General features: G+C 73.3%; 34 protein-coding genes and 2 pseudogenes. 14 read left to right on the top strand and 22 right to left on the bottom strand.

Annotation, left to right across the window (positions count from 1 at the left end):
* A pseudogene (locus ABTY04_RS07840) lies at positions 1-381 on the bottom strand (hypothetical protein); the annotation flags it as partial.
* 162 nt (positions 382-543) lie between these two features.
* Positions 544-1,923: an NsdA family TPR-like regulatory protein gene (locus ABTY04_RS07835; protein WP_352212453.1), complete on the bottom strand. Its 1,380-nt coding sequence runs from the start codon at positions 1,921-1,923 to the stop codon at positions 544-546.
* 220 nt (positions 1,924-2,143) lie between these two features.
* On the opposite strand from ABTY04_RS07835, the gene ABTY04_RS07830 reads away from it, so the two are divergent.
* From ABTY04_RS07830 to ABTY04_RS07820, 3 genes are all read left to right on the top strand, one after another.
* Positions 2,144-2,824 carry a bifunctional DNA primase/polymerase gene (locus ABTY04_RS07830; protein WP_352212636.1) on the top strand — a complete coding sequence of 227 codons (681 nt, stop codon included), beginning with the start codon at positions 2,144-2,146 and terminating at the stop codon, positions 2,822-2,824.
* A 148-nt stretch (positions 2,825-2,972) separates the two neighbouring features.
* Positions 2,973-3,815, top strand: coding sequence for an ABC transporter ATP-binding protein (locus ABTY04_RS07825; RefSeq protein ID WP_352212452.1), 843 nt, complete (start codon positions 2,973-2,975; stop codon positions 3,813-3,815).
* Positions 3,812-5,470 (top strand): transporter, encoded by a 1,659-nt coding sequence (locus ABTY04_RS07820; RefSeq protein ID WP_352212451.1) that lies wholly within the window; start codon positions 3,812-3,814, stop codon positions 5,468-5,470. Before ABTY04_RS07825 ends, ABTY04_RS07820 begins: the two co-directional genes overlap by 4 nt.
* Positions 5,471-5,568: 98 nt before the next feature.
* Here ABTY04_RS07820 and ABTY04_RS07815 read toward each other — a convergent pair whose 3' ends face one another.
* Together ABTY04_RS07815 and ABTY04_RS07810 are read right to left on the bottom strand one after the other, a co-directional pair.
* A complete protein-coding gene (locus ABTY04_RS07815) occupies positions 5,569-6,438 on the bottom strand; it encodes an alpha/beta fold hydrolase (RefSeq protein WP_352212450.1) in 870 nt (289 codons plus the stop codon).
* A 282-nt stretch (positions 6,439-6,720) separates the two neighbouring features.
* Positions 6,721-7,413, bottom strand: coding sequence for an iron-dependent transcriptional repressor DtxR (locus ABTY04_RS07810; RefSeq protein WP_352212449.1), 693 nt, complete (start codon positions 7,411-7,413; stop codon positions 6,721-6,723).
* Positions 7,414-7,645: 232 nt separating this feature from the next.
* Between ABTY04_RS07810 and ABTY04_RS07805 the strand changes: the two genes are divergently transcribed.
* On the top strand, positions 7,646-8,401 hold the full coding sequence (locus ABTY04_RS07805; RefSeq protein ID WP_352212448.1) for an SIS domain-containing protein: 756 nt from the start codon (positions 7,646-7,648) through the stop codon (positions 8,399-8,401).
* Between the two features lie 8 nt (positions 8,402-8,409).
* Here ABTY04_RS07805 and ABTY04_RS07800 read toward each other — a convergent pair whose 3' ends face one another.
* The gene (locus ABTY04_RS07800) at positions 8,410-9,744 is read right to left on the bottom strand and encodes a PAS domain-containing protein (RefSeq protein ID WP_352212447.1); all 1,335 of its coding nucleotides are present in this window, start codon (positions 9,742-9,744) and stop codon (positions 8,410-8,412) included.
* 357 nt (positions 9,745-10,101) lie between these two features.
* On the bottom strand, positions 10,102-10,764 hold the full coding sequence (pdxH, locus tag ABTY04_RS07795; RefSeq protein WP_352212446.1) for a pyridoxamine 5'-phosphate oxidase: 663 nt from the start codon (positions 10,762-10,764) through the stop codon (positions 10,102-10,104).
* A 200-nt stretch (positions 10,765-10,964) separates the two neighbouring features.
* Here pdxH and ABTY04_RS07790 point away from each other — a divergent pair, with 200 nt between their 5' ends.
* Positions 10,965-12,071 (top strand): citrate synthase 2, encoded by a 1,107-nt coding sequence (locus ABTY04_RS07790; protein WP_352212445.1) that lies wholly within the window; start codon positions 10,965-10,967, stop codon positions 12,069-12,071.
* A gap of 70 nt (positions 12,072-12,141) precedes the next feature.
* Here ABTY04_RS07790 and ABTY04_RS07785 read toward each other — a convergent pair whose 3' ends face one another.
* From ABTY04_RS07785 to ABTY04_RS07755, 7 genes are all read right to left on the bottom strand, one after another.
* Entirely contained in the window at positions 12,142-12,768 is a 627-nt protein-coding gene (locus ABTY04_RS07785; RefSeq protein ID WP_352212444.1) for a TetR/AcrR family transcriptional regulator, read from the bottom strand.
* A complete protein-coding gene (locus ABTY04_RS07780) occupies positions 12,756-13,493 on the bottom strand; it encodes an enoyl-CoA hydratase family protein (RefSeq protein WP_352212443.1) in 738 nt (245 codons plus the stop codon). The genes ABTY04_RS07785 and ABTY04_RS07780 overlap by 13 nt, the downstream gene beginning before the upstream one ends.
* A 372-nt stretch (positions 13,494-13,865) precedes the next feature.
* Complete coding sequence (locus ABTY04_RS07775; RefSeq protein ID WP_352212442.1) at positions 13,866-15,026, bottom strand: acyl-CoA dehydrogenase family protein; 1,161 nt, start codon at positions 15,024-15,026, stop codon at positions 13,866-13,868.
* Positions 15,023-17,011, bottom strand: a complete 1,989-nt coding sequence (locus ABTY04_RS07770) for an ATP-binding protein (RefSeq protein WP_352212441.1) — start codon at positions 17,009-17,011, stop codon at positions 15,023-15,025. The genes ABTY04_RS07775 and ABTY04_RS07770 overlap by 4 nt, the downstream gene beginning before the upstream one ends.
* An 8-nt stretch (positions 17,012-17,019) precedes the next feature.
* The gene (locus tag ABTY04_RS07765; RefSeq protein WP_352212440.1) at positions 17,020-18,618 is read right to left on the bottom strand and encodes an acyl-CoA carboxylase subunit beta; all 1,599 of its coding nucleotides are present in this window, start codon (positions 18,616-18,618) and stop codon (positions 17,020-17,022) included.
* Entirely contained in the window at positions 18,615-20,351 is a 1,737-nt protein-coding gene (locus tag ABTY04_RS07760) for an acyclic terpene utilization AtuA family protein (RefSeq protein WP_352212439.1), read from the bottom strand. The genes ABTY04_RS07765 and ABTY04_RS07760 overlap by 4 nt, the downstream gene beginning before the upstream one ends.
* Positions 20,348-21,148, bottom strand: coding sequence for a TIGR03084 family metal-binding protein (locus ABTY04_RS07755; RefSeq protein ID WP_352212438.1), 801 nt, complete (start codon positions 21,146-21,148; stop codon positions 20,348-20,350). Before ABTY04_RS07755 ends, ABTY04_RS07760 begins: the two co-directional genes overlap by 4 nt.
* Before the next feature lie 340 nt (positions 21,149-21,488).
* Here ABTY04_RS07755 and ABTY04_RS07750 point away from each other — a divergent pair, with 340 nt between their 5' ends.
* Together ABTY04_RS07750 and ABTY04_RS07745 are read left to right on the top strand one after the other, a co-directional pair.
* Positions 21,489-23,102, top strand: coding sequence for an alpha/beta fold hydrolase (locus tag ABTY04_RS07750; protein WP_352212437.1), 1,614 nt, complete (start codon positions 21,489-21,491; stop codon positions 23,100-23,102).
* 360 nt (positions 23,103-23,462) lie between these two features.
* Positions 23,463-24,440, top strand: a complete 978-nt coding sequence (locus ABTY04_RS07745) for a helix-turn-helix transcriptional regulator (RefSeq protein ID WP_352212436.1) — start codon at positions 23,463-23,465, stop codon at positions 24,438-24,440.
* 62 nt (positions 24,441-24,502) lie between these two features.
* Here ABTY04_RS07745 and ABTY04_RS07740 read toward each other — a convergent pair whose 3' ends face one another.
* Both ABTY04_RS07740 and ABTY04_RS07735 read right to left on the bottom strand, forming a co-directional pair.
* Positions 24,503-25,468, bottom strand: a complete 966-nt coding sequence (locus tag ABTY04_RS07740) for an EamA family transporter (protein WP_352212435.1) — start codon at positions 25,466-25,468, stop codon at positions 24,503-24,505.
* Between the two features lie 47 nt (positions 25,469-25,515).
* Positions 25,516-28,230: an FAD-binding and (Fe-S)-binding domain-containing protein gene (locus ABTY04_RS07735; protein WP_502996575.1), complete on the bottom strand. Its 2,715-nt coding sequence runs from the start codon at positions 28,228-28,230 to the stop codon at positions 25,516-25,518.
* An 84-nt stretch (positions 28,231-28,314) separates the two neighbouring features.
* Between ABTY04_RS07735 and serC the strand changes: the two genes are divergently transcribed.
* Positions 28,315-29,433 (top strand): phosphoserine transaminase, encoded by a 1,119-nt coding sequence (gene serC, locus ABTY04_RS07730; RefSeq protein ID WP_352212434.1) that lies wholly within the window; start codon positions 28,315-28,317, stop codon positions 29,431-29,433.
* Between the two features lie 205 nt (positions 29,434-29,638).
* On the top strand, positions 29,639-32,773 hold the full coding sequence (locus ABTY04_RS07725; protein ID WP_352212433.1) for a sacsin N-terminal ATP-binding-like domain-containing protein: 3,135 nt from the start codon (positions 29,639-29,641) through the stop codon (positions 32,771-32,773).
* Positions 32,774-32,908: 135 nt separating this feature from the next.
* On the opposite strand, the gene ABTY04_RS07720 is transcribed toward ABTY04_RS07725, so the two are convergent.
* Together ABTY04_RS07720 and ABTY04_RS07715 are read right to left on the bottom strand one after the other, a co-directional pair.
* Positions 32,909-35,368 carry an HAD-IC family P-type ATPase gene (locus tag ABTY04_RS07720; RefSeq protein ID WP_352212432.1) on the bottom strand — a complete coding sequence of 820 codons (2,460 nt, stop codon included), beginning with the start codon at positions 35,366-35,368 and terminating at the stop codon, positions 32,909-32,911.
* A gap of 173 nt (positions 35,369-35,541) precedes the next feature.
* Entirely contained in the window at positions 35,542-35,829 is a 288-nt protein-coding gene (locus ABTY04_RS07715; protein ID WP_352212431.1) for a DUF2530 domain-containing protein, read from the bottom strand.
* 139 nt (positions 35,830-35,968) lie between these two features.
* On the opposite strand from ABTY04_RS07715, the gene ABTY04_RS07710 reads away from it, so the two are divergent.
* Positions 35,969-37,423, top strand: a complete 1,455-nt coding sequence (locus tag ABTY04_RS07710) for an NCS2 family permease (RefSeq protein WP_352212430.1) — start codon at positions 35,969-35,971, stop codon at positions 37,421-37,423.
* Here the strand turns inward: ABTY04_RS07710 and ABTY04_RS07705 are convergent.
* Positions 37,416-37,598: a ribbon-helix-helix protein, CopG family gene (locus ABTY04_RS07705; protein ID WP_352212429.1), complete on the bottom strand. Its 183-nt coding sequence runs from the start codon at positions 37,596-37,598 to the stop codon at positions 37,416-37,418. The two genes, ABTY04_RS07710 and ABTY04_RS07705, sit on opposite strands and share 8 nt — an antisense overlap.
* 117 nt (positions 37,599-37,715) lie before the next feature.
* Between ABTY04_RS07705 and ABTY04_RS07700 the strand changes: the two genes are divergently transcribed.
* Complete coding sequence (locus tag ABTY04_RS07700) at positions 37,716-38,153, top strand: MarR family winged helix-turn-helix transcriptional regulator (protein WP_352212428.1); 438 nt, start codon at positions 37,716-37,718, stop codon at positions 38,151-38,153.
* 26 nt (positions 38,154-38,179) lie between these two features.
* Positions 38,180-39,532: an MFS transporter gene (locus tag ABTY04_RS07695; RefSeq protein WP_352212427.1), complete on the top strand. Its 1,353-nt coding sequence runs from the start codon at positions 38,180-38,182 to the stop codon at positions 39,530-39,532.
* A 99-nt stretch (positions 39,533-39,631) separates the two neighbouring features.
* Here the strand turns inward: ABTY04_RS07695 and ABTY04_RS07690 are convergent, their stop codons facing one another.
* Positions 39,632-40,687, bottom strand: a complete 1,056-nt coding sequence (locus ABTY04_RS07690; RefSeq protein ID WP_352212426.1) for a PQQ-dependent sugar dehydrogenase family protein — start codon at positions 40,685-40,687, stop codon at positions 39,632-39,634.
* A gap of 76 nt (positions 40,688-40,763) precedes the next feature.
* On the opposite strand from ABTY04_RS07690, the gene ABTY04_RS07685 reads away from it, so the two are divergent.
* Together ABTY04_RS07685 and ABTY04_RS41100 are read left to right on the top strand one after the other, a co-directional pair.
* Positions 40,764-41,447 carry a GDSL-type esterase/lipase family protein gene (locus ABTY04_RS07685; protein ID WP_352212425.1) on the top strand — a complete coding sequence of 228 codons (684 nt, stop codon included), beginning with the start codon at positions 40,764-40,766 and terminating at the stop codon, positions 41,445-41,447.
* 107 nt (positions 41,448-41,554) lie between these two features.
* Positions 41,555-41,740 (top strand): hypothetical protein, encoded by a 186-nt coding sequence (locus tag ABTY04_RS41100; RefSeq protein WP_502996574.1) that lies wholly within the window; start codon positions 41,555-41,557, stop codon positions 41,738-41,740.
* Between the two features lie 51 nt (positions 41,741-41,791).
* Here ABTY04_RS41100 and ABTY04_RS07675 read toward each other — a convergent pair whose 3' ends face one another.
* The 3 genes and pseudogenes from ABTY04_RS07675 to ABTY04_RS07665 all read right to left on the bottom strand — a co-directional run.
* Positions 41,792-42,778, bottom strand: a complete 987-nt coding sequence (locus tag ABTY04_RS07675) for an aldo/keto reductase (RefSeq protein WP_352212424.1) — start codon at positions 42,776-42,778, stop codon at positions 41,792-41,794.
* A gap of 298 nt (positions 42,779-43,076) precedes the next feature.
* On the bottom strand, positions 43,077-43,631 hold the full coding sequence (thpR, locus tag ABTY04_RS07670; RefSeq protein WP_352212423.1) for an RNA 2',3'-cyclic phosphodiesterase: 555 nt from the start codon (positions 43,629-43,631) through the stop codon (positions 43,077-43,079).
* A pseudogene (locus tag ABTY04_RS07665) lies at positions 43,628-43,916 on the bottom strand (IS200/IS605 family accessory protein TnpB-related protein); the annotation flags it as partial. The pseudogene ABTY04_RS07665 and the gene thpR, both read right to left, overlap by 4 nt.

Below are 43,916 nucleotides of genomic sequence, written 5' to 3'. Positions count from 1 at the left end.
ATGCGCGGGCGCGGCCGGCACGGGCCCCGCCGGCACCGGCGCGATGTACTGCGTCGCCGCCTCGTGATGCGCGGGCGCGGCCGGCACGGGCGGGGCGTACTGCGTCGCCGCCTCCCCCTGCGCGGGCGCGGCCGGCGCCGGCGGAATGTACTGGGTGGCGGCCTCGGGCAGCGGCGGATACCCGTACCCGTGCGGCGCACCCGGCCCCTCGTAGCCCGGTCCCACGACGTGACCGGGCGCCGGATGCCCCGGCACCTGCGGGTACCCGTACCCGGGCGGCGCGGGCTGCCCCGGGGGCTGCGGGTACGCCGGGTCGGGACCCCACGGCGCACCGGCCTGTGGGGCCGCCTGCTGGCCGCTCCCCTGTCCGCTCTCCGTCACCGGGACTCCTTCGCCGACTACTCCGAAATTACGGAACCGTCGGCTCACGCTACCCGGTCGCCCCCTTTCCCCGTCAGGCCCACCCGCCCCGCCGCCCCGGCCGCCGACCGGGCGGCGGCCGGGAGTCGGCTGGGCGTCGGCTGGGCGTCGGCTGGGCGCCTGCTAGGCGACCACCTCCAGTCTGGCGGTGAATTCGCGGGCCGCGGGCTCGTCGCGGTACGGGGCGAGGCGGGTCCGGAAGTCGTCCAGGTACTCCGCGCCACGGTTCGAGCGGAGCCCCGCCAGCAGCTCCGCCGCCTTCGCGGCCGTCTGGCACGCCTGCTCCACCTCCCGCTGCTGCACGTGGGCCGCCGCCAGCAGCAGCAGCCCGATCGCCCGGCGCCTCGCCTTGCCCGCCGGGAGGCCCCGCAGCGCCTCCTCCGCCTGCCTGGCCGCCGCATCCGCCTGGCCCAGGTCCCGGTGGCAGTGCGCCAGCTCGTCCGCGAGGTACGCCTCGTCGAAGTGCCGGATCCACACCGGATCGTCGCCCGACTCCGGCTCCGCCCGCTCCAGCGCGGTCACCGCCCGCGAGGACAGCACCGCCGTCGCCCGGGTGTCTCCCAGCAGGGCGTGCCCGCGCGCCTCGGCCGCGTAGAACATCGCCTCCACCCTCGGGGTGACCTGCCCGCGGGTCCCCTCCTGCGCGGCCCGCGCGAGCTGCGCGATCTCCCGCGGATTGCCGAGTTCCGCCGCGAGGTGGCTCATCGACGCCGCGAGCACGTAGCCCCCGTACGCCCGGTCGCCCGCCGCCTGCGCCAGCCGGAGCGCCTGGATGTAGTAGCGCTGTGCCAATCCCGGCTGCCCGGTGTCCACCGCCATGTAGCCGGCGAGCTCCGTCAGCCGGGCCACCGCCGCGAACAGCGCGCGCCCCACCGGCTCCCGGTACGAACCGCCGATCAGTCCGGACACCACGGAGTTGAGGTAGTGCACGACGACGGGCCGGACGTGCCCGCTGCCGAAGCGGTGGTCGAGGTCCTTGAGGGCCTCGGTGGTCGCCCGGACGGCCTCCACGTCCGGCATCCCGACGCGAGAGCCGCCGCTGCGCGCCACCTGGGCGTCGGCGCCGGTGATCAGCCAGTCGCGGCTCGGTTCGACGAGCGCGGAGGCGGCGACGCTCGACCCGGACAGGAAGTCGCGGCGGCCGACATCGCTCCGCCACAGCTCGCTGACCTGCTCGATGGCGCCGACGACGGTCGGGGAGAACTGGAGGCCGATGCCGGAGGCGAGGTTCTTGCCGTTGGCCATGCCGATCTCGTCGATGGTGACGGTCCGGCCGAGTTTTCGCCCCAGCGCCTCGGCGATGATGCCCGGCGCCCGGCCGCGTGGCTGCTGTCCGCGCAGCCACCGGGCCACGGAGGTCTTGTCGTAGCGGAGATCGAGGCCGTGCTCGGCCCCGCACATGTTGACGCGCCGGGCGAGCCCGGCGTTCGAGCACCCGGCTTCCTGGATGAGCGCCTGCAGCCGTTCATTCGGCTGGCGCGCGACGAGAGGCCTGGCTGCCATGAAAACCCCCAGTAGCCGCGGGTGATCGTTGGAATGATCACTTCCCGCCTGATGTGCGGAGAATCATCCGCTCTGCGTCGTGTCGCTACCCAACTCCGGCGCCCCGACCTCCTACGCGCCCCCACGCGTGCATCAGTGCGCCCCGCGTGCAGGATCAATGCTCCGCCCACCGGCCGGTTTACCCCCGTAACCCCGGGTGACCCCGAGAGTTGTGATGGACGTGGAAGAGACCATCGGAGTCACGGAGACCGCACCCATCCCCAAGCAGCGCGGCGAGCAGCTGCTGGACCAAGCCGTGCGGTACGCGGAAGAACGGCACTGGGACGTCTTCGCCGGCACCTGGCTGGAGTCCGCGGACGGGCGGGAGCTGTGCTCCTGCGGGGAGCAGGACTGCCCGGCGCCCGGTGCGCACCCCACGGTCAAGGACTGGGCGGCACTGGCGACGGGCAGCGCGGTCCAGGTCCGGCGGATCTGGGCGAAGCACCCCGAGGCCTCGATCCTGCTGCCGACGGGCCGGACGTTCGACGCGCTGGACGTGCCGGACTCGGCCGGGTTCCTGGCGCTGGCGCGGCTGGAGCGGATGGAGCACACCCTCGGCCCGGTCGCCCTCACGCCCGACCACCGGATGCTGTTCTTCGTCCTGCCGGGCGCCGGGGCGAAGATGCCGGACCTGGTGCGGGAGCTCGGCTGGTCGCCGGCCTCGCTCGACCTGGCCGCGCGGGGCGAGGGCGAGTACGTGGCCGCCCCGCCCACCCGCTTCGGCGGCCGGGGCTCGGTCCAGTGGGCGCGCCGGCCCACCCCCGCCAACCGGTGGCTGCCCGACACGGAGGAGCTGATCGCGGCACTGGCGTACGCGTGCGGACGCGAGGCCGCGGCGGGCCGGGACCGCCACAGCTCCTGACCCGCGCTGCCGCCGGCCAGGAAGATCGCAGGTCAGGCCAGGGATATTCCTGTACCGAAAGTCATGACATAAGTAACTGCCCCGCCTCTCCCCGCCCTCCTATCGTGAAGAAAGCAGGACCACGGGGAACAGGACGAGAGGCAGACGCATGCCGGACCAGGCACATGCGACGGGTGGGACGGACGGACCGGACGGCGCGCACACCGCGCCGTCCGCCGGACGGGCGGCGGTACGGGTGGAAGGCCTGTGGAAGCGCTTCGGCGAGCAGGTCGCGGTCGCGGGGATCGACCTCGAACTGCCCGCGGGCAAGTTCATCGGCCTGGTCGGCCCGAACGGCGCGGGCAAGACGACGACGCTGTCGATGGTGACCGGGCTGCTGCGCCCGGACATGGGGCGGGTCCTCGTCGCCGGGCACGACGTGTGGAGCGACCCGGTCGAGGTGAAGTCGCGGATCGGCGTACTGCCGGAGGGGCTGCGGCTGTTCGAGCGGCTGTCGGGGCGCGAGTTGCTCGGCTACATGGGCCGGCTGCGCGGACTGCCGGGCGAGGAGACCGACAAGCGGGCGACGCAGCTGCTGGAGGTCCTGGACCTCGCGGGCTCGCAGCACAAGCTGGTCGTGGACTACTCGACGGGCATGCGGAAGAAGATCGGCCTGGCCGCCGCTCTGCTGCACAACCCCGAAGTGCTGTTCCTGGACGAGCCGTTCGAGGGCGTGGACCCGGTGTCGGCACAGACCATCCGCGGGGTGCTGGAACGCTACACCTCCTCCGGCGCCACGGTCGTCTTCTCCTCGCACGTGATGGAGCTGGTCGAGTCGCTGTGCGACTGGGTCGCCGTCATGGCCGCCGGGCGGATCCGCGCCGCGGGCCCGCTGGCCGACGTACGGGGCGACGCGCCCTCGCTGCAGGCCGCGTTCCTGGAGCTGGTCGGCGCGGGCGGGCGCGACGCGGGCGGCTCCCTGGACTGGCTCGGCGGGCAGGCCGCCCGATGAGCACCGCATCCGCCTCCGCTCCGGCGGGAGCCCCGGCCGCGGCCTCGGCCGGGGCTCCCGCGGTCAACCTGACCTCGGTCTTCGTCCGCCTCAAGCTCTCGTTGATACGCAACGGCCTCAAGGGCTCGTCGAAGCGCAAGGCCGCCTACTTCGGCTCGCTGGCGTTCTCCCTGGTGGTGGCGGTCTTCGCGATGCTCGGCCTGGCCGTGCTGCACGGAAACGCGCACGCGGGCACGGCCGTCGTCCTGCTCGCCGCGATCCTTGCGCTCGGCTGGACGTTCATGCCGCTGTTCTTCCCCACCGGGGACGAGACGCTCGACCCGAGCCGGCTGGTCATGCTGCCGCTGCGGCCGCGTCCGCTCGTCCGGGCCCTGCTGGCCTCCTCGCTCGTCGGCATCGGCCCACTGTTCACGGTCTGCCTGGCGGTGGGCTCCGTGGTGGCCGTCGCGCGGGGCGCGGCGGGCATCGTGGCCGCCGTACCGGCCGTACCGCTCCTGCTGCTGGGCTGCGTCGTACTGGCCCGCACGGTGGCCACGGCCAACGTCCGGCTCCTGACCAGCCGCAAGGGGCGTGACCTCGCCCTGCTCAGCGGCCTGCTGATCGCGGTGGGCGCGCAGCTGGCGAACTTCGCGAGCCAGCGCCTGTTCCAGTCGGGCGGCCTGGCCCAGCTGGAGCCGGTCGAGGCCGTGGTGCGGTGGCTGCCGCCCGCGACGGCGATCGGCATGGTGGACTCCGCGAGCAAGGGCTCGTACGGGGTCGCGGCCGCCCAACTGGCCGTGACCGTCCTCGCGCTGGTCCTGCTCCTGCGGTTCTGGGAGCGGAGCCTGACCAGTCTGATGGTCACCCCGGACGGTTCGACGATCGCGGCGGCGAAGCCGTCGGCGAAGCGGGAGGCCGCGGACGGCGTCGGCGTCTGGGCCTTCCTGCCGGCCGGGCGGACGGGCGCGGTCATGCAGCGCACGCTGCGGTACGTGGTCCGCGACCCGAAGACGAAGTCGGCGTGGGTGACGGCCCTGGCGGTCGGCCTGATCGTGCCGGTCTTCAACGCCCTCCAGGGCACGGGTTCGGTGTACCTGGCCTGCTTCGGCGCGGGCATGCTCGGCATCCAGATGTACAACCAGTTCGGGCAGGACACCTCGGCGTTCTGGATGGTCGCGCAGACCATCTCCACTCCGCGCGAGGCGTTCGTGGAGCTGCGCGCCCGCGCGTACGCCCTGGCCCTCGTCACGGTCCCGTACACGCTCCTGGTCACGACGGTCACGGCGGCGCTCGTGCACAACTGGAGCGGCTTCCCGGCAGCGCTCGGGGTGGCCCTGGCGCTGCTCGGCTCGATGCTGTGCACGGGCGCGCTGGCCTCGGCCCGCTTCCCGTACTCGATCCCGACGGACGGCGCCTTCAAGAACGTCGCCCCGGGCCAGGCGGGGCTCGCCTGGGCGGGCATCTTCGGCGGCATGCTCACGTCGGTGGTGATCTGTTCCCCGGTGATCGCCCTGACGATCTACCTCAACGTGGCGGACCACACGTCCCTGACGTGGATCCTGCTCCCACTGGGCACGGCCTGGGGCGCCCTGGCGACCTGGGCGGGCCTGCGCCTGGCGGCGCCGACGGTGGCCGGGAAGCTGCCGGAGATCCTGCTGGCGGTCAGCAAGGGCTGACGGCTCACCTGGCGCTCACGCGTAAGGGCGGGTACTCATTCGCAAAGCAGCGACTGAGTACCCGCCCTCTTGTACGGCCCGCTTGGCTGTGGACGCCGTCAAGGCGTACCGGCTCTGACTCCGTCCAGGAAGGGTTCCAGCGCCGCGCGCCAGGCCGTCGGCTGGTCGTAGTGGAGGTAGTGGCCTGCGTCGGGGATCTCGGCGTAACGGCCGGCCGGGAGGACGCGGACCATCTCCTGGGCCTCCGCGCGGCCGAGCTCGCCGTCGAGCCCGCGGACGACCAGGGTCGGGCACCGGACCTGGGCCAGTTCCTCCCAGTGCGCGTCGTGGACCCAGGTCTCGCGGGCCGTCAGCATCTGGCGGCGGGAGAACAGGGGGCGCCAGCCGTCCGGAGCCTCGTGCATCACCTCGGCGAAGAAGGCGCCGCGGCCGGGGTCGGGGCGTTCCACCCGGGGGTCGTCCTCGCCGAACCAGCGGCGGGCGGCGTCCTGGGTGGGGAAGGGGAGGGGCCAGCGGTGGAACCACTGCTCCCATTCCTGCTGGGAGGCCTCGCCGAGGGCGGAGGCGCGCATGTCGCAGATCACCAGGGCCTCGACCAGGTCCGGGCGGCAGGCGGCCAGCTGCCAGCCGGTGAGGGCGCCCATGGAGTGCCCGATCAGGGTCACGGGGGCCAGTCCGAGCTGCTCGATGACGGCCTCGGCGTCGGCCACGAACGCCTCGCGTGTGTACGGGCCGGCGGCGGGGCGGTCGCTCTGGCCGTGGCCGCGCTGGTCGAGGGCCACGACGCGGCGGCGCTCGGCGAGCCATCGGGCGGTGCCCGCCCAGTGGAAGGCGCGGCCCATCAGGCCGTGGAGTAACAGCACGCAGGGCGCGCCGGGATCAGGGGGCGCGGTGGCGGCGGATTCCCGGAACTCCCAGGCGGCCAGGCGCACACCGTCGGCCCCTGTCACATCGATGCGCTGTACCACGGCAGATGCACCCCCTTCGCTCGCGGCCAGAGTATCGAACCCACATTCGAAAACGGGGTTCTCGCTTTCAACACCGCTCTTTCGAGTGACCTTGCTCAAGGATTGGCCGCCTCTGTCGACGGAGATCCTTTCAACAGGGAGGCGGGCCGCTCGGGGAAGACGGTCCGAGGGGATGACCTTGAGAGCTCGGGGCTCCAGGTCAGCAAAGGGGAGGACCGGTCCCGGCGCCGCAAGGCGCCGGGACCGCCCACATCACCACCCGCGAACGCCGCGTACGTGCGGTCAGCGCTTGGCCACGAACACGTGCGAGGCGACCTCCGCCTCCAGTTCGGCCGCCTCGCCGCCGCTGCCGACCAGCACCCCGCCCGGCGACTCGGTCACGCTGACCACCGACCCGGGCTGCACGCCCGCCCGGCGCAGCGTGTACATCAGCTGGGCGTCCGTCTGGATCGGCTCCCCGATCCGGCGCACGACCACGGTCTTCCCGTCCGGGCCCGGGTCCAGCTCCGACAGGCTGACCATGCCGTCTTCCAGGAACCGGTCGACCTCGGCCTTCTCCCCCAACTCGTCCAGACCCGGGATCGGGTTCCCGTACGGCGACTCCGTCGGGTGGCGCAGCAGCTCCAGCACCCGCCGCTCCACCGCTTCGCTCATCACGTGCTCCCAGCGGCAGGCCTCGGCGTGCACCTGCTCCCACTCCAGGCCGATGACGTCGACGAGCAGGCATTCCGCGAGCCGGTGCTTGCGCATCACGCGCGTCGCCAGCCGCCGCCCCTCCTCCGTCAGCTCCAGGTGACGGTCGGTCGCCACGGCCACCAGGCCGTCCCGCTCCATGCGCGCCACCGTCTGGCTCACCGTCGGACCGCTCTGGTCGAGCCGCTCGGCGATACGGGCGCGCATGGGGACCACGCCTTCCTCTTCCAGCTCGAGGATGGTGCGGAGATACATCTCCGTGGTGTCGATCAGTCCGGACATTCGTGCCCCTCGGATATCGTGCGCTGGCCCTGCCCCCAATTCTGACGCATCACACCGACAACCGTCCCGTGCCGGACGCCAGGCCCCGCCCGGGACACCCCGGGACATCGCCGAGAGATCCCCCGCGACGATTCGCCCCGGGATTGACGTTCGTATTGACACGCCCTTGGTACAGACCGCACGGTGAGCGGCGGACACGGACGAACCCCACCTCTGGAAGGGCCATCGGCGTATGAGCGAGAGCAAGCTGGCCGGTCAGTTCCTCGACGCCGCGATCGGCCTCCTGGAGCGGGTGCGGGACGAGGAGGCCGTGCACCTCGCCGAGGCCGGCTCCGTCATCGCCGACGCCGTCGCCGCCGGGAACCGGCTCTTCGCCTTCGGCGCCGGCCACTCCTCGCTCCCCGCCCAGGACGTGGTCTACCGGGCCGGCGGGCTCGCCCTGATGAACTTCCTCGCCGTCCCCGGCACCGTCGGCATCGACGTCATGCCCGCCACCCTCGGCAGCGCCCTGGAACGGGTCGGCGGCCTCGCCGGGGCCGTCCTCGACAGCAGCCCGGCCGCCGGCGGCGACGTCCTCGTGATCATCTCCCTCTCCGGGCGCAACGCCCTTCCGGTCGAGATGGCCATGAACGCCCGGGCCATCGGCCTGAAGGTGATCGGCGTGACCTCCGTGGCGTACACGGCCGGGACCACGTCGCGGCACGCGTCCGGCACCTTCCTCAAGGACCACTGCGACATCGTCCTCGACAGCAAGATCTCGGTCGGCGACGCCGAGCTGAGCCTCGACGGCATCGACGCGCCGTTCGCGCCCGCCTCCACCGTCGTGACCAGCGCGATCATGCAGGCCGTGATGGCGGCGGCGGCCGGCGAGCTCGCCGCCCGGGGCATCGAGCCCCCGCTGCTGCGCTCGGGCAACGTCGACGGCGGCCACGAGTGGAACGGCCGCGTCCTCCAGGAGTACGGCGACCGGATCTTCTTCCGCCACTGAGACGCGGACTACGCACCCGGCAGCCCCTCGTCGCGGGTCCGGGGGCAGGCCGCCAGATCGAGGTCGGCCGCGACCCTGGCCGCGACCTCCTCCGCGTACACCGCGTCCGCCTGCTCGAAGGCGGCCCGCGACGCACCCCGTACGAAGGTGAGCGCACCCAGGGTCCGCCCGCGGCTGCGCAGCACCGCGCACAGCACGTGCGCCGCGTCCTGCGGCCACTGCCGGTCCCGTGCCCAGTGCTCGGCCGCCTCCCCGCGCGGGACACTGGTGCGCACCGAGCCGATCCGGTCCAGCGCCTGGAGCGCCGGATGCCCCGGCGCGTACCGGGCCGGGATCGGCCCGGCCCCCGCGCCCGGCGGCGGCGACGCGGCCACCCGTACGAGACGGCACCGGTCCGGGTCGGCCGACTGCTCCAGTACGTCGAGCAGCGCGTGCTCCGCGAAGCCGGCGAGGGCGAAGTCCAGTCGTACGGCGGCCGCCTCGGACGGGTCCTCGCACTCGGCGGCCGCCCGGCCCGAGCGGTGCAGCTGGCTGGAGCGGAACCGCAGCTGCGCCGTGTCGAGCGCGGCCTGCCGGGCCTCGGTGATGTCCTGGAACAGCCAGCCGACCCCGAGCGGCACCGGCTCCTCCGCCAGCGGGGACCCCAGCCGCAGGAACCCGGACCGCCAGCACCTGCGCCGTACCCCCTCGGGCGTGCGGACGGACACCCACAGCTCCACGGGCTCCGGCGGGGCCCCTTCGGCGAGCACGTGCTGGAGGGCGCCCTCCAGCTCCTCGACGCCCTGGGCCAGCAGCTCCCCCAGGGGCCGGCCGAGCAGGGCGGTCCGCCCCGACCCGAAGGCGCGGGCGGCATGCGCGTTGACCACGGCCGGGCGCAGGTCCACGTCGACGAGGACCACACCCCACGAGGCGTCGTCCATCAGCGCCTCGCTCAGCGCGATGGACCGCTCCAGGTCGATCTGGGCGTGCACCTCGCTGAAGGCGCAGTACACCCCGGCAGGTTTCCCGTCCGCCCCGGGCACCCCGGCGGACTGGGTCCGTACGAGCACCCGCCCGCCCTCCTTGGTCAGCAGGGCGAACTCGTGCACCTGCCGCCCGGGCACGTCCTGGGCGGCCATGAGCCGCTCCTCGACGTCCTGCGCGTCGGCGGCGCGCACGGCCCAGCCGGCGAAGCCCTTGCGCCCGACCGCCTCGGCGGCCGTCCAGCCGAGGATCCGCTCGGCCTCGCGGTTCCAGTGCGTGATCACGCCGTCGGCGTCGAACGCGCACAAGGCCGCGTCCATCCCGTCCAGCAGCGCTGCGAGCAGATCGTCGGTGGTCTCACTACGTCCGAAGGCACTCACCTGGCACCCCCTGCAGGTGTTCACGTGTGCGGCACGTCAGATCATTCAACTGGAACGTGACGCAGCCCACACCGCATTCCCTGAATCGCCCCGAAATAAATCACTTGAGGACCTCGGGGAGCGGTTCTAGGCTCTGCCGTACACGAGAAGGGAGGTGGTTCCCGAAATGTACGGAAACCGGACGCGTGAGGTGGCTGCGGGCTAAGGGCCCGTCGTCGCACGCACCCAGTGCGGTGCCCGGCGGGATCGCCAGGCGCCAATCCCAAGCAGTCACCCGACCCGCGGGCTCGCCGGTACGTCCGGCCGGCTTCTCTCACTGCAGGAGAGGACCCGAGCCCGCGGGTCGTCTGCGTTCCCCTACGGGGAGAGGCGCTCCAGGCGCCACTTGCCGTCTTCGAGGACGTAGTACAGCCGGTCGTGGAGCCGGTTCTCGTGGCCCTGCCAGAACTCCATCGAGTCCGGGACGATGCGGATGCCGCCCCACTCGGTCGGGACCGGGATCTGCTCGCCCTCGGGGTAGCGCTCCGCGAGTTCCGCGTAGCGGCGGTCGAGCTCGGCGCGGGATGCGATCACCCGGGACTGCTCGCTCGCCCAGGCTCCCAGCTGCGAGCCGTGCGGGCGGGAGCGGAAGTACGCCACCGTCTCGTCGCGGCCGATCCGGGAGGCCGTGCCGGTGACGATGACCTGGCGGGCGATGGGGTGCCAGGGGAAGAGCAGCGCGACGTGCGGGTTCGCGTCGATCTCGCGGCACTTGCGCGAGCCGTAGTTGGTGTAGAAGACGAAGCCCTGTGCGTCGAACTGCTTCAGCAGCACCGTGCGGGAGCTGGGGCGGCCGTCGGGGGTCGCGGTCGAGACGACCATCGCGTTCGGTTCGAACAGGTGCGAGTCGGCGGCCTGCTGGAACCACCGGGCGAACTGCCGCATGGGGTCCGCGGAGAGGCTGTCCTCGTGGACGATCTCCGAGCGGTACTGCTTGCGCATCGTGGCGGGGTCAATGTCCTGATCGGTCACGTGATCCATCCTGCCGCAGGAGTGCTTGCGGCAGTGTGCCGTATGTCACGCTTCCGCCTGCCATCCGGAACCGCCAAAATCTTGGGGCCGGTCCGGAGGTCCCCACACGGGTGACCGACGGCCGTGCCGGGCATCAACGGGGATGACCGCGCCGGACCGCGAGTCACGCCGGGAGCCGCGCGTGTTCGCACTATCTGAGGAGCCGCCTGATGTCCGACTTCGTACCCGGGCTCGAAGGGGTCGTCGCGTTCGAAACGGAGATCGCCGAACCGGACAAGGAAGGCGGATCGCTCCGCTACCGCGGTGTCGACATCGAGGACCTGGTGGGCCACGTGTCCTTCGGGAACGTCTGGGGCCTGCTGGTCGACGGGGCGTTCAACCCCGGCCTGCCCGCCGCCGAGCCCTTCCCGATCCCGGTGCACTCCGGTGACATCCGTGTCGACGTGCAGTCCGCGCTCGCGATGCTCGCCCCCGTGTGGGGTCTGAAACCGCTGCTCGACATCGACGAGCAGACCGCCCGCGACGACCTCGCGCGGGCCGCCGTGATGGCGCTGTCGTACGTCGCCCAGTCCGCGCGCGGACAGGGCCTGCCGATGGTGCCGCAGAGCGAGATCGACAAGGCCGAGTCCGTGGTCGAGCGGTTCATGATCCGCTGGCGGGGCGAGCCGGACCCGAAGCACGTGAAGGCCGTCGACGCGTACTGGACCTCGGCCGCCGAGCACGGGATGAACGCCTCGACGTTCACCGCGCGGGTGATCGCGTCGACCGGTGCCGATGTCGCCGCCGCCCTTTCGGGTGCCGTCGGCGCCATGTCCGGTCCGCTGCACGGCGGTGCGCCGTCCCGCGTCCTCGGCATGATCGAGGAGATCGAGCGCAGCGGCGACGCCGTGGCGTACGTGAAGAAGGCCCTGGACAAGGGCGAGCGGCTGATGGGCTTCGGGCACCGCGTCTACCGGGCCGAGGACCCGCGCGCCCGTGTGCTGCGACGCACCGCCAAGGAGCTGGACGCGCCGCGCTACGAGGTGGCCGCCGCGCTGGAGAAGGCCGCGCTGGAGGAGCTGCACGCGCGCCGCCCCGACCGGGTGCTCGCGACGAACGTGGAGTTCTGGGCCGCGATCATGCTGGACTTCGCGGAGGTCCCGGCACACATGTTCACCTCGATGTTCACCTGCGCCCGGACCGCCGGCTGGTCGGCGCACATCCTGGAGCAGAAGCGCACGGGCCGCCTGGTGCGCCCGTCGGCCCGCTACATCGGTCCGGGCCAGCGCAACCCGCGCGAGATCGACGGCTACGCCGACATCGCCGAGACGGCCTGACCCTTCGCACGCCGGCCACGCCGGGGCGCCGCGTCCCGCAAGGGGTGCGGCGCCCTCGGCGTTGCCGGCCTCAGCCGAGGGTGGCGTCCAGGATCCGGGACCACTGGGCGACCACGCGGGCACGGCGGGCCGTGTCGTCGGTGAGGACGTTGGCCAGGCCGAGGCCGCGGGCCATGTCGAGGAGGCCCTGGACGGTCTCGCGTACGCCAGGGACGGACTCGTCCGCGCCGAGGAGTTCCACGGCGATGCGGTGGGTCTCGCGGCCCACGCGGGCTTCCAGCTCGGTGACCTGGGGGCGCAGCTGTTCCTCGTTGGAGGCGGCGACCCACAGCTGGAGTGCGGCGCGGAAGAGGGCTCCGGTGTAGAGGTCGACGAGGGCCTCGACCACGGTGGGGCGGGCGGCGGGTCCGGCGTGTCCGGCGTGGAAGAGGTCGCGCAGGGCGGCGGAGCGTTCTTCGGCGACGTAGGCGACGGCGGCGGTGAACAGGTCCTCGCGGGTCGGGAAGTGGTACTGGGCGGCGCCGCGGGAGACACCGGCGCGCTCGGCGACGACGGCGACGGTGGAGCCGGCCCAGCCCTGTTCGGCGAGGCAGGAGACGGCCGCCTCCAGGAGGTGGCGGCGGGTGACGCGGCTGCGGGCCTGCTTGGGCCCGGGCTGCGTGTCGGCGGCGGGCCGGGCGTCGGTCACAGGGCCCATGCCGGGTCCCGGCGTTCGAAGCGGGCGGTGATGCCCTCGCGGGCCTCGGCGGAGCCGAAGTACCGGGCGGAGAGCTCCGTGAGCGCGGCGCCGTCCCGGGCGAGGACGGCCCGTACCGGGGCGGTGAGCAGTTCCTTGGTGGCGGCGAGGGCGTCCGGGCCGGCCTTGCGCAGGCCTGCGAGCACGGGGGCGAGGATCCGGTCCACGTCGTCGCCGTGCAGGGTGAGCAGGCCGATGCGGGCGGCTTCGGCGGCGTCGAAGGCTTCGGCGGTCAGGAAGTACCGGGCTGCCGCGCGCGGGTCCAGGCGGGGCAGCAGCGGCGCGGAGATCACGGCGGGGACCACGCCGAGGTGCGTCTCGGTGAAGGCGTACGTGGATGCCGGGCCGGCGGCGGCGATGTCGCAGACGCCGAGGAGGCCGAGGCCGCCCGCCCGGACGTGGCCGGTGACCCGGGCCACGACCGGCTTGGGGAGTTCGGCGATCTCGCGGAGCAGGGCGACGAAGTCGGCGGGGGCGCAGGGGGACTTCAGGTCGGCTCCGGCGCAGAACGTGGTGCCGGTGTGGGTGAGGACGACGGCCCTGGCCTCCGGGTCGGCCGCCGCCGCGGCGAGGGCCGTGCGCAGCTCGCCGACGAGGTCCGTGGAGAGCGCGTTCCGGTTGGCCGGGGAGTCGAGCGTGAGGGTGGTGATGCCACGCGCTCGCGCGGCGCCGACTGGGCGGGTCATGCGGTGTCCTCCGGAGGTTGTGCGGGTGATGCGGATCGTGCGGGCCGCACCGGCAGGCCCGGCAGGCCTTCCGGGCCTGCCGGCCCGGTGCGGCCCGGTGCGGCCCGTCGGCCCCGGGTACCGGCCGTCGCCGCCGGGCGCGCGTGCCCCCGGACGGCTGCCCTGCAGGGCCAGACCCATTGTCCGGGCCTCCCGGTCTGCTGCGGTCCGTGGTGCCGGAGGCCGCCGCGGCCGGGTGCCGCCCGCCGGGCCGGGAGCCACCCGCCACGGCCGGGTGCCGGCAGTCGTGCCCGGGCCGTCCTTCGTGCCCGGAGCCGGCTGTTGGATGCAGCACGGCAGGGCAGGCGGGGCGGCCGTCCGGGAGTGGCCGGCCTAGTACGACTTGGGCAGGCCCAGGGTCTGGTGCGAGACGAAGTTGAGGATCATCTCGCGGCTGACGGGGGCGATGCGGGACACCCGGGAGGCCGTGACGAGGGAGGCCAGTCCGTACTCGCGGGTGAGGCCGTTGCCGCCCAGGGTGTGGACGGACTGGTCCACCGCCTTCACGCAGGCCTCGGCGGCGGCGTACTTGGCCATGTTCGCGGCCTCACCGGCGCCCATGTCGTCGCCGGCGTCGTAGAGGTGGGCGGCTTTCTGCATCATCAGGCGGGCGAGTTCGAGGTCGATGTGGGCGGCGGCGAGGGGGTGGGCGATGGCCTGGTGGGCGCCGATCGGCTCCTTCCAGACCTGGCGGGTCTTCGCGTAGTCGACGGCCTTGGCGAGGGCGTGGCGGCCCATGCCGATGGCGAAGGCGGCGGTCATGATGCGTTCGGGGTTGAGTCCGGCGAAGAGCTGGAGGAGGCCGGCGTCCTCGTCGCCGACGAGGGCTTCGGCGGGCAGCCGGACGTCGTCCAGGACGAGTTCGAACTGCTTCTCGGCGGCCTGGAGTTCCATGTCGATGACCGAGCGGGTGAAGCCGGGGGTGTCACGCTCCACGATGAACAGGCAGGGCTTGAGGCTCCCCGTGCGAGCGTCTTCGGCGCGTCCGACGATGAGGGTGGCGTCGGCGATGTCCACGCCGGAGATGAAGACCTTGCGGCCGGTCAGCACCCACTCGTCGCCGTCGCGGCGGGCGGTGGTGGTGATGCGGTGGGAGTTGGAGCCGGCGTCGGGTTCGGTGATGCCGAAGGCCATGGTGCGGCTGCCGTCGGCGAGACCGGGGAGCCAGGCCTGCTTCTGGGCGTCGGTGCCGAAACGGGAGATGACCGTGCCGCAGATGGCGGGTGAGACGACCATCATCAGCAGGGGGCAGCCGGCGGCGCCGAGTTCTTCGAGGACGATGGAGAGTTCGGCGATGCCGCCGCCTCCGCCGCCGTACTCCTCGGGGAGGTTGACCCCGAGGTAGCCGAGCTTGGCGGCGTCGGCCCACAGTTCGTCGGGGTGTCCGCCCTCGCGGGCGACGCGGGCGAGGTAGTCGCGGCCGTAGCGCTGCCCGAGGGCGGCGACGGCGGCGCGCAGGGCCTGGTGTTCTTCGGTTTCGACAACGGAGCTCATGCGGGCGTTTCCTCCTGGACTACGGCGAGCAGGGCGCCGAATTCGACCTGGTGGCCGAGGGCGGCGTGGAGCGCGGCGAGCGTGCCGGAGGCGGGCGAGACGATGCGGTGCTCCATCTTCATGGCCTCCAGCCAGAGCAGGGGCTGCCCGGCGGTGACGGCGGCGCCGGGGGCGAGGCCCTCGGCGACGCGGACGACGGTGCCGGGCATGGGGGCGAGCAGGGAGCCGGGTTCGGTGCGGTCCTGGGGATCGGCGAACCGGGGGACGGGGGTGAGGGTGTGTGCGCCGAGCGCGGGAGTCCCCCCGCCGAAGGCAGGAGGAGAGTCGACGTAGGTCTCGGCCGCTCCGCCGCCCCCGGTGTTCGATTTGCGTTTCACGTGGAACATCCGGCGGACGCCCTCGACTTCGAGGGTGACGCGCTCGGGATCCGCGGCGAGGACCCGAACGCCGGGGTGGTCCACGAGCTCCGGGGGGCCGCTGCGGGCGGGCCGGTAGCGGACCTCGTACTCGGTGCCGGCCTCCACGTAGCGGCGGATCTGCGGCTGGGAGCGGAGGTTGCGCCACCCTCCGAGGCGGGTGGCGAGCGGGGCGTCCGGGGCCGGGGCGGCGTCCGCGAGGGCGGCGGCGACCGCGGCCAGGGTGGTGGCGCGGGCGGCGTCCGGGGCCGCTTCGGTGAGGGAGTCGAGGTGGCGCTCGTAGAACCCGGTGTCGAGCCGCGCCCCGGTGAAATCCGGGTGCCGCAGGGAGCATACGAGGAGCTCGCGGTTGGTGGTGAGCCCGTGGATGCGGGCTCCGGCCAGGGCGTGGGCGAGGGCGCGGACGGCCTCGGCCCGGGTGGGGGCGTGGGCGACTACCTTGGCGAGCATCGGGTCGTAGTGGACGCCGACGGTGTCCCCCTCGGCGAAGCCGGTGTCCACGCGGACCTCGCCGGGGACGGCGAGGGTGTGCAGGACGCCGGTCTGGGGGCGCCAGTCCCGGGCGGGGTCCTCGGCGTACAGGCGGGCCTCGACGGCGTGACCGGCGGGCGCCGGGGGCGTCAGGGGCAGGGCGGTGCCCTCGGCGATGCGCAGTTGCAGGGCCACGAGGTCGAGGCCGAAGACGGCCTCGGTGACGGGGTGTTCCACCTGGAGGCGGGTGTTCATCTCCAGGAAGTACGGGCGTCCGTCCGCGGCGACGAGGAACTCGACAGTGCCCGCGCCCTGGTAGGAGACCGCGCGGGCGGCGGCCACGGCGGCCTCGTGGAGGGTGGCGCGCAGCGTCTCGGGAAGGCCCGGCGCCGGGGCCTCCTCGATGACCTTCTGGTGGCGCCGCTGGAGGGAGCAGTCGCGGGTGCCGAGCGCCCAGACGGTGCCGTGGGAGTCGGCGAGGATCTGGACCTCGACGTGGCGGCCGCGCTCGACGTAGGGCTCGGCGAAGACCTCGCCGTCGCCGAAGGCGGATCGGGCCTCGGCTGCGGCGGCGTCCAGTTCGGTCTTCAGGTCGTCGAGGTCGCGGACCACGCGCATGCCGCGCCCGCCGCCGCCGGCGGCGGCCTTGAGCAGGAGGGGGAGGTCGGCGGCGGTGGCGCGCGCCGGGTCGACGGGGTCGAGGAGGGGGACTCCGGCGGCGCGCATCAGCGCCTTGGCCCGGGTCTTGGAGGCCATGGCCTCGATCGCCTCGGGCGGCGGGCCGATCCAGGTCAGTCCGGCGGCGATGACCTCGCGGGCGAAGCCGGCGTTCTCGGAGAGGAACCCGTAGCCGGGGTGGACGGCATCGGCACCGGCGGCGAGGGCGGCTTTGATGACGAGGTCGCCGCGCAGGTAGGTGTCGGCGGGTGCGGCGCCGGGGAGGCGTACGGCCGCGTCGGCCTCCCGTACGTGCAGGGCGTCGGCGTCGGGGTCGGAGTGGACGGCGACGGTGGCGAGGCCGAGGGCGCGGGCGGTGCGGAAGACACGGACTGCGATCTCGCCGCGGTTGGCGACCAGGAGGGAGGTCAGGTTCGTCATGTGCGTTCTCACATCCGGAAGACGCCGAAGCCGCCGCGGGCGCCCTCGACGGGGGCGTTGTGGACGGCCGACAGGCACAGGCCGAGGACGGTACGGGTGTCGCGCGGGTCGATGACCCCGTCGTCGTACAGCCGCCCGGACAGGAACATCGGCAGGGACTCGGACTCGATCTGCGCCTCGACGAAGGCGCGCATCCCGGCGTCGGCCTCGTCGTCGTAGGGCTGTCCCTTGGCGGCGGCGGACTGCCGGGCCACGATGGACAGAACACCGGCCAGCTGCTGGGGGCCCATGACGGCGGACTTGGCGCTGGGCCAGGCGAAGAGGAACCGCGGTTCGTAGGCGCGGCCGCACATGCCGTAGTGGCCGGCTCCGTAGCTGGCGCCGATGAGGACGGAGAGGTGGGGGACGCGGGAGTTGGAGACCGCGTTGATCATCATCGAGCCGTGCTTGATGATGCCGCCCTGCTCGTACTCCTTGCCGACCATGTAGCCGGTGGTGTTGTGGAGGAAGAGGAGCGGGATGTCCCGCTGGTTGGCGAGCTGGATGAACTGGGCGGCCTTCTGCGACTCGGCGCTGAACAGGACGCCCTGGGCGTTGGCGAGGATGCCGACCGGGTAGCCGTGGAGGGTGGCCCAGCCGGTGACCAGGCTGGTGCCGTAGAGAGGCTTGAACTCGTCGAAGTCGGATCCGTCGACGATGCGGGCGATGACCTCGCGGGGGTCGAAGGGGGTCTTGAGGTCGGCGGGGACGATGCCGAGGAGTTCCTCCGGGTCGTACTTCGGCTCCTCGGCCCGGGGCGGGGCCGGGTGGGCCCTGCGGTGGTGGAGGCGGGCCACGACCCGGCGGGCCTGGCGGATCGCGTCGTGCTCGTCGAGGGCGTAGTAGTCGGCGAGCCCGGAGGTGCGGGCGTGCATGTCGGCTCCGCCGAGGGACTCGTCGTCGCTCTCCTCGCCGGTGGCCATCTTGACGAGCGGCGGGCCGCCGAGGAACACCTTGGAGCGGTCCTTGATCATGATGGTGTGGTCGGACATCCCGGGGACGTACGCGCCTCCGGCGGTCGAGTTGCCGAAGACGACGGCGACGGTGGGGATGCCGGCGGCGGAGAGCCGGGTCAGGTCGCGGAAGATCGCGCCGCCCGGGATGAAGATCTCCTTCTGGGAGGGGAGGTCGGCGCCGCCGGACTCCACGAGGCTGATGCAGGGCAGGTTGTTCTGGCGGGCGATCTCGTTGGCCCGCAGGGCCTTCTTCAGCGTCCAGGGGTTGGAGGCGCCGCCGCGGACGGTGGGGTCGTTGGCGGTGACCAGGCATTCGACGCCTTCGACCGTGCCGATGCCGGTGACCATGGAGGCGCCGACGGGGTAGTCGCTGCCCCAGGCGGCGAGCGGGGACAGCTCCAGGAACGGGGTGTCCGGGTCGAGGAGCAGTTCGATGCGTTCGCGGGCGAGGAGTTTGCCGCGGTCCTTGTGGCGGGCCGTGTACTTCTCGCCTCCGCCGAGGAGGGCCTTGGCGTGCTCGGCGTCGAGCTCGGCGAGGCGGGCGGTGGCGGCCGCGCGGTGGGCGAGGTACTCGGGGGCGTGGGGGTCCACGGCCGTGGTGAGGCGGGTCATGGGCAGGTCCCCTCCGGGGTGGGCAGGAGGTGGGCGGGGATGTCGATGTGACGGGCGCGCAGCCATTCACCGAGGGCCTTGGCCTGGGGGTCGAAGCGGTGGGCGGAGGCGACGCCGGCGCCGAGGATGCCGGTGACGGTGAAGTTCAGGGCGCGCAGGTTGGGGAGGGCGTGCCGGGTGACGGGCAGCGGGCCCGTCTCGGGGAGCAGCGCCTTGAAGGTGTCCACCGTGAGGGTGGTGTGGAGCCAGGCCCAGGCCTCGTCGGATTCCACCCACACCCCGACGTTGGCGTCGCCGCCCTTGTCGCCGCTGCGGGCGCCGACCACTCTTCCGAGGGGGGCGCGGGTGGTGGCGGCTGCTCCGGCCGGTACTTCCGCCGGTTCGGTCCCTCCCCCGGCTGCCGCCGGGGTTACCCCCGGGTCCTCGGGCGCCGGACGGGCCGAAGCAGGGACGGGGGGGATCGCGAGCCGGGTTGCGTCCGGGAAGACCGCCACGTGGGGGACCGAGGCCGCCGGAACGGCCGCCGACGTGAAGATGCCGTACGGCTGGGCCGGCCCCGGCGGGGAGGTGACGTGGAAGCCCGGATAGCTGGCCAGGGCCAGTTCGATGGCCTCCGAGGTCAGTGCGCGGCCCACCCGGTCGGGTGACGGATCCCGCACCACCAGGCGCAGGAGCGCGCTCGCGGTCTCCTCGGTCGGCGCGTCCTCGTGGTCCGTGCGGGCCAGGGTCCAGTCCGCCGTGGCGACCTGGGACAGGGTGTCGGCCAACTGCGCCCGGACCAGGGCGGCTTTCGCCTCGATGTCCAGGCCGGTCAGGACGAAGGCCACCTCGTTGCGCCAGCCGCCGATGCGGGTCACCCCCACCTTGAGGGTGGGGGGCGGGGGTTCGCCCACGGTCCCCGAGACGGCCACCCGGTCGGCGCCCGCCTGCGTGAGGCGGACCGTGTCCAGGCGGGCCGTGACGTCGGGGCCGAGGTAGCGGGGTCCCTGGGTTTCGTAGAGGAGTTGGGCCGTGACCGTGCCCACGGACACGACTCCGCCGGTACCGGGGTGCTTCGTGATCACCGACGAGCCGTCCTCGGAGATCTCCGCCAGCGGGAAGCCGGGGCGGCGGACGTCGTGGGCCGTGAAGAAGGCGTAGTTGCCGCCGGTCGCCTGGGTTCCGCATTCCAGGACGTGGCCTGCCACCACTGCCCCCGCCAGCCGGTCATAATCGTCCGGCGCCCAGTCGAACCACCAGGCCGCCGGCCCGCTGACCAGGGCCGCGTCGGTGACCCGGCCGGTGACGACCACGTCCGCGCCCGCCCGCAGGCAAGCCGTGATGCCGGCGCCGCCGAGGTAGGCGTTGGCGGTCAGCGCGCCTTCCGCGAACGGCATCAGGTCGTCGCCCTCGACGTGGGCGACCGACAACGGGATCCCGGCCTCGGAGGCGAGCGCGCGGACCGCTTCGGCCAGCCCGGCCGGGTTCAGGCCGCCCGCGTTGGCGACGATCCGCACGCCCCGCTCGTGCGCCAGGGCGAGGCTCTCCTCCAGCTGGCGCAGGAAGGTCTTGGCGTAGCCGAGGTCCGGGTTCTTGAGCCGGTCGCGGCCGAGGATCAGCATGGTCAGCTCGGCGAGGTAGTCGCCGGTCAGCACGTCGAGCGGGCCGCCGGTCAGCATCTCCTCGAAAGCGCTGGAGCGGTCGCCGTAGAACCCGGAGGCGTTGGCGATGCGCAGGGGGCGACGGCCGGTCATCGGGTGGCCCCCGGGGCCCGGCCGGGGCCCGCCGGTCCCGCGAAGGCCTGGGCGATGTCCAGCCAGCGGTCGGCGTCGGGGCCGGTCGCGGTCAGGTCCAGGTCCATGCGGTGGGCCCGCTGGGTCACCAGGAGGCAGAAGTCGAGCGCCGGGCCGGTGATCCGGTCCGCCGCGTCCTGCGGCCCGTAGGTCCAGGGCTCGCCGCCGTCCGGGGGCAGGAGTTCCACCCTGAACTCCGCGGCGGGCGCGGGCAGTCCCCGTACGGCGAACGCGTAGTCGCGGGCCCGTACGCCGATCCGGGCGACGTGCCGCAGCCGGGCGGTCGGGGTGCGGCGCACACCGAGGGCGTCCGCGACGTCCTGGCCGTGGGCCCAGGTCTCCATCAGGCGGGCGCTCGCCATGGAGGCGGCTTTCATCGGCGGCCCGTACCAGGGGAAGCGGCCGTCGGGCGAGGCCGCGGCGAGCGCCTCGTCGAGGGCCTTGCGGCCGGCCCGCCAGCGGGCCAGCAGCTCGGCGGGTGGCAGTGCGGCGCCCTGTGCCGCGCCCTCGTCCACGAAGGAGTCGGGGGACTTGACCGCTTCCTCGACCAGGGCGGCGAAGCCCTCGGCGTCGGTGAGGGAGACCAGCGCGGCCCGGTCGGTCCAATGCAGGTGGGCGATCTGGTGGGCGACGGTCCAGCCGCTCGCGGGGGTGGGCGCGGCCCAGCCGGCGCCGGGCAGGTCCCGCACCAGGGTTTCGAGTTCGAGGCCTTCCTCGCGCAGATCGGCGAAAACGGCGACAGCTGACGGATCGAGCACGGCGGGCTCCCCTTTCGGCGTGAGGGGAAGACTGGCAGCCTCAAGCAAAACAATCAAGCATGCTTGCATGATTTGGTCATCGGACATTGCCTTCACGCCATCGGCCTCAACTGGGGGACGACAAGGGGTATTTGGCATCCGGCACCGCACCCGGCAGGTCCGGGGACGGTGCGTCCGCCTGCCGCCGAGGGGCGATTCAGGCCGTACGCCGGAAAGCGGCGAAACATCACCGGATGTCGCATCGATACTGAACGCTTCGTCCCCCGCTCCGGGCCCAGAGCGCGCGCACCCACGTTCATGTCACCCGACGAACGTCACTCGACGAAGAGGATGGACCGAAGTGATCTCAGCCGCCTTCTCCCTCTATCCCGAACTCGACGCGACCGCCCTCACCGCCTTCGTCGCCGCGCTCGAAAGCGGCGACGTCACCGGCCTCGCCCCGGCCCGCGCCGCCGAGGTCGCCGACGTCCGGTCCGTCGCCGTCTTCAGCCGCGTCAAGGTCGCCGGCGCCGACGGGGACCTGCTCGACGCCGCGCTGTGGCGGCACCACGGGGCCCAGCCGCGGCCGGTGATCGTGATGCCCTCGCCGTGGACGCACCACGGCTGGCTTCCGTACGTGATCCAGGCCAGCGTCTTTGCGGCCCGCGGCTACAACGTCCTCGCCTACAGCGCCCGCGGCTTCGGCGGCTCCGAGGGCCAGGTCGACGTGGCCGGCCCGTTGGATGTCGCCGACGGCAGCCGCGCCCTGGACCACGTCATCGAGCGCACCGCCGGCCCGGTCACCAGGATCGGCTTCCTGGGGGACTCGTACGGCTCGGGCATCAGCCAGCTCGTCGCCGCGCACGACACGCGCGTCGACGCCGTGGTCGCGCTCAGCACCTGGGGCGACCTCGGCGAGGCGTTCTACGAGAACCGGACCCGGCACGTGGCCGCCGTGCAGGCACTGCTCAAGGCGGCCGCGAAGGCCCGGCTGAGCCCGCAGACCCAGAGCGTGTTCGAGAACGTCCTCGCGGGCCGCGACATCCGGGGCACCCTGCGCTGGGCCGAGCAGCGCTCGCCGTTCAGCCACATCAAGGAGCTCAACCGGCGCCAGGTCCCCGTCTACTTCTCGCACGCCTGGCACGAAACGCTCTTCCCGGGCAACCAGACCCTGAAGATGTTCAACGAGCTCACCGGCCCCAAGCGCCTCGACCTCTCCGTCGGCGACCACTCCGGCCCCGAGATGACGGGCATGACCGGCCTGCCCAACCGGATCTGGACGAACGCCCACCGCTGGTTCGACCACCACCTCAAGGGGATCGACAACGGCATCGCCGCCGAGGGCCAGATACTCGGCGAGGTCATGTGGGGCCAGGGCCTGGAACCCCGCCCCACCTGGCACTCCATCACCGAACAGGTGCGCCGGCTGCACCTGGCGGGCGGCGGGGAGCTCGCCGACGGGCCCGAGGCCGGCTGGAGCGCGACCGTCCTGTGCGGGGTGGACACCCCGGCGACCGTCGCCGACGAGATCGTGCGGTCCGGGTACGACGAGATCGCGGGCCGCCCGAAGACCTACCGGACCGGCGACATCGACCGCACCGTCGCCGCGGTCTGGGCCGCGGACCCGGAGGCCGAGACCGCGCGGCTGCGCGGCACACCCCGGCTGCGTGTCACGTACCGGGCCGCGAACGCCAAGTCGTCGTTCGTCGCGTACCTGCTCGATGCGGCCCCCGACGGGACGGCGCACATCGTCACGCACGCCCCGTTCTCCGACCTCGACTCGCCACCCGACAGCCTGGTCAGCGCCGACATAGAGCTCCAGGCGACGGCGTACGACGTCCCGCGCGGCCACCGGCTGATGCTGGTGATCGACGCCCGCGACCCGTTCTACGCGGACGCCAACCTGCCCCGCGCGACGCTGGCCTTCACCTCCCCGGAGGCCACGCCGTCGTATCTGGACCTGCCGCTGGGCTGATGCCCCGGCGGGTCCCCCGTGCGCCCCTCCCCGCCGACCCCCCGTTACCGGCGGGGAGGGGCGCACGGCATCAGGAGACCTGCGGGGTGCGCCGCCACGGGCTACTTCACCCCGCCCTTCGGCACGGACCGCCGGGCGGACGGGGCCGGCACGGAGGTCGACCCGTACGACCGCAGCGCGCCGGTCGGGCGGGGCGAGTCCTCCGGCGACGGGCGTGGGAGGGCAACGCGGTCCTGGTGCATCGAGCGCGCCGAGTCGGCCACGTCCGGTAAAGGCGGCATCGGTTGCGCCGGACGGTTCCGCGCTCGACGGCCGGATGCCATGCTCACCGGCCGAACACTCCCCCGACATCCTGTGTCAGTGAAATCCAGCCGACTCCTGTCGATCCTGCTGCTGCTCCAGACCCGGGGGCGGATGACCGCCGCCGAGCTCGCGCAGGAGCTGGAGGTGTCCGTCCGTACGGTCTACCGCGACGCGGAGGCGCTGGCCGAGGCGGGCGTCCCGCTGTACGCGGACGCCGGCCACAGCGGCGGCTACCGGCTGCTCGACGGCTACCGGACCCGGCTGACCGGACTGAACACGGGTGAGGCGGAGGCGCTGTTCCTGACCGGGATGCCGGGTCCCGCCGCGGAGCTCGGCCTCGGGCAGGCCCTGTCGGCCGCCCAGCTGAAGCTGCGGGCGGCCCTGCCCGCGGAACTGCGGGAGCAGGCGGACCGGATGAGGCTGCGGTTCCACCTGGATGCGCCGGGGTGGTACGCGGAGCACGAGGAGACCCCGTACCTGGCGCAGGTCGCCGACGCGGTGTGGCGCGGGCGGGTGATCGAGGTCCGCTACCGGCGGTGGAAGGAGCCGCAGGAGGTGGACCGGCGGCTCGAACCGTACGGGCTCGTCCTGAAGGCGGGGCGCTGGTACCTGGTGGCGGCGCCGGCCGGGCCCGAGGGGCCTGCGCAGCCGCGGACGTACCGGGTGGACCAGATCCTGGCGGTCCGCGAGACCGCGCAGGAGTGCGGGCTGCCGGAGGGCTTCGAGCTGGCGGCGCACTGGCGCAGGGCACAGGAGGAGTTCCATGCGCGGCTCCATCCGGAGGAGGCGCTGGTACGGCTCTCCCCGCGGGGCGCCGCGCGGCTGACGGGGGCCCAGGCCCGGGCCCTGGCCGCCTGCGGCGTCCCGGACCCCGAGCTGGCGGGGTGGACCCGCGCGGCCCTGCCGGTCGAGTCGCCGGAGCAGGCGGAGGAACAGTTCCTGTCCCTGGGGCCGGAGGCCGAGGTCCTCTCCCCGCCCGCCCTCCGGTCTCGCATCCGCGCCACCCTTGCGGCAATGACATCCCGCTACGCCTGAGGCTTCAGGCGGCGGAAGCGCAGGCAGGCCTTGCCCCGGCGGGCCTCCGGCGCCTCGGCCGGCTACGTGCCGACCGCGTCCGCCGGCATCACGACCGCCTTCCGGGTCTGGGAGCGGACCGCGCCCATGCTCGCCCCGATGACCAGCGCGATCGCCAGCGCGTCCAGCGCCGACATCGCCTGGTTCAGGATCAGGAACCCGGCCGTGGCCGCGATCGCCGGTTCCAGGCTCATCAGGATCGCGAAGGTCGGCGCGGGGAGGCGGCGCAGCGCCAGGAGTTCCAGCGTGTACGGCAGGACGGAGGAGAGGACGGCGACACCGGCCCCCAGCGCCAGCGTGCTCGGCACCAGGAGGGCGGAACCCGCCTGGATCACACCCAGCGGCAGCGAGAGCACCGCCGCCACCGTCATGGCCAGGGCCAGGCCGTCCGCCTGCGGGAAGCGGCGGCCCGTCCGCGCGCTGAACACGATGTACGCCGCCCACATCCCGCCCGCTCCGAGCGCGAAGGCCGCGCCGAGGAGGTCGAGGCCGCCGAAGCCGCCGCCACCGCCGTGGCCGGCCAGCAGGACGACACCGGCCAGGGCCAGGCCGGCCCACAGCAGGCTGACCAGGCGGCGCGAGACGACGACCGAGAGGACGAGGGGACCCAGCACTTCGAGGGTGACGGCCGGGCCGAGCGGGATCCGGTCGATGGACTGGTAGAAGAGCCCGTTCATGGCGGCCATCGCCACACCGAAGGCGACGACGGTGCCCCAGTCCGCCGCCGCGTACCCGCGCAGCCTCGGGCGGCACAGGACCAGCAGGACCAGCGCGGCGGCCGCGAGCCGCAGCGTGACCACGCCCGCCGCACCCGCCCCCGGCATGATCATGACCGCGAGGGCGGCGCCGAACTGCACCGAGATCCCCGCGGCGATGACCAGCGCGACCGGACCGAAGCGGCCCGAACCGGCGGCGGCCGGCGGCGCGGAAGCGGGAGCGGGGGTGGAGACGGGAGCAGGGGTGGAGGGTACGGACGAGGGCACGGGCATGAATCCAGACTAAGGGGTACGTAAGGACCCACCAGCCATGTTTTGCCTTACAGGCCTTCCGCCAGCAGCTCGGCCAGGTGGCGGGCCCGGCTCCCGTCGGAGAGCTGGGCGATCTGGGTCCGGCACGAGAACCCGTCGGCCAGGACCGCGGCCCCGGCCGGGGCCGCGCGCAGGGCGGGCAGCAGCTGTTCCTCCGCGCAGGCCACGGACACCGCGTGGTGGCCCGGCTCGAAGCCGAAGTTCCCGGCGAGGCCGCAGCAGCCGCCGCTGAGCTCGCCGCTCAGACCGGCCCGCTCGCGCAGCCGGCGGTCCGCCGCGTCGCCGAGGACGGCGTGCTGGTGGCAGTGGGTCTGGCCGACGGCCGGGCGGTCCAGGCGGGGCGGCTGCCAGTGCGGGGCGTACTCCTCCAGGGTCTCGGCGAAGGTCCGGACGGCCCCGGCGAGGCGCTCCGCGCGGGGGTCGCCGGGAAGGAGGGCGGGCAGGTCGGTGCGCAGGGCCGCGGCGCAGCTGGGTTCGAGGACGAGGACGGGGTCCGGTACGTCGCCGACGGCGTCGAGGGTGCGGCGCAGGACCGTACGGGCCCGGTCGAGGCGGCCGGTGGAGAGGTAGGTCAGACCGCAGCAGACCCCCGCCGGGGCGACGGACACGCCGAACCCGGCGGCCTCCAACACGCGGACCGCCGCCCGCCCCGTCTGCGGGGACAGGTACTCGGTGAACGTGTCCGGCCACACCATCACCCGGCCCGCATCCGCAGCCCCGGGCGCATCGCGGCGGGTGGTGCGCCACCAGCGGGTGAACGGCACCCGCGCCAGCGGGGGCAGCGGGCGCTCCCTCGCCAGGCCCGGCAGGGGCAGGCGGCGGGCTGCCGCGTTGACCGGGCCCGCGGCCCGGAGCGCGGCGATCAGGCGGAGCCAGCCCGGCAGGCCGCCCAGGACGTAATGGGCCGCCGGGCGGATGCGGCCCGCCCAGTGGCGGTGGAGGAACTCCGCCTTGTACGAGGCCATGTCCACGCCCACCGGGCAGTCGCTGCGGCAGCCCTTGCAGGCCAGGCACAGGTCCAGCGCCTCGGCGACCTCCGCCGAACGCCAGCCGTCCGCCACGACCTCCCCGGCCAGCATCTCGTGCAGCAGCCTGGCCCGGCCGCGCGTGGAATGCCGTTCCTCCCCCGTGACCCGGTAGGACGGGCACATCACCCCCGGCCCGCCCACCTCCGTGGACCGGCATTTCGCGACGCCGACGCAGCGTGCGACCTCCCCGGCGAAGGCCGTCGCCGGCAGCACCGCGAAGCGGAGGTTCTCGTCCAGCCGGGCCGGGCGGACCAGCATCCCGGGGTTCATGCCGCCTGCCGGGTCCCACACGTCCTTGTACGCGCCGAAGAGCCGGATGACCTCCTCGCCGTACATCCTCGGCAGGAGTTCGGCCCGCGCCTGGCCGTCGCCGTGCTCGCCCGACAGGGAACCTCCGTGGGAGACCACCAGGTCGGCCAGGTCCGAGGAGAACTCCCGGAACCGGCCGATCCCCGCCTGCGACGCCAGGTCGAAGTCGATCCGTACGTGGACGCAGCCCTCGCCGAAGTGGCCGTACGGGGTTCCGCGCAGCCCGTGGGCCGCCAGCAGGGCGCGGAACTCCCGCAGGTACGCGCCCAGCCGGGCCGGCGGCACCGCGCAGTCCTCCCACCCCGGCCAGGCCATGCCCCCGTCGGGCATCCGCGTCGCCGTGCCCGCCGCGTCCTCGCGGATCCGCCACAGCGCCCGCTGCCCCGCCGGGTCCGCGACCAGCAGGGAGTCCACCGCGTCGGCGGCCCGTACGAGGGACCGGGCGGCGCCCTCGTCCGGCATCTCGACGAACAGCCAGGCGCCGCCGCGCGGCAGCCCGGCCGCGCCCCGGACCAGGTCCTGTGCCATGCCCTCCACGGTCAGCGGCCCGAACCCCAGCAGGCCCGCCGCCGCATCCGCGGCCGCGCTCTCGTCCGCGTAGCCGAGGACCGCGAGCGCCGGCGCGCGCGGCGCCTCCACCAGGCGGACGACCGCCTCGGTCACCACCCCGAGCGTGCCCTCGCTCCCGCAGAAGGCCCGGGCCACCTCCACGCCCCGCTCGGGCAGCAGCGCGTCCAGCCCGCCGTAGCCGGAGATCCGGCGCGAGAATCCCCCGGCCATGCCCGTACGCAGCACGGCCAGGTTCTGCGACACCAGATCGCGCAGTCCGGCCGGCGCTCCCGTCCAGCCCGTGCCGAGCCGGTACGACGCGCCCCCGTACGCCGCGACCGCCAGCTCCGTCACGTTGTCCGCGGTGGTCCCCCAGGCCACCGAGTGGGCCCCGCACGCGTTGTTGCCGATCATGCCGCCGAGCGTGCAGCGGGAGTGGGTGGAGGGGTCGGGGCCGAAGGTCAGCCCGTACGGGCGGGCCGCGGCGCGCAGCCGGTCGAGTACGAGGCCCGGCTGGACCACGGCGGTGCGTGCGGCCGGGTCGAGGGAGACCAGGGCGTTCATGTGGCGGGTCAGGTCCAGCACCACGCCGGTGCCCGTGGCCTGCCCGGCGATGGAGGTGCCGCCGCCGCGCGGTACGACCGGGACGCCGGCGTCCGCGCAGATCCGCAGCGCGGCCGCCACGTCCCCGGCGTCGCGCGGGGCGACCACGCCGACCGGGACGCGCCGGTAGTTCGAGGCGTCCATCGTCGCGAGGGCGCGTACCGCGGTCCCGAAGTCCACCTCCCCGCGCAGGTTTTCCCGCAATGTCCGTTCGAGTTCCCCGGGTGACGTCACGGTCCCACCCTCCCACCGGTGGGACTCGTCTCATCGGGTGGACGCGCCTCCAAGGCGTGGACCAGGACCGGATACGCTCCGCTCGTGGCTGAGATCCAGATTCCCGCTGACATCAAGCCCGCCGACGGACGTTTCGGCGCGGGCCCCTCCAAGGTGCGGATCGAGGCGCTGGACGCCCTCGCCGCCACCGGTACCTCCCTGCTCGGAACCTCACACCGCCAGGCCCCGGTCAAGAACCTGGTCGGCTCGGTGCGCCAGGGCATCCGGGACCTCTTCTCCCTCCCCGAGGGCTACGAGGTGATCCTGGGCAACGGCGGCTCCACCGCCTTCTGGGACATCGCGACGGCGGGTCTCATCGAGCGGAAGTCGCAGCACCTCACGTTCGGCGAGTTCTCGTCCAAGTTCGCCAAGGCCGCGAAGCTCGCGCCGTGGCTGGACGAGCCGACCGTGATCTCCTCCGAGCCGGGCACGCACCCCGAGCCGGTGGCCGAGGCGGGCGTCGACGTGTACGCGTACACGCACAACGAGACCTCGACGGGTGTGGCGGCGCCGGTCAAGCGCGTCGCGGGCGCCGACGCCGGGTCCCTCGTCCTGGTGGACGCCACCTCGGGCGCCGGCGGTCTGCCGGTGGACATCACCGAGAGCGACGTCTACTACTTCGCCCCGCAGAAGTCCTTCGCCTCCGAAGGCGGCCTGTGGCTGGCGGCGTTCTCCCCGGCGGCCCTGGAGCGTGCGGCGCGCGTCCACGCGTCCGGCCGGCACATCCCGGAGTTCTTCTCGCTGCCGACGGCGATCGACAACTCGCTGAAGAACCAGACGTACAACACCCCGGCGCTGTCCACCCTCTTCCTGCTGAACCAGCAGCTGGAGTGGATGAACGGCCAGGGCGGCCTGGAGTTCACCACCGGCCGTACGGCCGCCAGCGCGCGCCACCTGTACGGCTGGGCGGAGGCGTCGAAGTACGCGACCCCGTTCGTCGTGGACGCCGACAAGCGCTCCGCCGTCATCGGCACGATCGACTTCTCGGACGACATCGACGCGGCCGCCGTCGCCAAGGTGCTGCGCGCCAACGGCATCGTGGACACCGAGCCGTACCGCAAGCTCGGCCGCAACCAGCTGCGCATCGCGATGTTCCCGGCGATCGACCCGGCGGACGTGCAGGCGCTGACCGCCTGCATCGACTACGTGATCGAGAAGATCTGACCCCGACGCGGGCCTGCAGAGCCCCCGGTGACCTCCTCGGGTCGCCGGGGGTTCGGCCGTTGCGGGGCGCCCCTCCGCGGCCTGCGGCGCCGGCCCGTCAGCGCGGCGGGCGGGTGGGCCCGGCCGCCCCGGCCGCCGGGTCCCGCACGCGATACCTTCAGGGCCCCGGTATTCGGTGAATGCAGTACAGCTTGGAGGCAGCGGCGTGAGCGTGCGAGTGACGGCGGCCCAGGGCGGCGTGGACCCCTTCGGCACGGCCCGGCTGCGGCGCGGGGTGCTCGACGCCTGGGGCGCGGGCCCGGCCCGCTTCCGCGAGGACGCCAACGCCGAGGAGGACCTGGCTCTCGGCGGCTACCGCGACCGGCTCGTCGTCGAGCTGGCGCAGAACGCCGCCGACGCCGCAGCCCGGGCCCGGGTGCCCGGCCGGATGCGGCTCACCCTGCACCCCGGTGAAGGCGGGCACGCGGTGCTGGCCGTCGCCAACACCGGTGCCCCGCTGGACGCGACGGGCGTGGAGTCGCTCAGCACCCTGCGCGCCTCCGCGAAGCGGGAGTCCACCGGTTCGGGTGACACCGTGGGCCGCTTCGGTGTCGGCTTCGCGGCCGTCCTCGCGGTGTCCGACGAGCCCGCCGTGCTCGGCCGCCACGGCGGTGTCCGCTGGTCGCTGGCCGAGGCCCGTGAACTGGCCCGCGGCGCCGCCAACGGCAGTCCCGGCCTCGGCGACGAGCTGCGCCGCCGCGACGGGCACGTCCCGCTGCTGCGGCTGCCGCTGCCCGCCGAGGGCACCGCCCCCAACGGGTACGACACCGTGGTCGTCCTCCCGCTGCGCGACGCCGCCGCGGAGGCCTTGGTGCAGCGGCTGCTGGCCGGCATCGACGACGCGCTGCTGCTCACCCTGCCCGGGCTGCGGGAGATCGTCGTGGAGACCCCGGCCGAGGGCATCCGTACGCTGCTGCGCCGCACCGACGGCCCGTACACCGTCGTCGAGGACTCGGCCGGGGGCGCCGGCGGCGAGACCCGGCGCTGGCGCACCGTCCGCCACAGCGGCCCCATCGCGCCGGCGCTGCTCGCCGACCGGCCGGTGGAGGAGCGGCTGCGGCCGACCTGGACGGTGTCCTGGTCCGTGCCCGTGGACGCCGAAGGTGCTCCGCTGTACCCGGCCACGGCGCCCGTGGTGCACGCCCCGACCCCGACCGACGAGCCGCTGGGCATCCCCGCCCTGCTCATCGCGACGCTGCCGCTGGACACCGCCCGCCGGCACCCCGCGCCGGGCCCGCTGACCGACTTCCTGGTGGAGCGCGCCGCCGACGCGTACGCCGAACTGCTCGGCGGCTGGGAGCCGGTGGGCACCGGGCTGGTGGACCTCGTACCCGGTCCGCTCGGCAAGGGCGAGCTGGACGGGGCGCTGCGCGCCGCCGTGCTCGGGCGGCTGCCCCGGACCGCGTTCCTCGCCCCGGCGGCCCCCGGCGAGGACCCGCAGGAGCGGGCCGCCCTGCGCCCCTTCGAGGCCGAGGTGGTGGAGGGCGCGGGCGCCGACACCGTACGGGTCCTCGCCGAGGTCCTGCCGACCCTGCTCCCCGCCGGGCTGGAGCGCCGGCCCGAGCTGCGCACGCTGGGCGTGGGCCGGCTGCCGCTGGGCGACGCCATCGAGCGGATCGCGGGCATCGCGCGCACCCCGGAGTGGTGGCACCGGCTGTACGACACCCTGGCGGGGGTGGATCCGGACCGGCTCTCGGGCCTGCCGGTGCCGCTGGCCGACGGGCGGACCACGATCGGCCCGCGGCACGTGCTGCTGCCCGGCGCGGACACCCCGAAGGACTTGGCCCGGATGGGGCTGAAGGTGGCCCACCCGGACGCGGCGCACCCGCTGCTGGAGCGGCTGGGGGCGCTCCCGGCCACGCCCCGCGCGGTCCTGACGACCCCGCAGGTACGGGCCGCGGTGGCCGCCTCCCTCGACGCGGGGGAGGTCTGGGACGAGGACGCCCTCGATGCCGACGAGCTGGCCGAGGTGGTCCTCGGCCTGGTCCGCGACGCCGACCTGGGGCCGGGCGACGAGCCGTGGCTGGGCGCGCTGGCGCTCCCCGACGAGGACGGGGAGCTCACGCCCGCGGGCGAGCTGCTGCTGCCCGGCTCGCCGCTGGCCTCGGTGATCCGCGAGGACGAAGTCCCGTACGTGGACGGCGAACTGGCCGCCCGGTGGGGCGCCCAGCCGCTGACCGCCTGCGGGGTGCTGGCCACGTTCCAGCTGGTCCGCGCCACCGACTTGGTCCTCGACCCGGACGAACTGGAGCCGCGCGACGGGGACTTCGCCGAGCCCGACGACGCGGGCCTGCTGGACGCGGTCGACGTGTGGTGCGAGGACGTACTGGACCAGCTCCCGGACACCCCGCTGCCGCCGGTGGCGACCGAGCTGGTGGCCGTACGCGATCTCGACCTGGTCGACGACGACTGCTGGCCCCAGGCCCTGGCCATGCTCGCGCAGCCCCCGCTGCGCGACGCGCTGACGCAGCCCGTACGGGTCCTGCTGCCGGACGGCACCACGCAGTCGGTGCGCCCGTACACGGCCTGGTGGCTGCGCGACCACCCGGTGCTCGACGGCCGCCGCCCGGCGGGTCTGCGCGCGGCGGGCGGCGACCCGCTGCTGGAGGGCCTCTACACGTCGGCGGACGCCACGGGCTTCGAGGACGAGCAGGTCCTGCGGGCGCTGGGCGTCCGCACGACCGTGTCGGCCCTGCTGGACGAACCGGGCGGCGCCGCCGAGCTCCTGGGCCGGCTCGCCGACGGGGACCGCGAGGTGTCGGACCGCCGGCTGCACGCCCTGTACGGGGCCCTGGCCGATCTGGACCCCGAGCAGGTCACGCTCCCGGACGAGCTGCGCGCGGTGGTGGACGGCGAGGTCCGCGTGGTGGACGCGGCCGACGCGGTGATCGCGGACGCCCCGGACCTGCTGCCGCTGACAGAGGGCCTGCCGCTGCTGCCGGTGGCCCCGGCCCGCGCGGCGGACCTGGCGGAGCTGCTCCAGGTCCGCCGGCTGTCGGAGACGGTCCCGGCGGAGGTGAGCACCCCGGGCGAGGAGCACGAGGTCCCGGATTCGGTGCGGGTGCTGCTCGGCCCGGGCACCCCGCGGACGTACCTGGAGCACGAGGAGCTGGTGGCGGGCGGCGTGGAGCTGGACTGGCGCGTCACCGGGGACGGCGTCCTGCACGCCTCGACCCTGGAGGGCGTGGCGGCGGGCCTGGCCTGGTCGGCCGGTCAGTGGCCCCGCCGCTTCGAGGTGGCGGCCCTGCTGGAGGACCCCTCCCGTACGGCGGAGCTGGCCCGCGACCGCTGGTTCGACTGAAGCGGTCCTCCCCCGCCGGGTCCCGGGGACCCGGCGGGGGAGGACACTGCGTCCTGCCCGGCCGTCCTCAAGCACTTTCCGGCCGCCCCGCGGCGCAGTCGGGACGTCCCGGGACGCAGCGAAGCCCGTGCGGTGCTACGCCGGGAACTTCCGGTCGACCCAGCGGAAGGTGAACTCGATCAGGGCCGAGGCCGCCGCCGCGATGGCGACGGCCGTCCACGGCATCTCGGTGCCCACCAGCTTCAGCTCGAAGAAGTCCTGGAGCCACGGGACGATCAGGACGATCAGGAAGGCCCCGCCCATCGCGGCGACCAGGACCACCCGCCACCACGTGTACGGGCGGGCGATGATCGCCAGGACCCACATCGAGGTCAGGAACAGCGTCAGCGTCGCCGCGCTCGTCTCGGCCTCCAGGGCCTCCGGTCCGGTGTAGTGGTGGCGGGCGATCAGGTACGTCACGAAGGTGGCCACCGCCGCGATCGCGCCGCCCGGGATCGCGTACCGCATCACCCTCCGCACGAAGTGCGGCTTCGCGCGTTCCTTGTTCGGGGCCAGGGCCAGGAAGAAGGCCGGGATGCCGATGGTGAGGGTCGACAGCAGTGTCAGGTGGCGCGGCAGGAAGGGGTACTCCACCTGCGAGCAGACCACCAGGACGGCCAGCAGCACCGAGTAGACGGTCTTGGTCAGGAAGAGGGTGGCGACCCGGGTGATGTTGCCGATGACGCGGCGGCCCTCGGCGACCACCGAGGGGAGGGTGGCGAAGCTGTTGTTCAGGAGGACGATCTGGGCCACCGCCCTCGTCGCCTCCGAGCCCGAGCCCATGCTCACGCCGATGTCCGCGTCCTTGAGCGCGAGCACGTCGTTGACGCCGTCGCCCGTCATCGCGACGGTGTGGCCCGTGGACTGCAGTGCGCCGACCATGTCGCGCTTCTGCTGCGGGCTGACGCGCCCGAAGACGGCGTTCTCGTCGAGGGCCCTGGCCAGGTCGGCCTGCTCGGCCGGCAGCCTCCGCGCGTCGACCGTATTCTCGGCGCCCGGCAGGCCGAGCTTGGCGGCCACGGCGCCGACGGAGACCGCGTTGTCGCCGGAGATGACCTTCGCGTGCACCTTCTGGTCGTCGAAGTAGCGCAGGGTGTCGGCGGCTTCGGGGCGCAGCCTCTGTTCCAGGACGACCAGGGCGGTCGGCCTGGCCCCGGCCCCGACGGCCGGGTCGTCGAGCTCGCGCGCGGCCCTGGCGAGCAGCAGGACGCGCAGGCCCTGCTCGTTGAGGTCGTTGATCTCGTCGAGGGCCGGGTCGCCGGCCGGGAGGAGGACGTCGGGGGCGCCGAGCAGCCAGGTGCTGTTCTCGCCGTCGCCCTCGCTGAAGCTGGCGCCGCTGTACTTGCGGGCGGAGGAGAAGGGCAGGGACTCGGTGCAGCGCCACTCGGCGCTGTCCGGGTAGGCGTCGATGATCGCCTGGAGGCTGGCGTTGGGGCGCGGGTCGGACTCGCCGAGCGCGCCGAGCACCTTCTTGACGTACGCGGGCTCCGCGCCGCCGAGCTGGCGGAGCTCGGTGACGTCCATGCCGCCCTCGGTGAGGGTGCCGGTCTTGTCGAGGCAGACCACGTCGACGCGGGCGAGGCCCTCGATGGCCGGCAGTTCCTGGACGAGGCACTGCTTGCGGCCGAGCCGGATGACGCCGATCGCGAAGGCCACGGACGTCAGCAGGACCAGGCCCTCGGGGATCATCGGGACGATGCCGCCGACGGTGCGGGCGACGGCGTCCTTGAGGTTGTCGTCCTTGACGACGAGCTGGCTGATGATCAGGCCGATCGAGGTCGGGATCATCATCCAGGTGACGTACTTGAGGATGGTGGAGATGCCGGAGCGCAGCTCGGAGTGGACGAGCGTGAAGCGGGTGGCCTCTTCGGCCAGCTGGGCCGCGTAGGCCTCGCGGCCGACCTTGGTGGCGGTGAACGCGCCGCCGCCCGCGACCACGAAGGACCCGGACATGACCGGGTCGCCGGGCTTCTTCAGGACGGGGTCGGCCTCGCCGGTGAGCAGCGACTCGTCGATCTCCAGGCCGTCGGCCTCGCCGACGGACCCGTCGACGACCACTTTGTCTCCGGGGCCGAGTTCGATGACGTCGTCGAGGACGATCTCGGAGGTGGAGATCTCGGCGGTGCGGCCGTCGCGGCGGACGCTGGGTTTGGCCTCGCCGATGACGGCGAGGCTGTCCAGGGTCTTCTTGGCCCGCATTTCCTGGATGATGCCGATGCCGGTGTTCGCGAGGATCACGTAGCCGAAGAGGCTGTCCTGGAGCGGCGCGACGATCAGCATGACCACCCAGAGCACGCCGATGATGGCGTTGAAGCGGGTGAAGACGTTGGCGCGGACGATGTCGGCGGTGGAGCGCGAGGAGCGGACGGGCACGTCGTTGACGGCTCCGCGCGCCACGCGCTCGGCGACTTCGGCGGTGGTCAGGCCGCCGGACTTGAACCGGGGCGCGGGCGGCCGGACCGGGTGCACCGGGTCCAGCTCGGCTCCCGCGTCGATGGCGGTGCCGCTGCCCCCCTGCTCGGGGCCGTCTGGTTCGGTCTCTGACCGCTGCGTCATGCTTTCGACGGTAAAGGGGGTTCCATGCCTTCACCCGCCGAGCGGTCCGAAGATCCGGCTTCGGGATGAGGGGAATGGTCCGCTGGCAGGCCCTGCCCGGCGCTCCGGCCGACCGTGATGACGACGCGGCGGCGCGGCCGCCGTGGTGGACCCGTTCGGGGTGGTGCCCGCCGTCAGCCGGTGTGCGGCGCCGGGCCCGCGGCCGCCGCGTCCCGTTCGGCGGCATGCCGCTTGAGCGCCGCGTCGCGGCCCCGTACGTACCAGATGCCGATCAGTCCGAGGAAGCCTCCGGCCGCGCAGCACCAGACCCACCAGAGCAGGTCCCGGTCGGCGAACCAGCCGTAGAAGGGGAGCTGGACGAGGAACATCGCGAACCAGAGGATCGTGCCGCCGGTGACGGTCGCGACGACCGGGCCCTCAAGGGGTTCGGGCGCCTCGTGCTTCGCAGTCCATTTCGCCATGCCTTCAAGTCTAGGTGCGCCGAAACAGGGTCTACGCGCGGAGATGGACGGGCTTTCGTTCATGTGTTCATACTGAAACGGTGTGGGCTTGGCCCATTTTCATCGTATGAATCACCCAATGCCCCGCAATGAGGACCGTATGACCACGTCGGCCCCCGCGCCTGCGCCCACCCTCCCGGAGCCCGCCCCGCGGCGCACGTCCGGCCTGGACCGCCACTTCAAGATCTCCGAGCGCGGTTCCACCGTCGGCCGCGAGGTCCGCGGCGGGTTCGCCACCTTCTTCGCGATGGCCTACATCATCGTGCTGAACCCGATCATCCTGGGCAGCGCGAAGGACATGTACGGGCACCAGCTCGACAGCGGCCAGCTCGTCACCGCCACCGTCCTGACGGCGGCGTTCACCACGCTCCTCATGGGCGTCATCGGCAACGTCCCGATCGCGCTCGCCGCCGGCCTCGGCGTCAACACCGTCGTCGCCCTCCAGCTCGCCCCGCGCATGAGCTGGCCCGACGCCATGGGCATGGTGGTACTGGCGGGCTTCATCGTGATGCTGCTGGTCGCGACCGGCCTGCGCGAGCGGGTCATGAACGCCGTCCCGCTCGGCCTGCGCAAGGGCATCGCGATCGGCATCGGCCTGTTCATCATGCTGATCGGCCTGGTCGACTCGGGCTTCGTCACCCGCATCCCGGACGCCGCGCACACCACCGTGCCGCTCCAGCTCGGCACGGGCGGCCACCTGCACGGCTGGCCGGTGCTGATCTTCATCGCCGGCGTGCTGCTGACCCTCGCCCTGCTGATCCGCAAGACGCCCGGCGCGATCCTGATCTCCATCGTGGTCATGACCGTCGTCGCCGTGGCCGTACAGCTGATCGCCGGACTGCCCGCCTCGGGCTGGGGCCTCACCGTCCCCGAGTGGCCGGGCAATCCGGTGGCCGCGCCCGACTTCGGGCTCGTGGGCCAGGTCAGCCTGTTCGGCGGCTTCGGCAAGGTCGGCCTGCTGACCGGCATCCTCTTCGTCTTCACCGTGCTGCTGTCCTGCTTCTTCGACGCGATGGGCACGATCCTCGGCGTCGGCGACGAGGCCAAGCTGATCGACAAGGACGGCAACTTCCCCGGCATCAACAAGGTGCTGCTCATCGACGGCCTGGCCGTCGCGTCCGGCGGCGCCACCTCGTCCTCGGCGACCACCTGCTTCGTGGAGTCCACGGCCGGCGTCGGCGAAGGCGCCCGTACCGGCCTGGCGAACGTCGTGACCGGCGGCCTCTTCGCAGTGGCGCTGTTCCTCACCCCGCTCGCCACCATGGTCCCGTCCCAGGCGGCCACCCCCGCGCTCGTGGCGGTCGGCTTCCTGATCCTGGCGGGCTCGGTCAAGGACATCGACTGGAGCGACTTCACCATCGCCGTCCCGGCCTTCCTGGCCATGGTGATGATGCCCTTCACGTACTCGATCACCAACGGCATCGGCTTCGGCTTCATCAGCTTCTGCGTGCTGCGGCTGGCGACCGGCCGGGGCCGCGAGGTCCCGGCTGCCATGTACGTCGTGTCGGCGGTGTTCGTCTTCTACTACGCGATGCCGGCCCTCGGCCTCACGTAAGCCCGTAGAACTTCTCCGTCTCGTCGACGGCCGACTTGAAGCGCTCGTCGAAGTCATCGCGAATGAGCGTCCGGACGACATAGTCCTGGACGCTCATTCCGCGTTTTGCGGCATGCATCCGGAGGCGGTCGAGCAGCTCCCCGTCTATGCGCATGCTCAGCACGTGTGTCCCCATGGCGAAAGGTTCGGCCCACAGGCTGTGGACGCGTGTCACTTTCCGCCACCCACTCACCCGTATGAGTGACTCGGTTAATGGCGTTCTTTAGAGAGAGTAATGAGTTATCCTAAGGACATGCTCGACCTTACCCATGGCGACGACGCTGCCGCCGTGAACGACCTCCGCTCCGCCGTCATGCGGCTGGGCCGGCGCCTCAAGCACCAGCGCGTCGACGAATCGCTGAGCCCGACCGAGATGTCGGTCCTCGGCACCCTCGCCCGGTGCGGCCAGGCCACCCCCGGTGAGCTGGCCCGGCGCGAGCACGTCCAGCCGCCGTCGATGACCCGCATCGTGGCGCTGCTGGAGGCCAAGGGACTGGTCAGGCTGCAGCCGCACCCGGACGACCGCCGCCAGAAGGTGGTCACCCAGACGGAGGAGGCCGAAGCGATGCTCGAAGAGAGCCGTCGCAAGCGGAACGCCTTCCTGGCCCGGCTCGCGGCCGAGCTCACCGAGGACGAATGGGCCAAGCTGCGCGAGGCCGCGCCCGTCCTGGAGAAGCTCGCGCACCTGTAGGAGACGACGCCAGGAGGCGAACGCTTTTGAGTACGGGAAACGGAGCAGACTCCGCACCCGGCCATACATCCACCACTACCACCACGCGCACCACGCGCTCCGCGGGCAGACATTCCATGTTCAGCTCGCTGAAGATCCGGAACTACCGGCTCTTCGCCACGGGACAGGCCGTGTCCAACACCGGCACCTGGATGCAGCGCATCGCCCAGGACTGGCTGGTCCTGTCCCTGACCGGCTCGGCTTCCGCCGTCGGCATCACGATCGCGCTGCAGTTCCTGCCGATGATGGTGTTCGGCCTCTACGGAGGCGTACTCGCCGACCGGCTGCCCAAGCGGCCGCTGCTGATCGCCACGCAGACCCTGATGGGCCTGACCGGCGTCGCCCTGGCCGCGCTCACCCTGGCCGGACACGTCCAGGTCTGGCACGTGTACCTCGCGGCGTTCCTGATCGGCCTCGTCACCGTCGTGGACAACCCCGCCCGGCAGACGTTCGTCTCCGAGATGGTCGGCCCCGACCAGGTAGCCAACGCCGTCAGCCTGAACTCGGCGAACTTCCAGTCCGCGCGGCTGGTCGGCCCGGCGCTCGCCGGTGTGCTGATCACCGCCTTCGGCTCGGGCTGGGCCTTCCTGCTGAACGGGCTGTCCTTCGCCGCGCCCGTCGCCGGCCTGCTGCTGATGCGGGCGCGCGAACTGCACCCGGTCCGGCCGCAGCCGCGGGCCAAGGGCCAGCTGCGGGAAGGGCTGCGCTACGTCGCCGGCCGCCCGGAGCTGATCTGGCCGATCGTGCTGGTGGGCTTCATCGGCACCTTCGGGTTCAACTTCCCGATCTGGCTGTCGGCGTTCGTCAGCGACGTGTTCCACGGGGACGCGGGCACGTACGGCCTCTTCAACACGCTGATCGCCCTGGGCTCCCTGGCGGGTGCACTGCTGGCGGCCCGGCGCGGCCACTCGCGGCTGCGGCTGCTGGTCGCGGCAGCGGTCCTGTTCTCCGCCCTGGAGGTCGCGACGGCCTTCGCGCCGGGGTTCTGGCTGTTCGCCGCACTGCTCGTGCCCATCGGGATGTTCGGGCTGACGGTCAACGTCACCGCCAACGCGAGCGTGCAGATGGCCACCGACCCCGAGATGCGGGGACGGGTGATGGCCCTGTTCATGATGGTGTTCACCGGCGGCACCCCGATCGGTGCGCCGGTCGTCGGCTGGGTGACGGACACGTACGGGGCCCGGATCGGCATGGCCGCGGGCGGCCTCGTCTCGCTGGCCGCCGCCGCGACGATCGCGGTGATCCTGTCGCGGGTGGGCAACCTGCGCCTGAGCGTGAGCCGCCACGGGGTCACGTTCGTCCCGTCGCCGCGCCCCCGCGAGCTGGTCGCGGCGGCGTGACCGGGCACGAATCCAGCCCCGCCGGCGTTTGAGGCGCGGGGGCCCGGGGGCAGAGCCCCCGGCAGCGGCGCCGCACCCGGACTCAGCGGACCACCCCGGTCAGGAGTCTCCGCGGGGCCGGCGGCGCAGGAGCCGCTTGGCGCCGTAGACCAGGGCCGCGCCCACGGCCAGGACGGCCGCGCCCTTCGTGAAGCCGCCCCCGCCCTGCTCGCCCGCAGGGCCGGGGGCGCCGGAGGCCGGAGTCGCGCCCGGTTTCCCCGGGGACGGGGCCGCCGAGCTGCCGGACGCCGGTTTCACCGGCACGGCCACCACCCGGCTCGACTCCCCCTCCGACCCGAACAGCAGCGTCGACCCGTCCGCCGAGTACGTCACCGACTCCGCCTGTCCCTGCCAGGGCGCGTCCACCCGCTCGCCCTCGCCCTCGGGCCGCCCGTCCTTCCACGGGTACGTCCGCGCGAAGAAGTAGCCGCGCAGCGTGAGGCGGCCGCCGTCCGGCGAGAACGCCCCGTCCGTGACCCACGGCAGGTCCGCCACCCGCCGGAACACGTTCGTCCCCGACGCCGACAGCTGCTCCGGCCCTTCGTACAGCCCGCCCTTGTCCTCGCTCTTGCTCGCGATGTACACCCGGCCCGTCACCGGATGCACCATCAGCGCCTCGGCATTGCGCGCCCCGTCCGCGTACCGCACCGTGAACTGCTCGGCCTTGACCGTGACATCGGCCAGCTCCTTCGGCTCCGGGAAACGGTAGATCCAGACGTGGTCCCAGCTCCCGTTCAGGTTGTCGCCGATGTCCCCGACGTACAGCTGCCCGTCCGGGCCCAGTGAGATCGCCTCGACGTCGCGCGGGGTCCCGATCCCCGCCAGCGTCACGCGGGCCACCGTCTTGCCCGTCGCCGAGTCCACCGCGTACACGTACGGGCCGTCGTCGCTGTCGTTGTGCGTCCAGTAAACGCCCGGGTGGATCCGGCTCGCCGCCAGCCCGCTCGACTCCTTGATCCGCGGATCGGTGATGGTGAAGCCCTGTGCACCGGCGGACGCGGACGCGGCGACGGCGGCGGGGACGGCGGCCGCGGCGGCGGATGTCCCGGCGGCCGCGGCCGCCGAACCCGGCAGCACGACAAGGGCAATGACGGCGGTCAACGGCAACAGGCGCATGCACCAAGCCTGCCAGGGCGCCCCGCGTGTCCGGCATCACAGGGGCTCCCGGCGCGTGATCCGCGATGATGACCGGATGCGTTTCATGTTCGTCGGCGACTCCATGACCATCGGACGCGCCGGCGACTACACCTGGCGCTACCGGATGTGGCAGCACCTCGAAGCCACCTTCGACGGTCCGTACCGGATCGTCGGTCCGCGCTGCGAGCTCTTCGACACCTCCGCGAACGAGCCGGTCAGCCACGCCTACGCCGACCCCGGCTTCCCGGAGCACGCCCGCCGCCACCTCGCGGGCTGGGGCGAGGGCTGGCAGCACATGGCCCCGCTCATCGGATCCGCCGTGCGCTCCGGGCAGGCCGACGTGCTGCTCGTCTCCCTCGGGCTGATAGACCTCGGCTTCTACACCGCCGCCGACGAGACCGCGGCCAACGCCCGCCGCTTCATCGCGGAGGCCCGCGCCGCCCGGCCCGGCATCCGGATGATCCTGCTCCCGGTCATCCCGAACGTCCGCGCCGACTCCGACGCGCCCTTCGCGGCCGAGGTCGCCCGGTTCAACGAGCTCCTCGCCAAGGCCGTCGCCGACCTGTCGACCGAGGCCTCACCGATCCTGCTGGCCGCGCGCCCCGACGCGTACGAGATCCAGCACGACACCTACGACGGCACCCACCCCAACGCCTCCGGCGAGCACCGCCTGGCCGGGGAGTTCGCGGCGGTACTGCACCAGGCATGGGGCATCGGCGGCCCCTACCAGACGCCCTGACACCCCGTAGGGCCGCGCCCGGCGTTTCCGCCGTGTCCGGGCCCCCGTGCGTATCGTTGTACTACGCGGCTGCCCGCGACTGCGCGGCAGCGGCGAGGAGCGCCACGGTGACCGTCGTAGAGACCGACAGGATCGAGATGGCCGACATCAGCAGCGAGCAGGCCTTGGACGAGATGTTCGAGGCGCTTGAGCCCGTCCCCGAGGGATTGAAGGTCGCCTTCGGGGACGAGATCGACCTCACGGACACGGTGGTGGGCCTCACCCTCGACACCTCCGAGTTCCCGGGCGACTGATCCGCGCCCCGCGCCGGGGCGCGGACCGGTCGCAGCGTCATCCCGTCCGGGTCACCAGGCGAACGCCTCGGGCGAGGGCCCCGGACCGGGGAAGATCTCGTCCAGGCCGGCCAGCACCTCCGGCGACAGCTCCAACTCCAGCGCGCGCAGCGCGCTCTCCAGCTGCTCGACCGTACGGGGACCCACGATCGGCCCCGTCACCCCGGGCCGGGTCAGCAGCCACGCCAGCGCCGCCTCGCCGGGCTCCAGACCGTGCTTGTCGAGGAGGTCCTCGTACGCCTGCACCTGCGCCCGCACGGAGGTGTTGGCCAGCGCGTCCGCGGACCGCCCGGAGGCGCGGCGGCCGCCCTCGGCCTCCTTCTTGATGACGCCGCCCAGCAGCCCGCCGTGCAGCGGGGACCACGCGACCACCCCGAGCCCGTACTCCTGCGCGGCCGGGACGACCTCCATCTCGGCGCGCCGCTCGGCGAGGTTGTACAGGCACTGCTCGCTGACCAGCCCGACCGAGCCGCGCCGGGCGGCCGTCTCGTTGGCCTGGGCGATCTTGTACCCGGGGAAGTTCGACGACCCCGCGTACAGCACCTTGCCCTGCTGGATCAGCACGTCGACGGCCTGCCAGATCTCCTCGAAGGGGGTCCGGCGGTCGACGTGGTGGAACTGGTAGAGGTCGATGTAGTCCGTCCGGAGTCGCCTGAGGCTGTCCTCGACGGCCCGGCGGATGTTCAGCGCCGAGAGCCGGTCGTGGTTGGGCCACGGGTCACCGCCGGCCATGTTCCCGTACACCTTGGTGGCGAGCACGGTCTTGTCCCGCCGGCCGCCGCCCTGGGCGAACCAGGTGCCGATGATCTCCTCGGTGCGGCCCTTGTTGTCGCCCCACCCGTAGACGTTGGCGGTGTCCACGAAGTTCAGGCCCGCGGCGAGCGCGGAGTCCAGGATGGAGTGGCTGGTGGGTTCGTCTGTCTGCGGACCGAAGTTCATCGTGCCGAGTACAAGTCGGCTGACCTTGAGTCCGGTGCGTCCGAGCTGTGTGTACTTCATGAGCCTCAAGCCAACCGCCTGGAGTCCACTCCAGGCAAGGGCCCGCGCAGGGCCACGCGCTCATGCGACAACGCGCACGGTCGCGATGGTGCACGGACGACTGGCCGCAGCCGTCCGTACGGTCGTGGTGACCGGCCCTGACCGGGGGCCGGGCTACTGGCCTACGGCGGCTGCCACGGCTACCACTACGAACATCAGTACGAGTACACCGGCCATCACACGGTTACGGGTCTTGGGATCCACCTGTCGAGCGTAACGCGACCGCCGCGGCCCCCCGTACCGAGGGGCGGGCGCGGGGTCAGCCGCCGCCCAGGGGCCAGGCCCCGACGACCTCGTAGCGGGGCTGCTCCCCGGGTGCTCCGCCGGTCGGGAGGTTGCTGCGGACCAGACTGAGCTCCCCGACCTGCCAGGGCGTGCCCTCGAAGCCCGCGAGGGCTTCGAGGTACGGGTGCAGGTCGGTGCCTCCGTGGCTGCGGGCCAGGGTCAGGTGGGCGGAGTACCGGCGGTGCTGTTCCATCGGGACCCCGGCCCGGCGGGCGGCGGCGTCCGCGCGCTCGGCGAGCATCCGCATCTGGTCGATCCCGCCGGCGGCGCCGACCCACAGGGCGCGGTCGCCGTAGTGCCCGCAGCCGTGGAGGCGCAGGGCGAAGGGGTCCGTGCGGTGGGCGGCGCGGGCCAGGCGGGCGTGCAGGTCCGGCAGGACGGGGTCGCGGACCTCGCCCATGAAGGCGAGCGTGAAGTGCCAGCCCGCTTCCGCGGTCCAGCGCAGCCGGTCGTCCCGGACGGCCCGCACGGCCCGGCGCAGCTCGTCGACGGCCCCCTGGGGCGGAATCACCGCGGCAAACAGCCTCATGGGCCGGAGCCTAACCGTTCCTCATCAGTGAGCAGGAGTGGGTCTTGGACCCATTCCTGGTTACTGCGGGCATCCCGAACGGTTTTGGATGTCCTGGTCGCCCGCGTTCGCTCCGCGTCCGGTGACACGCATCGTGTGCGTGGTCCGGGGATGCGGGGGCGGGGTTCCTCACGCCCGGGGGTGCCCGGTGGGGCCTGGATGGTCCGATGCCCACGACGATCGCTCCGGTCGTCGTGGGGCGGTGCCGTCCGTCGCCGGATCGGGTGCCCTTGGGCGCGCCTGCCG

It is taken from the genome of Streptomyces sp. NPDC097981, assembly GCF_040302565.1.
Lineage (GTDB): Bacteria > Actinomycetota > Actinomycetes > Streptomycetales > Streptomycetaceae > Streptomyces.
The sequence above is the reverse complement of the archived record's forward strand: the minus strand, read 5'-3'. Positions and strand labels throughout refer to the sequence as shown.

Bases quoted from the DNA above. Each gene is read 5' to 3' on its own strand.
- ABTY04_RS07780 (WP_352212443.1), bottom strand. From the start codon at position 13,493: ATGACCCGCCCAGTCGGCGCCGCGCGAGCGCGTGGCATCACCACCCTC.
- ABTY04_RS07675 (WP_352212424.1), bottom strand. From the start codon at position 42,778: ATGAAGTACACACAGCTCGGACGCACCGGACTCAAGGTCAGCCGACTT.
- ABTY04_RS07700 (WP_352212428.1), top strand. From the start codon at position 37,716: ATGCTCGACCTTACCCATGGCGACGACGCTGCCGCCGTGAACGACCTC.
- ABTY04_RS07810 (WP_352212449.1), bottom strand. From the start codon at position 7,413: ATGTCCGGACTGATCGACACCACGGAGATGTATCTCCGCACCATCCTC.
- ABTY04_RS07805 (WP_352212448.1), top strand. From the start codon at position 7,646: ATGAGCGAGAGCAAGCTGGCCGGTCAGTTCCTCGACGCCGCGATCGGC.
- ABTY04_RS07740 (WP_352212435.1), bottom strand. From the start codon at position 25,468: ATGCCCGTGCCCTCGTCCGTACCCTCCACCCCTGCTCCCGTCTCCACC.
- ABTY04_RS07825 (WP_352212452.1), top strand. From the start codon at position 2,973: ATGCCGGACCAGGCACATGCGACGGGTGGGACGGACGGACCGGACGGC.
- ABTY04_RS07705 (WP_352212429.1), bottom strand. From the start codon at position 37,598: ATGGGGACACACGTGCTGAGCATGCGCATAGACGGGGAGCTGCTCGAC.
- thpR (WP_352212423.1), bottom strand. From the start codon at position 43,631: ATGAGGCTGTTTGCCGCGGTGATTCCGCCCCAGGGGGCCGTCGACGAG.
- ABTY04_RS07775 (WP_352212442.1), bottom strand. From the start codon at position 15,026: ATGAGCTCCGTTGTCGAAACCGAAGAACACCAGGCCCTGCGCGCCGCC.
- ABTY04_RS07690 (WP_352212426.1), bottom strand. From the start codon at position 40,687: ATGCGCCTGTTGCCGTTGACCGCCGTCATTGCCCTTGTCGTGCTGCCG.
- ABTY04_RS07770 (WP_352212441.1), bottom strand. From the start codon at position 17,011: ATGACGAACCTGACCTCCCTCCTGGTCGCCAACCGCGGCGAGATCGCA.
- ABTY04_RS07685 (WP_352212425.1), top strand. From the start codon at position 40,764: ATGCGTTTCATGTTCGTCGGCGACTCCATGACCATCGGACGCGCCGGC.
- ABTY04_RS07765 (WP_352212440.1), bottom strand. From the start codon at position 18,618: ATGACCCGCCTCACCACGGCCGTGGACCCCCACGCCCCCGAGTACCTC.
- ABTY04_RS07720 (WP_352212432.1), bottom strand. From the start codon at position 35,368: ATGACGCAGCGGTCAGAGACCGAACCAGACGGCCCCGAGCAGGGGGGC.
- ABTY04_RS07710 (WP_352212430.1), top strand. From the start codon at position 35,969: ATGACCACGTCGGCCCCCGCGCCTGCGCCCACCCTCCCGGAGCCCGCC.
- ABTY04_RS07835 (WP_352212453.1), bottom strand. From the start codon at position 1,923: ATGGCAGCCAGGCCTCTCGTCGCGCGCCAGCCGAATGAACGGCTGCAG.
- ABTY04_RS07715 (WP_352212431.1), bottom strand. From the start codon at position 35,829: ATGGCGAAATGGACTGCGAAGCACGAGGCGCCCGAACCCCTTGAGGGC.
- ABTY04_RS07760 (WP_352212439.1), bottom strand. From the start codon at position 20,351: ATGACCGGCCGTCGCCCCCTGCGCATCGCCAACGCCTCCGGGTTCTAC.
- pdxH (WP_352212446.1), bottom strand. From the start codon at position 10,764: ATGGATCACGTGACCGATCAGGACATTGACCCCGCCACGATGCGCAAG.
- ABTY04_RS07790 (WP_352212445.1), top strand. From the start codon at position 10,965: ATGTCCGACTTCGTACCCGGGCTCGAAGGGGTCGTCGCGTTCGAAACG.
- ABTY04_RS07785 (WP_352212444.1), bottom strand. From the start codon at position 12,768: ATGGGCCCTGTGACCGACGCCCGGCCCGCCGCCGACACGCAGCCCGGG.
- ABTY04_RS07820 (WP_352212451.1), top strand. From the start codon at position 3,812: ATGAGCACCGCATCCGCCTCCGCTCCGGCGGGAGCCCCGGCCGCGGCC.